Here is a 56664-nt window from a genome sequence, read left to right as displayed (position 1 = left end):
CCGAGCCCGGGTCGCTCGCCGCCTCCCGCCGCGCCGCCCAGGAGGCCGCGGCTGCTCCCGCACCCCACCCGTCCACGCCCGGGGAGGCCGGGGGTGCCGGAGACGCGTCGTTGTCGGCGGCGCCGCGCAGCGCGGGGACGCAGGCGAGGGTGTCGGCGTCCACCACCGCGGCCTCCGGCAGGTCGGGCACCTCCACCTCTCCCGCGGCGGTGCGGGCCCGCGCCCGCACCGAGGTGCGTGCGCTCAGCACGCGGCGACTCGCGGCCCAGATCGTCGTCCCCGACGCGGGATCCGTCGACGCGGGCGTCCGCGGCATCGCCGGCGGATACGGCGGCGTCGTCGTCATGCGCTCCGCCCTCACTCCCGGCCCCCGCGTGGCCACGGCCGCGAAGGCCGCCAACCGACGCTACGCCGCCGCGATGACGACGAGCCGCCGGTCGTGGCCCGCGTTCGTCGCGATCGACCAGGAGGGCGGTCCCGTCACCCGCCTGGACGCGCCGCTCACCCCGTTCCCCGCCGCGATGGCCCTCGGCGCCGCCCGCGATCACCGTCTCGCCACCGAGGTGGCACGCGCCTCCGGCCGCGAACTCGCCGGACTCGGCTTCACCGTCGTCATGGCGCCCGACGCAGACGTCACCACCCCCGCCGACCGCACCATCGGGGTGCGCTCGCCCGGCGGCGACCCCGCCGCGGTCTCCCGCGTCGCTCGCTCCGCCGTCACCGGCTACCGCCAGGCGGGCATCCTTCCCGTCGTCAAGCACTTCCCCGGCCACGGCGCCGTTGCCGCCGACACCCACCGCGGCACGGCGGTCCTCACCGCGTCACGCCCCGCGATGAACGAACGGGACCTCGTACCGTTCCGCGACCTCGTCCGCGCGGGAGCGCCCGCCGTGATGACCTCCCACGTCGTCGCCCGTGCCGTCGACCCCACCCGACCCGCCTCCCAGTCGCGGGCGGTGACGACCCACATCCTGCGCCGTGACCTGCGCTTCTCCGGCCTCGTCGTCACCGACGCCCTCAACATGGGTGCCGCGACGGCCGGCCTCGCACCGGGGGAGGAGACCGTGCGCGCCGTCGAGGCGGGCGCCGACATCGCTCTCATGCCCGCCGACCCCGCCGCCGCGGTCGGCGCCCTCGAGAAGGCCGTACGCACCGGACGCCTCGACCGCGCCCGCCTCGAGGAGTCCGCCGTCCGCATGATCGTCGCCCTCCGCAGTCGCCACGCCACCGTCGCCCCGGCCGCGCCGGGCTCGAACGGAGCCGTCGCCCGCAAGCTCGCCGCCGCGTCGATCACCCAGGTCGGCGGCCGCTGCGGACGTCGCCTCGTCGGTCGCGCCGTCATGGTGAGCGGCGGCACCGCCGAGGACCGGGCCCGGTTCGTCCGCTCCGCCCGGGCCCGCGGCCTGCGCATCGGCGGCCCCGGCGCCACCCGCGTCGTCCTCCTCGGCGGGGGCGCCTACCGGGCCGGGTCCGGTGCCGGCTCGGGCGCGTCGACCGGCTCCGGTGACGTGCTCGTCGCCCTCGACACCCCGTACGGTCTCGCCCGCGGGCGTGCCCGGGCCCGTCTCGCGACGTACGGTCGTACCCCCGCGACGTTCGACGCCCTCGTCGACGTCCTCCTCGCACGCGCCGGCGCGCCCGGCCGCCTCCCCGTGGCGGTGGGTTCCTGGCGGATCGGAACAGGCTGTGGCTGACCCTCGTGTCCTCGTCGTCGGTGCGGTCCTCCACCGACGACACCTCCTCACCTCCACCGTGCCCGGCCTGCGCCTCGCGACCGAGAGCCGCACCGACCTCGGTGGCGCCGGTGCGCTCGCCGCGCTCGCGGCCGCCGAGACCGCCGCCGAGACCGGGGTCGAGGTCGTCCTCGTCGGCGGCGTCGGCGACGACGACCCCGGGCGCCGCTGCGCGGACGCCCTCCGTGTGGACCGGTTGCGTGCCCGCCTCTCCCACGAGGGGACGACGGGGGAGCATCTCGTCCTCGACGTCGGCACCGGCGTCGACGACGAGCTCCTCGTCCTCCCCGACGGCGGCCCGGCCGACATCCCTGCCGCCGTCGAGGAACTCGCCGCCTGCCGTCCCGGGGACGCACTCCTCGTCGACGCCCCTACCGCCGCCCGCCGGCCCGACCTCCTCCGCGCGGCGTACGACGCCGACGTGCAGCTCGTCCTCGACCTCCACCCGATGCTGTCGGAGGCGTTCTCCGACGCCACCGCCCTCGCGGACGTGGCCGTCGTCGACGCCGCGGGCGCCGTGGCCGTCGCCGACGCCGCGATGCCGCCCGCATCCCTCGCCGTCCACGCCGCGTTCGGCTCCTGGTGGGACGACCTGCGCCACGAGCCCGCACGGATCCTGCCGCCCGACCCCGACGCGACGCACCGCTTCGCCGGAGCGCTCACCGCGGCCCTCGCCGCCGGTCTCGACCGCCCCGAGGCGTTCGACCTCGCCGTCCGCACCGCCACCTCCGGGACGCCCCACCTCCTCTGACGGACGGCATGACACCCGTCCCCGGGGTCTGCGGATCGGACGGCGATGGCGGGGAGGCCTCCCGCTCTTGTCAGAATCGAGGGATGAACCCCCAGCAGGCCCTCGCCGGTGTCGTCGTCGACGAGCTCGTCCGTCTCGGTGTGCGGGAGATCGTCCTCGCCCCGGGTTCGCGATCGGCGCCGTTCGCGTACGCCCTCCACGAGGCCGCGGTCGCGGGTCGCCTCCGCGTCCACGTCCGTGTCGACGAACGCTCCGCCGCGTTCCTCGCCCTCGGGCTCGCAAAGGCCACCGGTCTGCCCGCCCCCGTCGTCACGACGTCGGGCACGGCCGTCGCCAACCTCACCCCGGCGCTGCTCGAGGCCCATGAGGCGGGCGTGCCCATGCTGCTCCTCACCGCCGACCGGCCGCCGGAGCTGCGCGGCACCCGCGCCAACCAGACCACCGACCAGGTCGGGTTCTTCCGGCCGTTCACGCGGTGGTCCCACGACCTCGGGGTGCCGGAGTCACGTCCCGGAGCGCCCGCCGCATGGCGGACCGCGATCGACCGGGCGGTCGCGGCGGCGACGGGGACGGCCGGTGGGGATCCGGGCCCGGTCCACGTCAACGCGCCCCTCCGTGATCCGCTCGTACCCGATGCTCCCACGGGCGCGCCTGCGTTCGCCGGGACCGGGACGCCTGCGGCAGCCGACGATCCTCTCGCCGGCCGTCCCGACGGGGGGCCGTGGACGCAGGTCCCCGCCCGTCGGACCACGTGGGGCTCACCGGCGTTGTCCGAGGTCGCGCGCACCCTCGTCGTCCTCGGTGACGCGCCGCGCGCCGTCCTCGAGGCGGCCGTCGCCTGGGCGACGCGCCGCTGCCACCCCGTCATCGGTGAGCCCTTCGGGCCCGCCCTGAACGAGGGCGGCGTCGGCCGTCTGCCGCACGGCGTCCGCCTCGCCGCCCGCGTCGCCGACGAGGAGGCCCTCCGGCCGGAGCGGATCGTCGTCGTGGGACGACTCACCCTCTCCCGCAGCCTCGCCCGACTCCTCCGCCTCGACGGTGTGCACGTCGAGCTCGTCACCGGCGACACCCGCTGGGCCGATCCCGGCCATGTCGTCCACGCCGTCCACGACCCGGCCTGCCTCCTCCCCCCGGCCACGGGGGACCCGCGACCGGACGGCGGCGCCGTCATCGCCGGAGGAGACCTCGAAGTAGGGGCCGCGGCCGACGATGGCGCCGGAGCCGCGATCGGCCCAGCGGGTGTGCCGGCAGATGGCTCCCCGACCCCGCCCGCACGCCCCGTCGGGGCGGTGACGGAGGAGGCCCAGGAGTTCCGTGCCGCATGGACGGCGGCGTCCGCCACGGAGCGCGCCCTGCTCGCCGAGGCGCTCGACGACGCGCGCCACTCGCACGAGGCACAGGACCCGGAGGACTCGCAGGACGCGGAGAGGGGGCCCTCGTCCACAGCGGAGGACCTCGCCTGGCCCGCCGGTCCCGTCCTCGCCGACACGCTGCTCACCGCGCTGCCGCCGTCGTCGCGGCTGTTCCTCGGGTCGAGCAACGGTGTGCGTCACGTCGACCTCGTCCGGGGCCTGCGTGGACCCGACGAGGCGGAGGTCGTGGCGAGTCGTGGCCTCGCGGGCATCGACGGCTGTGTGTCGACGGCGACCGGTCTCGCCCTCGCCGACGACCGCCCCACCTACGCGCTCCTCGGCGACCTCACGTTCCTTCACGACGCGAACGGCCTGCTCATCGGCCCGGGGGAGCCCGTGCCCGACCTCACGCTCATCGTCGCCAACGACGACGGCGGGGCCATCTTCGGTGATCTCGAATACGGGGACGCGGCCCGCCGTGAGGCGCACCCGGGCGTGTTCGAGCGGATGTTCCGCACTCCGACGGGTACCGATCTCGCCGCCCTGTGCGCCGCACACGGGGTCCGTCACGTGCGGGCGGAGACGCCGGCGCCGCTCGCGGCGGAGGTCGCGCGGATCCCCGACGGCCTCACCGTCGTCGAGGTGCCCCTCGCGTCCGCACCGGCGGCGGCCCCGACGGAGTGACGCCGGGCGCGCCGTCCGACGGGCAGGCGCGTCCGAGGGGCAGGCGCGTCCGAGGGGTAGGCGCGTCCGAGGGGTAGGCGTTGCCACGGGCCCGCGCGGCGGCGAAGGTGGTGGGGTGATCACGATGCGCGCCGCCACCTCTGCCGACTCACGGGCCGTCCACGCCCTCGACACCCTCGCGTTCGCGGGCGACCCCACCCGGGTTCCGCCCGAGCACGCCCTCTCGGGTCTCGACCTCGAGCGTACGTTCCTCGCGGAGCACCCCGACCTGCCGGACGGGCCTGCGGGGCTCTACTCCTCCTACGACCTGCGGGTGCGCGTCCCCGGAACCCCGGCCGAGGGCACACGACTCGTTCCCGTGAACGGACTCACGTGGGTCGGCGTCCACCCCGACGTGCGGCGCCGTGGGGTGCTCGGCACGATGATCCGCCACCACCTGCGCGAGGCGCGGGAGCGTGGTGAGGCGATCGTCGGGCTCCACGCCTCCGAGCCGGGCATCTACGGCCGGTTCGGGTACGGCGTCGCCAGTCACAACGTCACGTACACCCTGGGCCGCGGCACGGAGATCACCGCGCCCCAGACCGTCGTCGCCCTCGCCGACCGGACGACGACCGGGCTCGTCACCGATCTCGACGACGACACCGTCGCCGCCCGCCTCCGCGACGTCCTCCTCGACTCCCCGGCGCTCGGAACCGTCGTCCTGCCGGAACGGTGTTGGCGCAGCGTCCTCCGTGACGTCCCCGAGGCGCGGCGGGGCGTCGAACCGCGGCGGGCGCTCGTCGCCACCCGTGACGGGCGCGACGTCGGCGCGGCGATCCTGACCCGCAAGGCACGCTGGGAGGACGGACGTCCCGAGGGCACGGTCGCCGTCGACCTCGTCACGGCCGTCGACGCGGGGGCGCTCCTCGCGCTCGGTCGGCGTCTCGTCGACATGGACCTCACGGCCGAGGCCCGGTTCGTCGGCCGGGGCGTCGACGACCCCCTCCTCGGGTGGGCCGGCGGGATCCGTCTCCGCCGCGTGCGGATCTCCGACGCGCTGTGGCTCCGGCCCGTCGACGTCGGTCGCATGCTCGTCGCCCGCGGTTACGGCGCGCCCCTCGACGTCCGACTCGTCGTCGCCGACCCCGTGCTCGAGGAGAACCGCGGCACGTGGCACCTCCACGTCGACGCGTCGGGGAAGGCGACGTGCGACCGCTCCCACGAGGCGCCCGACGTCTCGCTCGACGTGGCGGCGCTGGGGGAGACCTTCCTCGGTCTCGTCGGCCCCACCGCCCTCGCCGCGCAGGGGCGGATCGTCGAGCACGCCCCCGGTGCCGTCGCGACGCTCACCTCGGCGTTCGCCACCGGCGCCGCACCGCTCGGTGGTCTCTCCTTCTGAGCGCCCCCACCCGCCGGCCGCGCCTGCGCGTCCTCCGCGCGCCGCGGTCGAGGCACGGGCATGCGCGGCGGCGGGGTAGGGTGCACGGTTGTGACCTCGGACGTTCCTGCTCATCTCGTCGCGCGCACGCGCGAGGTCGGCGACGTCTCCGACCTCCTCCAGCGCCTCCCCGCCGACGCCCCCGGGCGTGAGATCTCCGCATGGGTGAGGGGCGGCGACGGACTCGTCGGCTGGGGCCGGGTCGCCGGCATCGCCACCTGCGGCGCCTCCCGTTTCTGCGACGCCGAGCTGTGGTGGCGCGACACGATCGCCGAGGCCGAGATCCACGACGAGGTAGGGGTCGTCGGCTCCGGCCCGATCGCGTTCGGCTCCTTCGCCTACTCCGTCGACTCCCACGAGGAGTCGATGCTCGTCGTGCCGCGGGTCGTCCTCGGCCGCCGCGACGGCCGCTGCTTCGTCACGACGACGACGTGGTCGACGGGCACCGCCGTCAGCAGCGCCGACACCGCGGTCGTGCCCGACCCGCAACCGGCCCCCCAGGGCCCCGGCGTCGTCACGTTCGCCGACGGCGCCCTCCCCGGACCCGCCTACGAGACCGCCGTCGCCGAGGCCGTCCGTCGCATCACCGCCGGTGACCTCGACAAGGTCGTCCTCGCCCGCGACCTGCTCGCCGAGGCCGAACGGCCCATCGACCCCCGTTTCCTCCTCCACCGCCTCGCCGAGTCCTACGCGAACACCTGGGTCTTCGCCGTCGACGGCCTCGTCGGCGCGACGCCGGAGATGCTCGTCCGCCTCGAACGCGGCCTCGTCACCTCCCGCATCCTCGCGGGCACGATCCGCCGCACCGGCGACGACGAACGCGACCTCGCACTCGCGGCGTCCCTCGCCCGGTCGAGCAAGGACCTCGAGGAGCACGAGTACGCGGTGCGTTCCGTCGCGGACGTCATCGCCCGGTTCTGCACCTCGGTGAACACGCCCGAGTCGCCGTTCGTCCTCCACCTGCCGAACGTCATGCACCTCGCGACCGACGTCGCCGGACGCCTCACGAACGGGGCCTCCGTCCTCTCCCTCGCGCAGGCGCTCCACCCCTCGGCGGCGGTCTGCGGCACGCCCAAGCCCGCGGCCGAGGCCGTCATCACCGAACTCGAACACATGGACCGCGCCCGCTACGCCGGCCCCGTCGGCTGGATCGACGCCCACGGCGACGGCGAATGGGGCATCGCCCTGCGCAGCGGCGCCGTCGACCCCGACGGGCACCACATGCGCCTCTTCGCCGGGTGCGGCATCGTCGCGGGGTCCGACCCCGCCTCCGAACTCGCCGAGTCCGACGCCAAGCTCGTCCCCATGCGCACCGCGCTCGCCGGCGAGGAGCGCACCTGACCCGGTCCCACCCGGCGCACGGACGAAGCGGGGCCGGCCCGACACCCGGCGCCGTCGGACCACGCCGACGACCGGCCCGACCATGAGCACGATGTACGAGTACGACCAACAGGAACGACCCGATCGCGACGATCGCGGCGGGCACGTGGCCCCGGCCGCGAGGAAGCACGGCGGCCTCCGCCGCGACGAGCACAGCGGCCTCCGCCGCGACGAGCACAGCGGCCCCGGCCGTGGTGAGAGGATGGGAGCATGATGCGCGCAGGCCTGGACAAGGAGCCCTCGGACGTCGCCCGGATGTTCGATGCGGTCGCCGCCCGTTACGACCTCACGAACGACGTCATGACCGCCGGCCTGGTGCGCTCCTGGCGCAAGGTCGTCACCGAGGCCGTCGACGCGGGACCGGGCGAGGTCGTCCTCGACATCGCGGCCGGCACGGGCACGAGCAGCCTCCCGTTCCGCGAGGCGGGTGCGCACGTCATCTCCGCCGACTTCTCCCTCGGCATGCTGCGTGAGGGCAAGCGTCGGTACACCGACCTCGACTTCGTCGCCGCCGACGCCACGTCGCTCCCGCTCGCCGATGCCTCCGTCGACGTCGTGACGATGTCCTACGGCCTGCGCAACGTGCGCGAGTACGCAGCGGCGCTCGCCGAGTTTCGTCGCGTCACCCGCCCCGGTGGTCGTCTCGTCATCTGCGAGTTCAGCGCGCCCGTGCAGCCGATGTTCCGCGAGGTCTACACCCGCTACATCATGGGTTCGCTGCCCACGATCGCCCGCGCGGTGAGCTCGGACCCGGAGTCCTACGTCTACCTCGCCGAGTCCATCCGCGACTGGCCCGATCAGGACCGTCTCGCCACGACGATCGGCGGCGCCGGATGGCGCGGCGTCGAGTGGCGCAACCTCCTCGGCGGCATCGTCGCGATCCACCGCGCCTACGCCTGAGGCACCGGTGCAGATCCCCACCATCGACGCGGACGTCGTTGTCGTCGGCGCCGGCCCGGCCGGTGCCACGGCGGCGGCCTACCTCGCCGGAGCCGGGCTCGACGTCGCGCTCCTCGAGAAGGCGACGTTCCCCCGCGACAAGATCTGCGGCGACGGTCTCACCCCGCGTGCGGTCAAGGAGCTCCTCGCGCTGGGCGTTCCCCACCCGGAGTCCGAGGGGTGGATCCGCAACCGGGGCCTGCGTCTCGTCGGTGGGGGACACATCGTCGAGATCGACTGGCCCGACGTCGCCACCTATCCGCCGTACGGCCTCGCGATGCCCCGGGCCGGGTTCGACCACGTCTTGGCCCGCCACGCCGAGAGCCGCGGCGCCCATCTCGTCCAAGGGGCCTCCGTCACCGGGCCCCTCCACGACGACGCCGGACGCGTCCGCGGGGTCGAGGTCAAGCACGTCGACGGTCGGGGCCGACCCACGGGGGAGCGGAGCGTCTACCGCGCGCCCGTCGTGCTCGCCGCCGACGGCAACAGCGCCCGCCTCGCCGTCGCCGAGGGGCGCCCACGCCGCGACGACCGTCCCATGGGCGTCGGCGTCCGCACCTACTACCGCACGCCCCGCAGCCACGACGACTACATGGAGTCGTGGATGGAGCTGTGGGTCGACAAGGACCCGCAGGACCCGTCCGCAGGCCGCATCCTCCTGCCCGGCTACGGCTGGATCTTCGCCCTCGGCGACGGCACGAGCAACGTCGGCCTCGGCATCCTCGACACCTCGCCCGCCTTCGGCACCGTCGACTACAAGGACGTCCTCCGCCGCTGGGTCGCCACCCTGCCGGAGGAATGGACCTTCGACGAGGAGCACCGCGACGGCGCCGTCCGTGGAGCGGCGCTGCCCATGGCGCTCGGGCGCGTCCCGCACTACGCCGACGGGCTCCTCCTCCTCGGCGACGCCGGCGGCATGATCAGCCCCTTCAACGGGGAGGGCATCGCCCACGCGATGGAGGCCGCCCGCCTCGCCTCCGAGGTCGTCGTCCAGGCGCTCGCCCATCCCGACGACGCCGCCCGCGAACGTGTCCTCGCCCGATACCCTGCCGCCGTGCAGGCGGAGATGGGCGGATACTTCCGTCTCGGCTCCGTCTTCGCCTCGCTCATCGGGCACCCCGAGATCATGCGCCTCGCCGTCCGCCACGGACTCCCACGCCGCACGCTCATGCGCTTCGTCGTCAAGATCATGGCCGGCCTCGCCGACCCCCACGGGGGCGGCGTCGACGACCACGTGATCTCGACCTTGGCGCGCCTGACCCCTTCGGCGTGAGAACCCGAGAGATTCACTAGACTGTCCGAGACGTCACCGGTCCGTGTGCCCGGGACGCGTCGGGAGACCGAGCAGGAACGCCGCACCATCTACCGAAAGGGGAGCTCGTCGACATGGCCAGCCCCTACTTGCCGATCCTCATCTTCTTCGCCTGCGGAATCGGCTTCGCCCTCCTCTCCGTGCTGGGCCTCGGGCTCTTCCTCGGCCCCAAACGCTACAACGCGGCCAAGAGCATGGCCTACGAGTGCGGCATCCAGCCCTCGCCGCGCGCCGAGCAGGGTGGGCGCTTCCCCATCAAGTACGCCAACACGGCGATGCTCTTCATCATCTTCGACATCGAGGCCCTCTTCCTGCTCCCCTTCGCGGTCATGTTCGACCAGCTGGGTCTCTACGGCCTTCTCGCGATGACGCTCTTCCTGGTCAACGCGTTCTTCATCGCCGACGCCTACGTGTGGCGTCGCGGCGGATTGGATTGGGACTGACATGACGAACTCCGAATACGCCTTCAACCCCGAGGCGCTGCCCTCGGGCGTGATGACGGCCAAGATCAACGAGCTCGCGGGATTCCTCCTCAAGACCTCGGTGTGGCCCGCCACGTTCGGTCTCGCCTGCTGCGCCATCGAGATGATGGTCACGGTCTCCCCGGACAACGACATCGCACGCTTCGGCATGGAGCGGTTCTGCGCCACGCCGCGCCAGGCCGACCTCATGATCGTCGCCGGCCGCGTGAGCCAGAAGATGGCCCCCGTCGTCCGCCAGGTCTACGACCAGATGCCCGAGCCCAAGTGGGTCGTCTCCATGGGTGTCTGCGCGAGCTCTGGTGGCATGTTCAACAACTACGCGATCGTCCAGGGCGTCGACCACATCGTCCCCGTCGACGTGTACCTGCCGGGCTGTCCACCGCGCCCGCAGATGCTCATCAACGCGTTCCTCAAGCTGCACGAGCAGATCCAGAAGTCTCCCCACATCACCGACCGCGCGGCCGTGGCCCGTGAGGTCGAGCGTGCCGCGATGTCCGAGACTCCGCTCATCGAGATGAAGGGGCTGTTGGCGTGAGCGACACGACCTCCGACCCGAGCCAGGGCAGGGGCGGCGAAGGGCTTCCCGCCGCGCCCGGCACCCACCCCGACCCCGTCGTCGTCAACGAACGGCAGGGGATGTTCGGCGCGACCCGCGGCCAGGACACCACCGGTTATGGCGGCCTCGTCACCCGCACGCTGTTCCCCGGCGCCTCCGTGCGCCCCTACGGCGGCTACTTCGACGAGATCGCCGACGAACTCGAAGCGTCCCTCGCCCGCCGCGGTGGCGTGACGATGGACCAGGCCGTCACGAGCGTCGTCATCGATCGTGGCGAGATGACTCTGCACGTCGCGCGTGAGCACATCCTGGACGTGTGCTGGGCGCTCCGTGACGAGCCCAACCTGCGGTTCGAGATGTTCTCCGGCGTCTCCGGCATCCACTACCCCCACATGGAGGGGGAGGAGCTGCACGCCGTCTACCACCTGCTCTCGATCACGCACGGCAGCCGCCGCCTCCGCCTCGAGGTGAGCTGCTCCGAGGCCGACCCGCACATCCCGTCGGTCGTCGAGTGCTACCCCGCCGCCAACTGGCACGAGCGGGAGACCTGGGACTTCTTCGGCATCATCTTCGACGGGCACCCTGCGCTCACGCGCATCCTCATGCCCGACGACTGGCCGGGACACCCCCAGCGCAAGGATTACCCCCTCGGCGGTATCCCGGTGGAGTACAAGGGCGCCACCGTGCCGCCGCCGGACCAGCGGAGGGCCTACAACTGATGACTGCTGACACCGACCACCTCTCCGGCGGCGCCGGTCGCTCCGGGGCCTCGGCCGCGGGCGCGACGTCCACCGGCACCTCGGCCACCGAGGGCTCCCTGCCGCAGGACGAGGCACTCCGCTCGTTCACGACGACCGGTGGTGATTTCGAGGCCATCGCCGCGGAGGCCATCGAGCACAGCGACGAGCGCATCGTCGTCAACATGGGCCCGCAGCACCCGTCCACGCACGGCGTTCTCCGCCTCATCCTCGAGCTCGACGGCGAGCACGTGACCGAGGGCCGCGCCGGCATCGGTTACCTGCACACCGGCATCGAGAAGAACATGGAGTACCGCACCTGGACCCAGGGCGTCACGTTCTGCACCCGCATGGACTACCTGACGCCGATGTTCCAGGAGGCCGCCTACTGCATGAGTATCGAGAAGCTCCTCGGCATCACCGACGAGATCCCCGAGCGTGCGCAGGTCATCCGGGTGCTCATGATGGAGCTCACCCGCATGAGCTCCCACCTCATCTGCCTCGGCACGGGCAACATGGAGCTCGGCGCGACGACGGTCTACACCACCGCCGCCCAGCAGCGTGAGCGTCTGTTCCGGTTCATCGAGGCCGTCACCGGTCTGCGCATGAACAACGCCTACATCCGTCCCGGCGGCGTGGCGCAGGACCTCCCCGCAGGGTGGAAGGACCTCCTCGACGAGCAGCTCCCGCTGTTCCGCAAGGGCGTCAAGCAGATGGAGGCGCTCGTCCTCGAGAACCCCATCGCCAAGGGCCGTCTCGTCGACGTGGGTCACCTCGACCTCACCGGCTGTATGTCGCTCGGCATCACCGGCCCGATGCTCCGGTCGACGGGTTTCCCGCACGACCTGCGCAAGTCCGACCCGTACTGCGGGTACGAGACGTACGAGTTCGACGTCTGCACGTGGGACACCGCCGACGCGTACGGCCGACTCCGGGTCCGCTTCAACGAGATCTGGCAGTCGCTGCGCATCGTCGAGCAGTGCATCGATCGACTCGCGAGCAGCTCCGGCCCGGTCATGCACCCCGACCCCAAGATCGGCTGGCCCGCGCAGCTCGCCATCGGCGGTGACGGGATGGGCAACAGCCTCGATCACATCCGTCACATCATGGGCACCTCGATGGAGGCGCTCATCCACCACTTCAAGCTCGTCACCGAGGGCTTCCGCGTCCCGCCGGGGCAGGCGTACCAGGCCGTCGAGTCCGCCAAGGGCGAGCTGGCCTGCCACGTCGTCTCCGACGGCGGCACCCGCCCGTACCGGGTCCACTTCAAGGACCCGTCGTTCCACAACCTGCAGTCGGTCGCGGCCGTCGTCGAGGGCGGCAACGTCGCCGACGTCGTCGTCGCCGTCGCGTCGATCGACCCCGTGATGGGCGGTGTGGACCGGTGACGGTGCCCGTCGGGCCGCGAGGCCCCGAGTCCCCCATTGGCGCAGGACACGCGGAGGAGATCCGATGAGCGGGCACGGCAATCGCCCCAACTACGGCACCGAGCCGGCACGACCCACCCAGCCGTACACCGCGGAGCAGCTCGAGCAGCTGCGCGCGGACGCGGAGCAGGTCGTCGGGCGGTACCCCGACAAGCGGTCGGCCCTCCTGCCCCTGCTCCACCTCGTGCAGAGCGTCGACGGTTACGTCTCCCCGCGCGGCATCGAGTTCTGCGCCGAGGTCATCGAGGTCCCGCCGGCCCAGGTCAGCGGTGTCGCGACGTTCTACACGCAGTACAAGCGGTTCCCCAACGGGGACTACACCGTCGGCGTCTGCACGAACACGCTGTGCGCCGTCATGGGCGGCGACGCCATCTGGCAGGCCGTGAGCGAGCACCTCGGCATCGGCCACGACGAGACGACGTCCGACGGTCGCATCACGCTCGAACGTCTCGAGTGCAACGCGGCCTGTGACTACGCGCCCGTCGTCATGACCAACTGGGAGTTCTTCGACAACCAGACGCCCGAGTCCGCGGTCGCCCTCGTCGACGCGCTGCGTGCGGGGGAGGACGTCCGCCCCACGCGTGGCCCCGACAAGGTTCACACGTTCAAGGAGGTCTCGCGCGTCCTCGCCGGGTTCCCCGACGAACACGTGGGCGAGGGACCGGGCGCGGGCCCGGCCTCGCTGCGTGGTCTCGACCTCGCGAACGAGCGTGGGTGGGCCGCGCCCATCGGCGAGCAGCAGGAACGCACCGAGTCCGACGTGCCTGCCGCCGCAGGGATGGCCCCCGGCCGACACAGCTCGGTCGACACGCCCGTCAACGCCCCGAACGAGAAGCCCGGCGACGGGAAGATCGACCGATGAGCCGCCGCCAGGCGCCGAAGGGAGTGCGCTCATGACCGAGCTGACACCGATCCTCACCAAGCCATGGGGCGAGGAGCGCTCGTGGACCCTCGAGACCTACGAACGGTTCGAGGGCTACCAGGCGCTGCGCAAGGCGCTCACGCGTTCCCCCGAGGAGCTCGTACAGACGGCCAAGGACTCCGGCCTCCGCGGTCGCGGTGGCGCCGGGTTCCCCACCGGCATGAAGTGGGGTTTCCTGCCCCCGCCGGACGGCGGCCCCCGCTACCTCGTCGTCAACGCCGACGAATCGGAGCCGGGCACGTGCAAGGACATCCCACTCCTCATGGCGAGCCCGCAGTTCCTCATCGAGGGCATGATCATCACGAGCTACGCGATCGGTTGCCACCACGCCTTCGTGTACCTCCGTGGTGAGGTCGTCCACGTCTACCGCCGCCTCTTGGAGGCCGTGCGCGAGGCGTACGAGGCCGGGTACCTCGGCAAGGACATCCTCGGCAGCGGCTTCGACCTCGACATCACGGTCCACGCCGGCGCGGGCGCCTACATCTGCGGCGAGGAGACGGCGCTGCTCGACTCCCTCGAGGGTCGTCGTGGCCAGCCGCGACTCAAACCACCGTTCCCGGCCGTCGCCGGTCTCTACGCGCGCCCGACCGTCGTCAACAATGTCGAGTCCATCTCGTCGGTGCCGCCGATCATGCTGCACGGCGCCGAGTGGTTCGGCGAGATGGGCACGGAGAAGTCCAAGGGCTTCGGCATCTTCAGCCTCTCCGGCCACGTCGAGCGTCCCGGTCAGTACGAGGCGCCCCTCGGCGTCACGCTCCGCGAGCTCCTCGACATGGCGGGCGGCATCCGCAAGGGGCACCGCCTCAAGTTCTGGACCCCGGTGGCTCCTCCACCCCGCTCTTCACCGAGGAACACCTCGACGTGCCGCTCGACTTCGAGTCGGTCGCCGCCCACGGCTCCATGCTCGGCACCCGCGCCCTGCAGATCTTCGACGAGACGGTCTCCGTCGTGCGTGCGGTCTCCCGGTGGATCGACTTCTACGCCCACGAGTCCTGCGGCAAGTGCACGCCCTGCCGCGAGGGCACGTACTGGCTGCGGGAGATCTTCACGCGTCTCGAGCGCGGCCAGGGTCGTGAGGGCGACATCGAGAAGCTCGACGACATCGCGAGCAACATCCTCGGCCGGTCCTTCTGTGCGCTGGGCGACGGTGCCACCAGCCCGGTGAGCTCGGGCATCAAGTATTTCCGTGCGGAGTTCGAGCAGGCGATGACCACCCCCGTGGACGTGTCGTTCCCGCCGGCCGACTCGACGCTGTTCGCGAAGGAGAGCGTGACCTCATGACCGTCCCGACCAGCCCCGCGTCGGGTGCCAACCCGACCTCCCAGGGTGGCAACGCGCAGGTGCCGCCGCCCGTGGAGATGGTCGAGGCCAAGATCGACGGCATCCCGGTGAGCGTGCCCAAGGGCACCCTCATCATCCGTGCCGCCGAGCAGCTCGGCATCGAGATCCCGCGCTTCTGCGACCACCCGCTCCTCGAGCCCGCCGGCGCGTGCCGTCAGTGTCTCGTCGACGTGGCGATGCCCGGACGTGACGGCAAGCTCTCGAAGATGCCCAAGCCGCAGGCCTCCTGCACGATGACCGTCACCCCGGGCATGGAGGTGGAGACCCAGCTCAGCTCGCCCGTCGCCGAGAAGGCGCAGCGCGGCGTGATGGAGTTCCTCCTCATCAACCACCCGCTCGACTGTCCCGTCTGCGACAAGGGCGGTGAGTGCCCCCTGCAGAACCAGGCGTTGAGCCACGGCCAGGGCGAGTCGCGCTTCACCGACGTCAAGCGCACCTACCCCAAGCCGGTCAACGTCTCCACGCAGGTACTCCTCGACCGTGAGCGGTGCGTGCTCTGCCAGCGGTGCACCCGGTTCTCCGACCAGATCGCCGGCGACCCGTTCATCTCGCTCACCGAGCGCGGCGCGAACAGCCAGATCGGCATCTTCCAGGACAAGCCGTTCCAGTCGTACTTCTCGGGCAACACCGTGCAGATCTGCCCGGTCGGTGCCCTCACGAGCGCGACGTACCGGTTCCGGTCCCGTCCGTTCGACCTCGTCTCGACGTCCGGCATCTGCGAGCACTGCTCCGCCGGGTGCCACCAGCGCACCGACCACCGCCGCGGCACGGTCTTGCGCCGCATGGTGACGAACACACCTGCGGTCAACGAGGAGTGGAACTGCGACAAGGGCCGCTGGGGGTTCGCCTACCAGACGCAGCCCGACCGCTACGCCTCCCCGCAGGTCCGCGGCACCGACGGTGTCCTCCGGGTCGCCTCCTGGCCCGAGGCCCTCGAGGCTGCCGCGCGCGGCCTCGCCCGTGCCCGTGAGGTCGGGGGAGTGGGTGTCCTCACCGGTGGGCGTCTCACCGCCGAGGACGCGTACGCCTACGCCAAGTTCGCCCGCCTCGCGCTCGGCACGAACGACATCGACTTCCGCGCCCGGCCCCACACCGACGAGGAGGAGGCGTTCCTCACCTCCCACGTCGTCGCCACGGCGCCCGGCAGCGGTGCGGTCACCTACACCGACCTCGAGAAGGCCTCGGCCGTCCTCCTCGTCGGCCTCGAGCCCGAGGAGGAGGTGCCGATGGTGTTCCTTCGCCTCCGCAAGGCGGCCCGCAAGAACAAGACGCGGGTCTTCTCCATCGCGCCCTTCGCGAGCTCGGGTCTCGTCAAGCTCATGGGCACGCTCGTCCAGGCGGCCCCCGGCACCGAGGCGGGTCTGCTCGCCGCCGTCGCCGAGGGACGTTCCGAGCTCGCCGCCGTCGCCGAGGCCCTCACCGACGAGGCCGTGATCCTCGTCGGCGAGCGTCTCGCCACGACGCCCGGTGCCCTCTCCGCCGCCGTGGCCCTCGCCGAGCGCACCGGTGCGCGTCTCGCGTGGATCCCGCGTCGTGCCGGTGAGCGCAGCGCGCTCGAGGCCGGTGCGCTCCCGTCGCTGCTCCCCGGTGGCCGTCCCCTCTCCGACGAGGGCGCCCGCGCCGAGGTCGCCGCCGCATGGGGCGTCCCGTCCCTCCCCGGCACGCGGGGGCGCGACGGGCGTCGCATCGTCGCCGACGCCGCGAGCGGTCGCCTTCCCGGCCTCCTCGTCGGCGGTGTCGAGCCAGGCGACCTGCCCGACCCCGACCTCGTCCACGAGGCCCTGCGTCGTGCGTTCGTCGTCTCCCTCGACCTGCGGGCCGGTGAGATGACCGAGTACGCCGACGTCGTCCTCCCCGTCTCGCCCCACGACGAGCGCTCCGGCGCCTTCGTCAACTGGGAGGGCCGTCTCGGCGAGTTCGGCCAGGCACTCAAGAGCCACGCGATGAGCGACCACCGCGTCCTCGACCTCGTCGCCGGCGAGATGGGCGTGTACCTCGGTACCGCCAACGTCGCCGCCACCCGCGCCGAGATGCACGGGATGGGCACGTGGAACGGCCCTCGGGCCACGGCCCCGTCCGTCCCCGCCGAGGGCCTGTCCACGCTGCGTGACGGCGAGGCCGTCCTCGCGACGTGGCACCACCTCCTCGACGCCGGCGTCATGCAGGACGGCGAGCCGTTCCTCGCCGGGACGGCCAAGCCGGCCGTCGCCCGCCTCTCGCCCGCCACTGCGGCCGAGATCGGCGTCACCGACGGCGACCCCCTCACCGTCTCCACGCGCCGCGGCGCCATCACCCTCCCCGTCGCCGTCACCTCGATGGTCGACCACGTGGTGTGGCTGCCCACGAACTCCCCCCGGTCACGGGTGCGCGCCGGTCTCGGTGCCGTCGCCGGTGACGTCGTCACGCTCTCCAAGGGTGGTGTCGCATGACCCCCGTCCTCGCGCTCTCCGGCATGCCCACGCTCTCGGGGCCCGTGGCCGACTTCTCCGACACCCCGCTGTGGCTGTCGGCGCTCAAGGCGCTGTTCGTGTTCGTCTACCTGCTGCTGCAGGTCGTCGTCGTCATCTGGTTCGAACGTCGCTTCGTCGGCTTCATGCAGCAGCGGCCCGGCCCCAACCGGTTCGGCCCCTGGGGCATCCTCCAGACCCTCGCCGACGGCTTCAAGCTCATGTGGAAGGAGGCCGTCCGCCCGGCGAACGCCGACAGGTTCACCTACACCCTCGCGCCGATCATCGCCGGATCCACGGCCTTCATCTCCTTCTCCGTGATCCCGCTCGGACCGTCGGTCCGCATGTTCGGGCACGTCACGCCGCTGCAGATCACCGACAGCCCCGTGGCCGTCCTCATCGTCCTCGCCGCCGCGGGTGTCGGTGCCTACGGCTTCGTCCTCGCCGGCTGGTCCTCCGGGTCCACCTACCCGCTCCTCGGTGGCCTCCGTTCCACCGCGCAGGTGATCTCCTACGAGATCGCGATGGGTCTCTCCCTCGTCTCCGTCTTCCTCTTCGCCGGGTCCATGTCCACCTCGACGATCGTCGAGGCACAGCGCGGGCTCTGGTTCGTCGTCCCGGCGTTCTTCAGCTTCCTCGTCTACCTCGTCTGCATGGTCGGCGAGACCAACCGCCTCCCGTTCGACCTCGCCGAGGGTGAGGGCGAGATCGTCGGCGGTTACCACACCGAATACTCCGGCATGTGGTTCGGCATGTTCTTCCTCGGCGAGTACGTGAACATGTTCACCGTCTCGGCTCTCGCGAGCACGCTGTTCCTGGGCGGCTGGCACTCGCCCATCCCTGGCTTCCTCGACCACGGCTGGTGGGGCGTCCTCTGGCTCACGCTCAAGATGTGGGTCTTCATGTGGGGCTTCGTCTGGCTCCGCGGCACCCTTCCCCGCACCCGGTACGACCAGTTCATGGCCTTCGGATGGAAGTTCCTCATCCCCGCCACGCTCGTCTGGACCCTCGCCGTGGCCTTCATGCACGCGGCCCGGCTCGGGTTCTTCGGCCCGCACCGTCTCCTCTCGACGATGATCGTCGTCCTCGTCGTCGCCGCGGTCGCCCTCGGCGCTGCGATGAAGTGGGACAACGCCCAGAACGCGAAGCGGCGGACGGTGGACGTGCCCGACGAGATCGACCCGTACGCCGGTGGATACCCTGTTCCGCCGATGCCCGGCCAGCGCCTGGCCGAGCCACGACGTGACCACGCCCTCACCGGCACGGTCCGCACCACCGAGGCGGCGCACACCGACGCCACCCCCGACGCCACCACCCACGAGGAGGGCCCCCGTGGCTGAGTCCACCCCCACCCCGGACGAGAACCACCGTTCCGACGTCGCCCGTCGCGAGCAGACCGACGCCCCGTCGGTCTACGGACCCGAGCAGTCGGCCGCCGAGAACAAGGGCGGATTTCTCTCCGACCTCCTCGCTCCCGTGGCCGGGTTCGGTGTCTCCTTCACCAACCAGTTCCGCAAGCGGCCCACCGAGGAGTTCCCGGAGGAGAAGCGGCCCACGCAGCCGCGGTTCCACGGTCGCCACCAGCTCAACCGCCACCCCGACGGACTCGAGAAGTGCGTCGGGTGCGAACTCTGCGCGTGGGCGTGCCCCGCGGACGCGATCCTCGTGGAGGGCGCGGACAACGACGACACCCCGGTCGAGCAGGGCGGCACCGGCCGTTTCTCCCCGGGGGAGCGGTACGGCCGCGTCTACCAGATCAACTACCTGCGCTGCATCTTCTGCGGTCTGTGCATCGAGGCCTGCCCGACGCGTGCGCTCACGATGACGAACTTCTACGAGCTCGCCGACCACCGCCGCGAGGACCTCATCTTCGAGAAGCACCAGCTCCTCGCGCCGCTGTCCGAGGGCATGGTCTCCCCGCCCCACCCGATGGTGGAGGGCATGGAGGAGCGCGACTACTACCAGGGCAAGGTGGCCAAGGCCACCCCTGAGCAGGAGGAGTTCGCGCGGAACCGCAGCGCCGCTGCGCCCACCCATGCGACCTCTGAGGCGATCGGCGGGGCCGACCCGGCCGACGTTCGCACCAAGCCCCGTGACGAGGGCGGTCTGACGGAAGGCGGTACCCGGCGATGACCGGTACGGGAGAGGCGGTCCTCTTCTGGATCGCGGCACCTCTCATGGTGCTCGGGGCCCTCGGCCTCGCGTTCAGCAGGCGGGCGGTCTACGCCGCGCTCTCGATGGTGATGACGATGATCCTCTTCGGCGTCGTCTACCTCGCTCAGGGTGCCGACTTCCTCGGCATCGTGCAGATCTTCGTCTACTCCGGCGCCGTGATGATGCTCTTCATCTTCGTCATCATGATGGTCGGCGTCGACGCCTCCGAGACCCGCCTCGAGACGATGAAGGGCCACCGCTTCGTGTCGGTGCTCGTCGGCCTCGGGCTCATACTCCTCCTCGGCAGCACGCTCGGTGGGGTCGCGTTCCGACCCGGGCGTTCGATCGCCGAGATCAACGAGGGCGGCAACGTCGTCCTCCTCGGCCACCTCATCTTCGGCCCCTACATGGCCGCCTTCCAGATGATCGGCGTCCTCCTCGTCGTCGCCGCGATCGCGGCCATGGTGCTCGCGCACCGTGAGCGGCTGCTGCCGAAGCCCGACCAGCGTGCCTGGAGCAAGCGCCGCATCGCCGAGAACAAGAACGTCGCCGGCCTCCCGGCGCCCGGTGTGTACGCCCGGCACAACGCCGTCGACACGCCCGCGCTCCTGCCCGACGGGACTCCGAGCGAACTCTCCGTCTCGCGTATCCTCGTCGCGCGCGACCAGCTCAACCGTCCCACGACGTTCAGCGAAGCCACGGTCGAGATGGAGCACGAACTCGAGGAGGGCGCGGACCGATGAACCTGTCGAACTACCTCTACCTCGGGGTCGTGCTCTTCTCCCTCGGCGCGACGATCGTCCTGCTTCGCCGCAACGCCCTCATCGTCTTCATGGGCATCGAACTGATGCTCAACGCGGTGAGTCTCATGCTCGTCACCTTCGGCCGCATGAACGGCTCGGTCGAGGGACAGACGATCGCGCTCTTCGTCCTCGCCGTCGCGGCGGCCGAGGTCGTCGTCGGTCTGGCGATCATCATGACCATCTTCCGTACCCGCCGGTCGGCCTCGGTCGACGACGCCAACCTGCTCAAGCTGTAAGGGAGCGCACAGAGTGAATCCCACCCTCCTCACCGGTGCGCTGGTCGCCGGAGAGCCCCCGCTCGTGCTTAACGCCACGGGCGCCACCGCTCTCATGTGGCTCGTCGTCGCCCTTCCGCTGTTCGGTGCCGCACTCCTGCTCATCGGCGGGCGCCGTACGAACTCTTTCGGGCCGGTGCTCGCCACCGGGCTGTCCTGGGCCGCCTTCGGCGTCGCCCTCGCGAGCCTGTTCAACCTTCTCGGCTACCACGGCGATGAGCGGATCCGCCACCTTCCGCTGTGGTCCTGGATCGCCGCCGGCTCCTTCCACCTCGATGCGGGGATGCAGATCGACCCTCTGTCGATCACGTTCGTCCTGCTCGTCACGTTCGTGGGGTCGCTCATCCACGTGTACTCGCTCGGGTACATGGCCCACGACATCGACAAGCGGCGCTTCTTCGCCTACCTCAACCTGTTCGTCGCGGCGATGCTCACGCTCGTCCTCGCGGACTCCTACCTCCTCCTCTACCTGGGCTGGGAGGGCGTCGGTCTCGCGTCCTACCTCCTCATCGGTTTCTGGAACTGGAACCCGCCGTACGCGGCCGCCGCCAACAAGGCGTTCATCATGAACCGCGTCGGTGACTTCGGTCTCGGCCTGGCGATCATGCTCATGTTCGCCACGTTCGGCACCGTGACCTTCGCGGGTGTGGCCGAGCACGCCTCGCAGGCGAGCACGTCGACGCTGACGATCCTCGGCCTCCTGCTCCTCCTCGCCGCCTGTGGTAAGTCCGCGCAGTTCCCGCTGCAGGCCTGGCTCGGTGACGCGATGGCCGGCCCGACGCCCGTCTCCGCGCTCATCCACGCCGCGACGATGGTCACCGCCGGCGTCTACCTCGTCGTCCGGTCCGCCCCGATCTACGACCTCACCCCGACCGCCCAGCTCGTCGTCGCGATCGTCGGCGCCATCACGCTGACGTTCGGAGCGATCGTCGGTTGCGCGAAGGACGACCTCAAGAAGGCGCTGGCCGCCTCGACGATGAGCCAGATCGGCTACATGATGCTCGCGGCGGGCCTCGGCCCGATCGGGTACGCCGTGGCGATCTTCCACCTCGTCACGCACGGCTTCTTCAAGGCCGGCATGTTTCTCGGCGCCGGGTCGGTCATGCACGGCATGAACAACCGCGTCGACATGCGCACCTTCGGCGCCCTCTCGAGCAAGATGAAGATCACGTGGATCACGTTCGGTCTCGGCTGGCTCGCGATCATCGGCTTCCCGTTCCTCTCCGGATTCTGGAGCAAGGACGCGATCATCGAGGCCGCGTGGGTCGGCGAGGGCTGGCGTCCGTGGGTCTTCGGCGGGCTCACGACCCTCGTCGCCGGGCTCACCGCGTTCTACATGTCGCGTCTCTTCTTCATGACGTTCCACGGCAAGGCGCGCTGGCTCGAGCAGGACCACCCCCACGAGTCCCCGGCCTCGATGACGATCCCGATGGTCGTCCTCGCCGTCGGCTCCGTCGCCCTCGGTGCCTTCCTCAAGTTCGTCGGGTTCACCGGCTGGCTCGCTCCCGTCACCGGGCACACCGAGCACCACGAGCCCGTCCTCCCGCCCCTCGTCATCACGGGTCTCGTCCTCCTCCTCATGGTGGCCGGCGTCGCGATCGCGTGGATGTGGTACGCCAAGGAGGAGGTGCCGGTCGTCGCGCCGAAGGGTTCGCTCCTCACGCGTGCCGCCCGCCGCGACCTCTTCCAGGACGACGTCAACGAGGACGTGTTCATCCACCCGACGATGGCCCTCGCCCGCGGTGCCGCCGACGACAACCTCGTCGACGACGGTGTCATGGGGATCGGCGGCGGGGTGGCCGGGCTCTCCGGTGCCCTGCGTCAGCTCCAGAACGGCCTCGTCCGGTCCTACGCCCTGACGATGCTCATGGGCATCGTCGCGATGTTCCTCTTCGTGTGGATGGTGCAGCGATGACAGTGACCTCCTCCATGCCCCTCCTCACGATCCTGGGGCTCGTTCCGCTCGTGGGTGCGCTCGTCGTGCTCCTCGCGGGGGAGCGGATGGCGCGTATCCTCGCGCTCGTCTTCTCGCTCGTGACCCTGGCGGGCTCCCTGTGGCTCTGGGCGATGTTCGACACCTCCCCGGCGCGCCAGCAGTTCCAGTTCTCCGAGGCGTACCCCTGGATCCCGCAATGGGGCGTCTCCTACGCCCTCGGCCTCGACGGCATGGCCCTCGCGATGATCGTCATGGCGGCGATCCTCGTGCCCATCTGCATCCTCGCCGCCTGGCACGACGTGCCCATGACGGGCGGCCGCCGCCACCGCGGCTACTTCGCCTGGATGCTCGTCCTCGAGACGCTGATGATCGGGGTCTTCGCCGCCACTGACGTGTTCCTCTTCTACGTGTTCTTCGAGGCCATGCTCATCCCGGTCTACTTCCTCATCAACAACTACGGTGGGGAGAACCGGGGCCCGGCGGCGCTCAAGTTCCTGCTGTTCTCGCTGGCCGGTGGCCTCATCATGCTGGTCGCCGTCATCGCCGTGTACTTCGAGGGTCCCGGCGGCGCCGACGGCTTCCTCGTGAGCCGCCTCACCGGTCTCCAGATGAATTCCGTCGTCGAGAACCTCCTCTTCGTCGGCTTCTTCATCGCCTTCGCCGTCAAGGCCCCGATGTGGCCCGTCCACACGTGGCTGCCCGACGCGGCGACCGCGGCCCGCCCGGCCACGGCGGTGCTCCTCGTCGGTGTGCTCGACAAGGTGGGCACCTACGGCATGATTCGCTTCTGCCTCCAGATGTTCCCGAACGCCAGCCAGTGGGCCACCCCGGTGATCCTCGGGCTCGCGCTCGTCTCGATCATCTACGGCGCGATCCTCGCCATCGGCGCGAACGACATGATGCGGCTCATCGCCTACACCTCCGTGAGCCACTTCGGCTTCATCGTCCTCGGCATCTTCGCGATGACCTCGGTGAGCATGTCCGGATCGGTGCTCTACATGCTCAACCACGGGTTCTCCACCGCGGCGCTCTTCCTCCTCGCGGGGATGCTCGTCGCACGTCACGAGAGCAAGGACGTCCGCGACTACGGCGGCTGGCAGCGCGTCACGCCGCTGCTCGCCGGGTCGTTCCTCATCGCCGGTCTCTCCGGCATGGCCCTCCCGGGCGTGGGCGCCTTCATCTCCGAGTTCCTCGTGATGATGGGCACGTTCCAGCGGTACCCGATCGTCGCGGCGATCTCGTCCGTCGGCATCATCCTCGCAGCGACGTACATCCTCGTGCTATACTTGCGCGTCTTCACCGGCCCCGCGCCGGGCGGCCGTCTCGTCGAACACGACGGTGTCGTGAGCTACGACGACCCGCGGATCGGCGACCACGCCGACCACGGCGTCGCCACCCAGGAGTCGGCCGGCGCCCACGCCGCCCACATGTCGACCACCGCCGAGGCCGCCTCGACCTCCGGCGCCGTCGACACGGCCGTCCGCCCCGCACCGCTCGTCGGTCGCGTCCCCGACCTCGTCGGCCGGGAGAAGCTCGTCGTCGTCCCGCTCATCGCGCTCTTCCTGGCGCTGGGGTTCTTCCCGCGCGTGGCGCTCGACGTGATCGACCCCGCCGTCACCCAGACGCTCCACCTCGTGGGTGTCACCGATCCTGCCCCCGCCGTCGGGGCCCAGAACGGGAGTGCCAAGTGATGCCCGTGTCGGAATTCGTCCCCGCCGACGTGAACGCGTTGGCGGTCGCCCCCGTCGCCATCGTCCTCGCCGCCGCGCTGCTCGGTGTGCTCGTCGAGGCGTTCGCGCCGCGGCGCATGCGTCACACGGTGCAGCTCGTCGTCGCCGTGGTCGCCCTGGCGGGCGCGTTCCTCGTCCTCGCCCTCAACGTGCCCACCGTCATGGGTCCGACGCTGGCGGGTGCGCTCGTTCTCGACGGCCCGAGCATCGTGCTGCAGCTGCTGCTGCTCCTCATGGGGCTCGTCTCGGTGATCATCCTGTCCGAGCGGTTCGACGGACGCATCGCCGACGCCTTCACCGCCTCCGGGGCCTCCGTGCCCGGGTCGCATGCCGAGGGCGTCGCCGAGCGCATGGGCTCCACGACGGAGGTCGTGCCGCTCACGCTCTTCTCCCTCGCGGGCATGATGATCTTCCCCGCGGCCGGCGACCTCCTCACGATGTTCGTCGCGCTCGAGCTCCTCTCGCTGCCGCTGTACGTCCTGTGCGCCCTCGCGCGTCGCAAGCGTCTGCTGTCGCAGGAGGCGGCGCTCAAGTACTTCCTCCTCGGGTCGTTCGCCTCGGCGTTCTTCCTCTTCGGCTCCGCACTCCTCTTCGGCTACGCCGGGTCGATGCAGTTCCGTCGCATCTCCGAGGCCATCGGGATGTACCCGGGCATGAACCCGCTGCTCGTGCTCGGCTGCGCGAGCATCCTCGTGGGCCTGTTCTTCAAGATGGGCGCCGTGCCGTTCCACAGCTGGACGCCGGACGTCTACCAGGGCGCCCCGACGCCGGTGAGCGGTTTCATGGCGGCGTGCACCAAGGCCGCGGCCTTCGGTGCGGCGCTCCGCGTCCTCTACACCGGCATCGACGCCGCTCGGTGGGACTGGATGATGATCCTCTGGGTCGTCGCCGGGCTCACGATGGTCGTCGGTTCGATCCTTTCGGTCACCCAGACCGACATCAAGCGCATGCTTGCCTACTCCTCGATCGCGCACGCGGGCTTCGTCCTCGTCGGCGTCCTCGCGTTCGACGTCACCGGTGTCGGCGCCGTGCTGTTCTACCTTGCGGCCTACGGGTTCTCCGTCATCGCGGCGTTCGGCATCGTCACCCTGGTCCGCTCCCGTGACACGGGCGCCGAGGCCACCTCGCTCGGCCAGTGGACCGGCCTCGGCAAGCGGTCGCCGCTCGTCGCCGGCACGTTCGCGTTCCTCCTCATGGCGTTCGCGGGTCTCCCGCTCACGTCCGGCTTCACGGCGAAGTTCGCGGTGTTCTCGGCCGCCATCGCCCATGCAGGTGTCCCCGGTGCGATCCTCGCCGTGCTCGGCATGATCTGCAGCGCCATCACCGCGTTCGTCTACTTCCGGGTCGTGCGGCTCATGTTCAGCCCGGTTCCCGAGGAGACCGGTGAGGGGAGTGGCGTGGGTGTGCTCACGCCGTCGCTCGGCACGACGAGCGCGATCACGCTGAGCGTCGCCCTCACGCTGCTGCTCGGTGTCTTCCCCGGTCCGCTCCTGCAGCTCATGTCGTCGTTCTCGCTGTTCATCCGATGAGCGCTGGCAGCATCCCGACTCCTCTCCCGGGTCTCGACCCGGCGACGGCCGAGTCCCTCCTCGAGGGACTCGGCCGGGTGGAGTCCTACCTCCGTGACCGTGTCCGTCACGAGGACCCGTTCATCGCCGAGGCCTCGGGGCATCTCCTCGCGGCCGGCGGCAAGCGGGTCCGCCCGATGCTCACGCTTCTCGCCTCCCAGCTGGGCTCGGGGATGAACGACGACGTCGTCGCGGCTGCGGCGGCCGTCGAGCTGACCCACCTCGCCTCCCTCTACCACGACGACGTCATGGACGAGGCGGAGCTGCGGCGCGGGGCCCCGTCGGCGAACTCGGTCTACGACAACTCGACGGCGATCCTCGTGGGCGACCTCCTCTTCGGCAACGCGTCTTCGGTCGTCGCCGACCTGGGGGCCGAGGCTGTGAAGATCCAGGCCGAGACGTTCATGCGGCTGTGCTCCGGGCAGATCCGCGACGACCGGCCCTGTCCTCCGACGGAGGACGCGGTCGAGTACTACATCGGCGTCCTGCGCGACAAGACGGGCTCACTCATCGCGACCGCAGCGCGCTTCGGTGCGATGTTCGGTGGGTGCGACGACCGCACTGTCTCGCTGCTCCGCGAGTACGGCGAGCTCCTCGGCATCGCGTTCCAGCTCGCCGACGACCTCCTCGACATCGAGTCGCGGCCGGGCGTCTCCGGGAAGACGCCGGGCACCGACCTCCGCGAGGGTGTCGACACGCTGCCCGTGCTCTTCGTCCGTCGTGCGCCGCGTGCGGAGGACGCCCGGCTCCTCGAGCTGCTCGACTCCGATCTGGCGCAGGACGACGCGGGCGTCGCCGAGGCGCTCGAGCTCCTCAAGGCCCACCCTGCGCTGGAGGAGGCGCGCGTCTACACGCGTGGCATCGCCGCGCGCGCGCAGGAGCAATTGAGCCCGCTGGGTGACGGGCCCGTCACGGCGGCGCTCTGGACGCTCGCGTCCAGCGTCGTGGATCGGGCGGTCTGAGCTCGCTGCCCGCTCCGATGTCTCGTCGGTACGGTCGGAAACACGCCAAAGCGCGTGCCGAGCTCGACTCTCCCTGTAGGGGTAACGGGACGGGGAAGACCCTGGGCGGCGCCGCCCAGGGTTCTCCTGCATTCGGATCGCCCGTCGCCTGGATGCGTTGAGTTTCATTGCCGGAGAGGCGGTTTCCATGCGTGACGGATACGTGGGCGACGTCGGTCGTCGGTCCCGAGAGGTGCCGTCTCCCGCCGAATGGCGGAATCCTGACAGTGTCGGATAAAGGTTCGATAACGCCAAGGTATGAGCACCGTAAGACGGGCGCCGGGGGGCGCAGCACGCAGCTGAATACCACCTAGAGTTCTGCCTATGCCCAGAGTTCCCGCAGACCGCCGCCGTGAACAGCTCGTCGCTGCCACGATCGATCTCGCGATCGAGGAGGGTCTTCCCGCCGCGTCCGTGCGTCGCATCGCCGAACGTGCGAACGTCTCCCTCGGTGTCGTCCACTACTGCTTCAGCAGTAAGGAGGCGCTCATCAATGCGGTCGCCGAATCGTTCCTCAACCCGATCATCGGCCCCGTCGCGGAGGCTCTTCGGGATGTCGCCGACGAGCCCATGGAGGTGAAGGCACGCGCGGCTGTCCAGACGTTCTGGGACACGACCATCGCGGACCCGGGTCGCCAGCTCCTCAGCTATGAGCTCGCGTCGTGGTCGATCCGTGGCGACGGCGAAGCGGCCCGTCTGCTCTACAAGACCTACCTCGACGTCATCGAGGACTTCCTCGGCGACGGCCTCGGGATCGAGGGAACCGAGGAGATGTCGACCCGCACGCTTGCCCGCATGGCCCTCACCCTCACCGACGGCGCCATGCTGGCGTGGCTGGTCGACCGCGACGACGCAGCCACTGCCGAGGTCGTGCAGTCCTACCTCGCAATGCTCCTGTCATTCATCGACCAGGCCGTGAAGAGCGGCAAGATGACCGTGCGGGGTGCGCCGCCGGCGCAGGAGCACGCCGCCGTCTGAGCAGGCATCCGGAGGGCGTCCTCCCCGTCTCGTACGGTGGGGGCGCCCTTGCGTACGTCCGGGGTTCTCGCGATATGCGGGCGGGACGTCCTGGGCCGGGCCGACCGAGGCCGGTCGCGACGGGCGGTCTCCGACCCGCCGAGGGCATCACCCTCCTTCGACGACCGGGGACGGAGGCTCGGCCACCCTCGCACGCCGGGCGCGGGGAACCGGCCGGAGCGGTTCGGTGCTGCGTGGGGTCAGGTGGAGAGGGGGCCGCGTCGACGGGCCTGGAGGGAATCGAGGACGAGGCACGCGAGCGCGAGCCACACGATGCCGAACCCCACCCACCGGGCCGTCGTCATGTGCTCGCCGAGGGCGCGGCCGGTGACGAACTGGAGCACCGGCGAGATGAACTGCAGCAGGCCGACGGTGACAAGGGGTACTCGTCGTGCCGCCATGGCGAAGAGGAGCAACGGGACGGCGGTGACGACCCCGGTGGAGGCGAGCAGCGCGACGTGACCGGGCCCTTCGGCGAGCGTCGACGTTCCGGTCACCTGGAGGGCGACGAGGACGACGGCGGCGGCCGGGACGAGGAACGCTGATTCGGCCGTGAGCCCGCCGAGGGCGCCCAGATCGGCGGGCATGCCCTTCTTCACGAGACCGTACGTGCCGAACGACGCGGCGAGGGCGAAGGCGATCCACGGCACGTGCCCGCCTGCGACGGCGAGGAAGAGCCCTCCGGCGGCGCCGATGCCGATGGCGATGGCCTGGAGGGGGCGGAGGTGCTCGTGGAGCACGACGAGGCCGAGCGCGATGCTGACGAGCGGGTTGAGGAAGTACCCGAGGGCCGCCTCTGTGACGTGTCCGGAGGTGACGGCGAGGACGTACGTGATCCAGTTCGCCGCGATGAGCAGCGAGGCGAGGACGATCGTGAGGAGTTCGCGGGGAGGGCGACGCAGCGTCGGGAGGCGTCGGCCGCGAACCAGGAGGAGCGCGGCGCACACGACGAACGACCACACGACGCGGTGGGCGAGGATCTCCCATGCGCCGGCGGGGGCGAGGAGGCGGAAGTAGAGGGGCATCGCGCCCCAGAGGAGGTAGGCGCCGAGTCCGTAGAGGACACCGAGCTCCGCCGGGGTGCGCCGCGACCGGTCCCCGGTCGCCGGCGACTCCGTGTCGGGGCGGCCCTCGATGGGGTCGGCGTGCACCGGGGACTGTGGCCGGGCCCCGGTGTGGCCGGGTGTCCGAGCGGACGCCGGACCGACGACGGGGCCCGGCGACGTGTACGCCGGGCTCCGCTCGTCGTCGGACGTGCCGCTCAGTCGACCGTCCACGTGTCCTTGCCCGCAAGGAGCGCGGCGAGGTCGTCGTCGCCGGCCGGGCCGTCGGCGGTCGCGGTGGCGATCTGCTCGCGCACGAGGTCGTCGTAGGTGGGGTGGTCGACGGACCGGAAGATACCGAGCGGGATGTGTTCGCCGTCGAGCTGGGCGAGGGCGAACGCCTGCGTCGGGTCCTCGCGGCCCGTGTCGTGGACGACGATGCGCGAAGGGTCGGCGGTGTCGCCGGTGACCACCTCGAGTCGGCCGTCCTCGCCGCGGGCCACGACGTGGTCTCCTCCGGCACGGACGGGCTCACCGTCGGCGAGGCGCAGGATGCGCGCCTCGGCGGACTCCTTGTCCTTGAGCATCTCGAACGCGCCGTCGTTGAAGATCGGGCAGTTCTGGTAGATCTCGACGAGGGATGCGCCGCGGTGCTCGGCCGCCGCCTTGAGGGTGGCGGTGAGGTGGGTGCGGTCGGAGTCCATCGTGCGGGCGACGAACGTCGCACCGGCGCCGAGTGCGAGTGCCACCGGGTTGAACGGCGCGTCGACGGAGCCCATCGGGCTCGACTTCGTGACGATGCCGGGCGCCGACGTCGGGGAGTACTGGCCCTTGGTGAGGCCGTAGATCCGGTTGTTGAACAGCAGGATCGTGATGTTGACGTTGCGGCGCAGCGCGTGGATGAGGTGGTTGCCGCCGATGGAGAGCGCGTCACCGTCGCCGGTGACGACCCAGACGGAAAGGTCGGGGCGGGAGACGGCGAGCCCGGTGGCGATCGACGGGGCGCGGCCGTGCACCGAGTGCATGCCGTACGTGTCGAGGTAGTAGGGGAACCGGGAGCTGCAGCCGATGCCCGAGATGAAGGCGATGTTCTCGCGCTTCAGACCGAGGGAGGGCAGGAACGACTGGACCGCCGCGAGGACGGCGTAGTCGCCGCAGCCGGGGCACCAGCGCACCTCCTGGTCGGAGGTGAAGTCCTTCTTCGTGTCGGCGGGGGCGTCCTCGGCGCGGCGGGGGACGCCGTGGAGGCCGTGCGTGGGCAGACCGAGGTCGATGGTCATGCGGAGTCTCCTCGCTGCCGGGATCCGGCGGGTTCGTCGCTCGCGTCGTGGTCGTCGGCGCCGGTGGTCTCGGCCACGGCGGCGGCGATGACGTCGACGAGTTCGGTGGAGGTGAAGGGCAGTCCGCGCACTGCGGTGTGGGAACGGACGTCGACGAGGAACCGGCCGCGGAGCAGGAACGCGAGCTGGCCGAGGTTCATCTCGGGGACGACGACGCGGGAGTAGGCGCGGAGGACGTCGCCGGTGTTCGCCGGCAGGGGGCTGAGGTGCCGCAGGTGGGCCTGCGCGACGGGGATGCCGGAGGCGCGCAGGGTGCGGACGGCGGCGCTGATGGGGCCGAACGTCGATCCCCATCCGAGGACGAGCACGTCGGCGGATTCGCTCGGGTCGTCGACCTCGAGGTCGCCGATCGTGTCGGCGATGCGCGCGATCTTCGCGGCCCGCAGGCGGGTCATGCGGTCGTGGTTCTCGGGGTCGTAGCTGATGTTGCCGGTGCCGTCGGCCTTCTCGATGCCGCCGATGCGGTGCTCGAGGCCGGCCGTGCCGGGCTTGACCCACGGGCGGGCGAGGGTCTCCTCGTCGCGGACGAACGGGTGGAATGTCGGGTTGCCCTTGGCGTCGGTGGCGTTGGGTTCGGTCGCGAACTCGACGGGCACCTCCGGCAGGTCGCCGATCTCGGGGATGCGCCACGGCTCGGAGCCGTTGGCGAGGTACCCGTCGGAGAGGAGGAGCACCGGGGTGCGGTAGGTCGTCGCGATGCGGACGGCCTCGATGGCGACGTCGAAGCAGTCGGCGGGGGAGGCCGGGGCGACGACCGCCACGGGGGCCTCACCGTTGCGGCCGAAGAGCGCCTGGAGGAGGTCGGCCTGCTCCGTCTTCGTGGGGAGGCCCGTCGAGGGGCCGCCACGCTGGACGTCGACGACGACGAGGGGCAGCTCGGTGGAGACGCCGAGGCCGATGATCTCGGACTTGAGCGCGAGGCCGGGACCCGACGTCGTCGTCACCCCGAGTGCGCCACCGAAGGAGGCGCCGAGGGCGATACCGATGCCCGCGATCTCGTCTTCCGCCTGGATCGTCGTGACGCCGTGGCGCTTGAGGCCCGAGAGCGTGTGGAGGATGTCGGAGGCCGGCGTGATGGGGTAGCTGCCGAGGACGAGGGGAAGGCCGCTGCGGTGTGCGGCGGTCGTGAGTCCGTACGCGGTGGCCGTGTTGCCCGTGATGTTGCGGTACCGCCCCGCCGGCATGGGCGCCGGGGCGATCTCGTAGCTCACGACGAAATCCTCGGTGGTCTCGCCATAGTGGTACCCGGTGTCGAGTGCGGTGAGGTTCGCCCGTAGCAGCTCCGGCTTCTTCGCGAACTTCGCCGAGAGGAACGCCCGGGTGCCCTCGAGGGGGCGGGTGTAGAGCCAGGAGAGCAGGCCGAGCGCGAACATGTTCTTCGCGCGTTCCTTCTCCTTGCGGGTGAGGTCGAAGTCGGCGAGGGCCGTGACGGTCATCGACGTGAGCGGCAGGCCGTGCACGTGCCACGACGCGAGCGTGTCGTCCTCGAGGGGGTTGCCGGCGTACCCGGCCTTGACGAGGGCGCGGCTGCCGAAGGCGTCGGAGTCGGCGATGATCGTGCCGCCGCGCGGCAGGTCGCGGAGGTTCGCGGCGAGGGCGGCGGGGTTCATCGCGACGAGCACGTCGGGGGAGTCGCCGGGCGTGAGGACGTCGTGGTCGGCGAAGTGGAGCTGGAAGCTCGAGACGCCCGGCAGGGTGCCCTGGGGGGCGCGGATCTCGGCGGGGAAGTTGGGCAGCGTCGACAGGTCGTTGCCGAGGACGGCCGTGGCGCTCGTGAAGCGGTCACCGGTGAGCTGCATGCCGTCGCCGGAGTCGCCTGCGAACCGGATGACGACGCGGTCCAGGTGCTCGACGGTCTTGGGCGTGGTCGTGGTCACGATGTGCTCTCGTTGGCTCGGGGAGCGCGGCGGTCGGGGCCACACGCGCGGGTGCCCGATCATCCTAGTCCCGGCAGGTGAGGCTCACCTGAGGGGCCCGGGGCCGGACGGGACGCGTGTCTTGGACGGCGGGTTCCCCTCCCGGCGTACGGTGTACGTCGGTCCCGGGAACGTCCTCCCCCGAGCGTGCGTTGAGGAGGGCATGCACCGGCATCACAACGGACTCAAGACCGCGCTGCTCTTCGGCGCGATCATCGGGCTGCTCCTCGCCCTGGGCTCCATGGTCGCGGGCGGGCGGTACCTGTGGGTGTTCCTCCTCCTCGGGTTGGCGACGACGGCGTACGGCTACTGGAACAGCGACACGATCGCGATCCGCGCGATGCGGGCCCGGCCCGTGAGCGAGGCGGAGGCGCCTGCGATGTACGCGATCGTCCGGGAGCTCTCGACGCGGGCCGGGCAGCCGATGCCGCGGCTCTACGTCTCGCCGACGCAGGCGCCGAACGCGTTCGCCACCGGCCGCAACCCGCGGCATGCGGCCGTGTGCTGCACCGAGGGGATCCTCGGCCTCCTCGACGAGCGGGAACTGCGGGGTGTGCTCGGGCACGAGCTCATGCACGTGTACAACCGCGACATCCTCACGAGCTCCGTCGCGGCGGCGATCGCCGGGATGATCACGAGCGCCGCGCAGATGCTCATGTTCGCGGGCATGTTCGGCGGCTCGGACGAGGATCGCCCCAACCCGATCGCGATGTTCCTCATGTCGTTGCTCGCCCCGCTCGCGGCGGGTGTCGTCCAGATGGCGATCAGCCGCACCCGCGAGTACGACGCCGACGAGGACGGCGCGCGCCTCACCGGCGATCCGCTCGCGCTCGCGTCGGCGCTCCACAAGCTCCAGTACGGGGTCGCGGCCGCGCCGCTCGCGCCCGAGCAGCAGGTCGTCAACACCTCGCACCTCATGATCGCCAACCCGTTCCGGGCGGGCGACGTGTCGTCGTTGTTCGCGACGCACCCGCCGATGGGCCAGCGCATCGCCCGCCTCGAGCGGATGGCGCTCGGTGGTCCGGGGGCGATCGACCCCCGGCGCTGACCCACGCGTCCACGTCACCTCGGTCCTGCCCCTCTCGGGGGAGGGCCGAGGTGATCTCGTGGGGGTGGCTCGGGTGGCGGGTAGGGCGGGCGGGCCGTCGGGTCAGGCGAGTTCGGCGCGCGCGACGTGGGCGGCGAGGCGTCGGAGCAGGGGGCCGGCCTCGGCCATGCAGACGGCCTCGTCGGGTTCGAGGTCGGTGAGTCGGTAGAGGCGCTCGAACCCGGCCTCGCGGGCCTCCTCCTCGGACAGGAGGGCGCGGCCGCACACGGCGACGATGGGTACACCGGCGCGGTGCGCGGCCCGGGCGACGCCGGCGGGTGCCTTGCCGAGGAGGGTCTGGAGGTCGAGGGACCCCTCTCCCGTGACGACGAGACGCGCCCCCTTCGCCATCTCGTCGAAGTCGTTGAGGGCGAGGACGATCTCGATGCCGGGGCGCATCGTCGCGCCGAGCACGGCGAGAGTGGCCCAGCCGACGCCCCCGGCGGCACCGGCGCGGGGGAGGTCGGCGGCGTGCCGCCCGGTCTGTGCCTCGACGAGCGAGGAGAGTCGGGCGAGTCCGGCGTCCAGGTGGACGACGTGCTCGGGGGAGGCGCCCTTCTGCGGGCCGAAGATCGCCGCGGCGCCGCGCTCGCCGAGGAGGGGGTTGTCGACGTCGCAGGCGACGGTGATGCGGGTGTCGGCGAGAGCGGGGTGGAGCCCGTCGAGGTCGACGGAGGACAGCCTCGTGAGCGCGCCGCCGCCCGGGGGCAGTTCGACCCCGTCGGAGTCGAGGAACCGGGCTCCGAGCGCGGTGAGCATGCCAGCGCCGCCGTCGGTGCTTGCGCTGCCACCGATGCCGATGACGAGGTTGCGGACCCCGGCGTCGAGGGCCGCGGCGACGACCTCTCCGAGACCGGCGCTCGAGGCGTCGAGGGCGCGTCGTTCCCCACCGGGGAGGCGGACGAGCCCGCACGCGTCGGCCATCTCGACGACGGCCTCGTCACCGCGGCGCGCGTAGCGGGTCTCGACGGGCTCGCCGGTCGGGCCGCTGCACTGGACGGGCACGGGCTCGAACCCGGCGACCTCGGCGGCGTCGAGGGTGCCGTCACCGCCGTCGGCGATGATGACCGACCGCACACCGACCCCCGGTGCACCGTCCCGCAGGCCCGCCTCGAGATGCTCGACGACCTCGTGGGCCGTGAGTGATCCCTTGAACTTGTCGCAGGCGACGAGGACGTGTCCGGGGTCGGTGGTCATCGGGTTCTCCTTCGTCGGGGTCGGGCCCGTCCGCTCGGTCAGTGGATGTCGAAGATTCGCTGGATCTCGGCGGTCTCGGTGGTCCGCGTGAGCGCCAGGGCGAGGAGGTCGCGGGCCTTCCCGGGCGGGAGGTCGCCGCCGGCCACCCAGTCGTGGGCGTCGTCGTCGACGGCGTCGCCGCGGCCGACGACCCCGACGCCCGTGCGGGAGGCGCGGACGACGACGGCGCCGGCCGCGCGGGCCTCGTCGAGGAGGTCGATGCCGGGTGAGCACACGTTGCCGCCGCCGGGGCCGGCGTGGACGAGGCCCGCGGGTTTCGTGGCGAGCACGGCACGGCCGATCTCGGGGGCCTGCTCGGGGTGGGTCGCGACGATCTCGACGCGGGGGAGGGTCTCGGGGAGTTCCGCGACGGGGAAGGCGCCCCGCGCGCGACGTGAGGTGACGTGGACGTGGAGGCGACCGGCGACGACCTCGCCGACGGGCCCGTGGAGCGAGGCGAACGCGTCGAGGGTGCTCGCGGCCCGCTTGACGACGTCGCGCCCACCGTGGACCTGGCCGCCGAAGACGACGAGGACGCCGAGCCCACGGGCGGCCGGATCGGCGGCGACGCGCACGGCGTCGAGGAGGTTGGCCGGGCCGTCGGCGCCGGGGTCGTCCGCGGGGCGCATCGCGCCGGTGACGACGACGGGCACGTCGGTGTCGAGGACGAGCTGGAGGAGGTGGGCCGTCTCCTCCATCGTGTCGGTGCCGTGGGTGACGACGACGCCGTCGACCTCACCGACCTCCGCGTCCCTGCCTGCGATCATCGTGGCGAGGTGGCGCGCCAGCGTCATCCGGCGTCCGAGGTCCATCTCGACCGAGTCGACGGAGAACACCGAGCTCGTGGCGATCTCGGCGACGTCGGTGAGCCCCGGCACGGCGTCGGTGAGCGCACCGACGGGCAGCACGCCCGCGTCGTAGTGACGGCCGTCGGCGGCGGCGGCGGATCCGGCGATGGTGCCACCGGTGCCGACGACGGCGATGCGGCGTCGTGGCGTCGAGGTCATGGCGTCATCCTGCCGCAGTTCGGGGTCCCCGGTCCGGTGATCCCGGCAGGTCGTCCTGTGGAGAGGCGCCGGGACGGCACGGAGAAGGCGCCCGGTGACGGCATGGGTGCCTGCGCGGCGGCGGGCCGTTCAGTTCCCGAACCGACGATTCCAGTCCTCGATCCGGGCGTGGTCCAGGCGGGCGCGGAGTGTGTGGCGCCAGCCGTCGGCGAGGGTGGGGAGCGCTGCGGCGGCGGCCCACGCCTCGGGTCCGCCGGTGCGGTCGAACATCACGTCGTGGAGGCGGGTGAGGGGCCAGTCGGGCTCGGGCCGATCGAGGAGGACGAGGTCGTCGCCCTCGGCGACGTCCCCCTGTTCGAGGACCCGGTGGTACCACCCGGTGATCCTCTCCTCCTGCATGTGGCGTGCGGTGCTGCGGCGGCCGAGGCGGACGTCGAGTTTCCAGCATGGGGAACGTCCCTGGCTCACCTGCACGACGGCCGTGCCGAGGCGGAACGTGTCCCCGAGGTGGACGTCGGCCTCGGTGAGGCCGGTCGTCGAGACGTTCTCCCCGAACGCCCCCGGTGCGGCGAGGCACGTCGCGTCCGGTGCCCACTCCCGCCAGTGCGGGTAGTGGTCGAACGCGTAATGGTGGACGGCCTTGTCCGGTCCGCCGTGGTGGCGGGGGTCGGCCTGCTCGTCACCGACGAACCCCGTCGTGACGAGTCGCCGTCGGCCGTGCACCGGCTCCTTCGCGATCGCGCTGCGCCCCCGCCCGTCGGGGAGGTCGGCGGGGCGGCCGACGAGGGGGCGCCCGACGACGGTACGCGTCTCCGTCGTCACGGCCGTCCCCCGGACTGCCGGGCCGCCCAGCGACGCCGGGCCGCGCGGTGGACGGGGTCGAGGACGATGCCGTGGTGCACGCGGGTGGCGCGCCGCGAGGCGAGCACGCCCCACACGCCGAGGAGGAAGAGCGGCACCTGGGTGGCCATCGCGAGCCGGTAGGTGAGGAGCGGCGACGTGCCCAGGCGGGTGAGGACGTCGATCGTCACCCCGACGACGAGGATCGAGACGAGTGCGCCGGTGAAACCGCCCATGATGACGATGCCGTTCGCCGTGCCGAGCCGGTGGGAGGGGTTGGAGGTGCGGGCGAAGTCGAACCCGATCGCCGAGCCCGGCCCGCCCGTCGCGAGGCCGAGGGCGAGGACGACAAGGAGCCACATCGGTGCGCGTCCGGGCCAGCAGAGGAGGGCCACCCAGGGGAGCAGGTTCGCCGCGACGACCGTGAACACGAGGTTGCTCCGTCGCAGCGGGTAGCGCCGCGTGAGGATCCCGAGCAGCGGACCGCACGGCAGCGACGCGACGACGTAGAGCGTGAAGAGGGCGCTCGCCGCGGCCGGGTCGACGTCCTCGCCGTTGACGAGGTAGGGGAAGCCCCACATCATCGCGAACACCATGGGGGAGAAGCACGTCGCGTAGTGGGTCCACAGCCCGAGACGGGTGCCGGGGGTGCGCCACGTCGCCGCGATCTCGTCACGGAGCCGGGCGGGGTCGGTGTGCTCGTCGACGGGCACGAGACCGGGCGGGGAGTTGCGGACGAACGCGAGGGCGAGCACCGCGGCGACCCCGGAGACGGCGGCGACTCCGAGGAACGCGGGCGTCCATCCGGCCGTGCGGAGCGTGTACGCGAAGCCGAGGGCGGAGGCGATCTGACCGCTCTGACCGAGGAGCCCGGTGAGCTGGGTGAGGAGCGGTACCTGCGAGGGCGGGAACCACGACGGGACGAGGCGGATGACGCTCCCGAACGTCATCGCGTCGCCGACCCCGACGAGGACCCGGGCGAGCACGCCCCCGGGCACCGACTCGGCGAGGCCCATCGTCACCTGCCCGGCCGCCATGACGAGCGCCCCGGTGACGACGAGCGCGCGGGTGCCGTACCGGTCGAGGAGCACCCCGACCGGCACCTGGAGCCCCGCGTACACGACGAGCTGCAGCACGACGAACAGGCCGACGATCCCGGCGGGCGCGTCGAACCGCCCGGCCGCCTCGACCCCCGCCACGCCGAACGTCGTGCGCTGGAGCACGGCCGAGGCGTAGGCGAGGACACCGACGGACAGGACGACCCAGGCGCGTGTTCTCCCCACCGGGCCATTGTGGGGCAGGGGCGGAGCGGCCTCGGAGTCGGTCGTCACCGAGGGGCATCCGCCGTCCGCGTTCGGTGACCGTCGCTGGGCCGGTGGCCGTCGCCCCGGCCCGTTGCCGTCGACGCAGCCGCCGCGGCCCCGGAACCGCGATCGTCGTCATGGCCGTCGCGGCGGTCGTACGTGGAACGAGGGCCCGACGGGCACGGCCGCCGCCGGTCCTGTGCAGGACGGGCGGCGGCCGCGTGTCGGGCGTCGGTGGTCGACGGGCGTCAGTTTCCCTTGAGCGAGGGGAAGTCGGTGTCGCGGAACTCGCCCTCGGGACGGCCCTCTCCGCCGGCGATCTGGCCCTCGCGCTGGCGGAGTTCGACGCGGCGGATCTTGCCGCTGATCGTCTTGGGCAGCTCACCGAACTCGAGGCGACGGATGCGCTGGAACGGGGCGAGGCCCTCGCGGCAGTGCTTGAGGATCGCGAACGCCGTGTCCTCGTTCGGCTCCCACCCGTTCGCGAGGACGACGTACGCCTTGGGCACGGCGAGACGCACGGGGTCGGGGGCGGGCACGACGGCGGCCTCGGCCACGGCGGGGTGCTCGATGAGGACGGACTCGAGCTCGAAGGGGCTCACCTTGTAGTCGCTCGCCTTGAAGACGTCGTCGGTGCGCCCGACGAACGTGATGGCGCCGCGCTCGTCCCGCATCGCGATGTCGCCCGTGTGGTAGTACCCGCCGGCCATCGACTCGGCGGCGCGCTCCGGGTCGCCCTGGTAGCCGGCCATGAGGTTGACGGGGTTCTTGGAGAGGTCGAGGCAGAGCTCGCCCTCGGTCTCGGTGGGTTCGCCGGTGACGGGGTCCACGAGGACGCTCGGCACGCCGGGGAGCGGGCGGCCCATCGAGCCGGGGATGACGGGCTGACCGGGGGTGTTGCCGATCTGCACGGTGGTCTCGGTCTGGCCGAACCCGTCGCGGATCGTGAGGCCCCAGTGCTTCTCGACCTGGTCGATGACCTCGGGGTTGAGGGGCTCGCCGGCGCCGATGACCTCGCGGAGCGACCCCTTCTTGCCCGAGAGGTCGGCCTGGATGAGCATGCGCCACACGGTGGGCGGCGCGCAGAACGTCGTCACGCCCGCGCGGTCCATCTGCGCGAGGAGGGCGGCGGCGTCGAAGCGCGTGTAGTTGTACTCGAAGATGCACGCCTCGGCGATCCACGGGGCGAAGAAGCAGCTCAACGCGTGCTTGGCCCAGCCGGGGGAGGCGATCGTGAGGTGGATGTCGCCCGGCTTCTGACCGATCCAGTACATGGTCGCGAGGTGGCCGACGGGGTAACTCACCTGCGTGTGCATGACGAGCTTGGGCTTGGAGGTCGTGCCGGAGGTGAAGTAGAGGAGGAGCGGGTCGGCCGCCTCGGTCTGCGTCTCCCACGCGGGGGCGGACCCGCGCTCCTGGGCGTCGCGGACGTTCTGCCAGCCGTCGGCCTCACCGACGGAGAACAGGTGGACCCCCGGCACCTCGGGGTTCTCGCCCTGCGCCCAGTAGAGCTTTCCGGCCTCGTCGGCGTTGCAGATGATGCCCTTGGCGCCCGCGCGCGTGATGCGCTCCTTGAGGTCGGCGGCACCGAGCGCCGTCGTCGTCGGGGCGATGACCGCGCCGATCTTCATGAGGGCGAGCATCGAGTCCCACAGTTCGACCTGGTTGTCGAGCATGACGAGGACGGGGTCGCCCTTGCCGATCCCCTGCTCGACGAACCACGCGGCGAGTTTGTCCGAGCGCGTCGCCATGTCGTCGAAGGAGTACCTGTCCTCGCGGCCGTCCTCCTCGACGATCCACAGCGCGGGCTTGTCGTTGCCGCGGGCGATGACGTCGAACCAGTCGGTGGCCCAGTTGAAGCGTCCCTGGATGCGGGGCCATTCGAACCCGGCGCAGGCCGCGTCGTAGTCCTCCCGGTGGTCGAGGAGGAAGTCGCGGGCCGCCTTGTACGTCTCGTGCGCAGTCGTCATGGACGCGTTCTAACAGTCGGAGTGTGCCCGCGGGGGTGACGTGAGCTCCCGTCCGATGACCGGTCGTTCGGCGTCGGTGAACGGACGTCGGGCGCCCCGACGTGGCTCAGGCGGTGAGGTGGGGGAGGAGGGCGACGAGGCCGGTGAGGATCGGGATGGACAGCAGCGTGGAGGCGACCACCGCGCTCGCGACGGTGTCGGTGTCGCCGCCGTACTCGCGGGCGAGCATGAGGGTGTTGACGGCGATGGGCATCGTCGCGGCGAGGACGAGGCTCGCGAGCGGCGACCCGTCGAGCCCGAGGGCGAGTCCGACGCCGACGGCGACGGCGGGCACGAGCACGGCCCGCAGGGCGACGGCGACGACGACGGGCGCGGTGGCGGCGATGCGCCCGCTGCGTCCGATCTGGACGCCGAGCTGGACGAGGACGATGGGGATCGCCGCCTGGGAGAGGAGGTGGATGCCGCTCTCCACTCCGCCCGGCAGGTGCAGGTGCACGGCACGGAGCAGCCCGGCGAGGGCGAGGGCCCACACGACGGGGAGCCGGAGGATCGTGAGCAGCCCGGCGCGAAGGCCGCCCTCCGCGCCGAAGAGGAGCGGGCCGACCGTGTACATGACGACGAGGGACGCGACGAAGATGACGACGGCCATGTCGAGGCCCGCCCGGCCGAGCGCGAGGAGGGCGATGGGGAGCCCCAAGTTGCCGTTGTTGCCGAGGACGGTGCTGGCCGCGACCGCGCGACGGGAGGCCGGGGCGAGCCTCGCCGTGAGGAGCCATGCCGCCGTCGCGGCGATCACCGTCATGACGAGGTAGGCGACGACGAGGCGGGTCCCCACCCCACCGGCGAGTTCGGTGCGCATGAGCGAGTCGAACGCGAGCGCCGGTGTGAGCCCGTAGAGCCCGACCTTGTTGAGGGTGGCGATGTCGATGGGCAGCCGGCGGCCGAGGACGACACCGACGCCCGCGACGATGATGACGGGCAGGACGACGTCGAACGCGGCGGTCGGCACCGGCACAGGCTAGACCTCGCCTCCCTGCATCTCGGCGCGGCCCTGCGTCCCTCCGGTCCCCTGGTGCACGCCCCGGACGCCCGGGGCCGGGCAGCACGTGCGGCGGGATGCACGTCGGGACGAACGGGTCCGGCACGCCACGAGCGGGCCGCGGCACGTCCCCACCGTCGCGGTGAGGCGGCCGGGCCCGCCCGTGGGGGCGGGCGTCGCCGGCGCCGCTCGGGGTCAGCGGTAGTTCGTGAACTGCACCGCGAAGTCGAGGTCGGCCTCCTTGAGCATCCGCTGGACGGCCTGGAGGTCGTCGCGGCTCTTGCTGCTCACGCGGAGTTCGTCGCCCTGGATGACGGGCTTGACGGTCTTGCCGAACTCGTCGCGGATGAGCTTGGAGACCTTCTTGGCGTTCTCCTGGCTGATGCCGTCCTTGAGGGCGGCGTCGAGCCGGTAGATCTTGCCGGAGGCCTTGGGTGTGCCGTCGCCGGTGTCGAGGGACTTGAGGGAGACGCCGCGCTTGACGAGCTTCGTCTGCAGCACGTCGAGGACGGCGAGGCACCGCTCCTCGCTGTTCGCCTTCATGACGATCGAGTCGCCGGAGAGCTCGACGGAGGCATCGACGCCCTTGAAGTCGTACCGCTGCGAGATCTCCTTCTCGGCCTGGTTGACGGCGTTGGCGACCTCCTGGTGGTCGACCTTGCTCACGATGTCGAACGAACTGTCGGCCATGCGGACCTCCTGAGGGTGGGGGCGGGTCGTGCGCCCGGGCGCGGAGGGCACCGGGCGGTCCAGCGCCATTGTGCCCGGCCGGGGCGCCGGGGAGTCCCCCGGTCGTGGAGCAGGACGCGTTCGTCACTCACGGACGGAGAAGCGATTGGACGCCACCGGGGGCGATGTTGTTATCTTGGGACACGCACCACGGCAGGTTGCCCGAGCGGCCAATGGGAGCGGACTGTAAATCCGTCGCGAAAGCTACCAAGGTTCGAATCCTTGACCTGCCACGCCGAACGAAGGCCCCGGATCCTCGATCCGGGGCCTTCGTCGTGCCCGGCGGTTTCTCGACGCCGTCTCCGTCGCCCGCGCGATCTCCCCCATCGGCCTCGTCGTCGCTCCCGGCTCCTGGGCGCCTCCGCCCTCGGTGGCCGCCGCGACCTCGAGGCCGCCCCGGCGACCGACGCCTGCGACCCGCCCCTCCGCACCCGTCGGGCGCGGGGTGCGGGGCAGGATGGAGGCGTGAGAGACGACCTGGGTCATCCGATGACGTCCTCCCACCGGCCGCGGCGGGTGGTGAGTCTCGTCCCCTCGCTCACCGAGGCGATCGCCGCGAGTGCGTCGGACGTGCTCGTCGGGGCGACGGAGTGGTGCACGCATCCGGCGGGCCTCGACGTGCCGCGGTTCGGCGGGACGAAGAATCCCGACGTCGACGGGATCCTCGCCGCGGCGCCGGATCTCGTCGTCGCGAACGAGGAGGAGAACAAGCCCGAACACGTCGCCGACCTCCGCGCCGCGGGGATGGACGTGTGGGTCACCGACATCCGCACCGTCGAACAGGCGCTCGCCTCGCTCGCGCGTCTCCTCGACGTCCTCGACGCGCCGGAGCGGGGCTGGCTCGACGACGCCGCGGCGGCCTGGTCCGCGATCCCCGAGGTGCCTCGAGCCGAGCGGCGCACCGCCCTCGTGCCGATCTGGCGTCGACCGTGGATGGCGCTGGGGCGGGACACCTATGCGGGCGACGTCCTCGCGCGCCTCGGGGTCGACAACGTCCTCGCGGACGCCGACGAGCGGTATCCCCGCGTCGACCTCACGCGCATCGTGGGCGACGTCGACCTCGTCGTCCTGCCCGACGAGCCCTACCGGTTCACCGCCGACGACGGACCGGAGGCGTTCGCGCCGCTGCCCTGCGCCCTCGTGAGCGGGCGTCACCTCACCTGGTACGGCCCGGCGATGGTCGACGCGCCGCGCCTGCTCGCGGACGCCATCAACGCCGCGGACGGTGCAGCGGACGGTGATGCGGCCGACCCGTCGTCCACAGCCCCGCCCGCAGGCTGAACCACGAGGAGGAGGGCGGCTCCTAGCGTCCGGACATGACCTCTCCCCGTGTCCTCGCGCCCACCCTTGTCGCCCTGTCGACCGTCGTCGTCGCCGTCGCGGGGGCCGTCTCCGCGCCCGCGCTCGGGACCCCGCCGCCCTCGACCGCAACGGTGGTCGCGTCCCCGGGTTCCACGGCGACCACGACTCCGCCGGTGCATCCGTTCGGCACGCGGGTCGCCTCGTCCGACGGGGTGACGGTGAGCGTCGGTCCGCCGCGCACGGTGGCGGCCCCTGCGGAAGGGGTCCTCGTCGACGTCGTCGAGATGGACGTCGCGAACACCTCGACGACCGCGTTGCCCCCGTGGTCCCTCACCCCGAGGGTCGGTTCGGGCGCGCCGGGACGCGCGCGTGGGGCGACCACCGAGACGGAGACGCTGGTGGTCGCGCCCGTGACCGCGCTCACGTGGGTGCTTCCGGGTACCGCCGTACGGTGGCGCCTCGCCTACCCTCACGTCGAGGACGCTCATGTCACCCTCGCGGGCGACGGGGCCGTCCCCGCCGCCACGTTCACCGCCGAACCCGGCGCCGAGACGCGTCCCGCCCCACGGGTGGAGGCGCGTTCCGGGGCCCCCCGCGGCTCCTGACCGGAAGGAAGCACGATGCCCACGGAGGACCTCGTCGTCGAGCGGGACGGTGCCGTCGTCACGGTCACCTTCGACCGCCCCCACCGCCGCAACGCGTTCACGACGCCGATGTACGAGGGGCTGCGGGCTCTCGCCGAGGAGATCCGGGAGGATCCCGTGGTGCGGGTCCTCGTCCTCCAGGGCGCGGGAGGTGCGTTCGCGGCGGGCAACGACATCGGGGAGTTCGCGGCGATGACGACGGGCGCGGAGGCCGTCGCGTACGAGGCGCGGGTGCAGGCCCTCCTCACGGCGCTCTCCCGGTTGCCGCAGGTGACCATCGCGAAGATCGACGGGTTGTGCGTCGGCGGCGGGCTCGCCGTGGCGACGTGCTGCGACCTGCGGGTGGCGACGGTGCACTCGCGGTTCGGGTACCCCATCGCGCGGACGCTCGGCAACGCCCTGTCGCGGCCGCTGCTCGAGCGGTGCGTCCACGTGTTCGGCGAGTCGATGGCGCGGCAGATGCTCCTCACCTCCCGCCTCGTCGACGCCGAACGCGCCTACGCGGTGGGGGCGCTCCTCGCGGTGACGCCGACGCGGGAGGGACTTGACGCCGAGGTCGGCTCGACGATCGACGGCCTCCTCCGGGCCGCGCCGCTCACGCTGCAGGCGACGAAGACGCAGCTCGGCTCCATCACCGCCTCGCCGCTGCTCACCGATCCGCAGGCGCGGGCGGCCGACGACGCCCTCCTCGAGAGCGTGTACGGCAGCCCCGGGTTCCGGGAGGGTGTGCGGGCGTTCCTCGCCAAGGAGACCCCGCAGTTCGCGCAGGTGGCGTGGGCGGCGCGGGAGGACGAGGCCTGAGTCGCGCCCTCGTCCGTTGGGGCGGGCCCGTCGGGTCGGCCCCGCAGGCGGGGGATCCGCCGGCCGACCTCGGGCCCGTCAGCGCGGCGTCGACGGGCCGGTCGGTCCTCCGGCGCGTGCGCCGGCGTAGGCGGGCAGACGCGCGGCCTCGACCCAGGGGTACTGGCGGGTGCCGCAGAGGGGATGCTCGACGCTGTCGAAGCGAAGGTCGTCGGGCCGCGGCTCGCCGAGCGTGAGGACGCCGACGCGGTGCCACTCCCCGCGGGAGCGCGCCCAGCCGAGGGCGTACCGGGCGCCGCGGGGATCGGCCTCGTCGACCGGGCCGAGCGGATGCGCGGCGATCATCGTCGGGCCGGCCGCCGTGAGACAGGGCCACAACGTCGTCACCGGCCCGTCGTCCGCGCGATGCCGGAGGGCGAGGAAGTGCCGTGACACGGGCCCGAGGCCCGTCGCGGCGAGGAGCAGGTCCGCGTCCCGGCCCTCCGGGCCCGCCCCGGGGAACCTGATCGCGAGGCCGGGGATGTCGAGGCGCCCGGTGGGTCGACCGACACCGCGGGAGACACGGACGACGCAGGGGTGCTCGCCCGGGGTGTCGAGCACGGGGACGCCGGAGGATCCGTCGTCCTCGACGTGGAGCGTCGCCTCGGAGAGGACCCCACGCGGGTGGAGGGGCCGCGCTCCACGACGTCGACCGAGCGCGGCGAAGGCGGGGAACATCGGGGCGGAGACGACGGCCGTCGCCGCGGTGGCGGCACGCGCAGCGAGTCCGGGGCGGGGCTTCAGGGGGGCGGTCATGACCCGACCGTAGGTGCTCACGGGGCGGGTCGCCTGCCGTGCGCACAGGATCCGCCGACACGGCACGGCGCACCACGAGACCGTGACCCGTGCCTGCGACGCGATGCCCGCCGTCCGGGTCCCTGTTCCGAGCTCGAGCCCGGAGCGCGAACCGGGGGGCGTGCCCGATGCCGGCGCCCGCGACGCGTGCCCGGACGCGGGCCACGCCCCGCCGTCGGGTGGGCGTCCGTAGGCTGGAGGCATGGCGAAGACGCGAGACTCCGGGGTCGACGAGGCGAAGGCCGCGCGCGAGAAGGGCTACCGCAACCCGTCGGGGCCGAGGCCCCCGCGGCAGCGGGTGTGGGCGAGGTCGGGGGACGTGCTCAAGCACGCGATCGTCAACCGCGGCACGGCGTTCACCCAGGAGGAGCGCCGCGAGCTCGGTCTCGTCGGTCTCCAGCCGAGCGGTGTCGTCGACATCGACGGGCAGATGCGGCGGGTGTATGAGCAGTTCCGCTCCCAGCCCGATCCACTCGCGAAGAACCTCTTCCTCTCCGCCCTGCGCGACCGCAACGAGACACTGTTCTACCGGCTCCTCTCGGAGAACCTCGAGGAGATGCTCCCCATCGTCTACACGCCGACGATCGGCGAGGCGATCGAACGGTTCAGCCACTGGTACATGCGCCCCTCGGGAGTGTTCCTCTCCATCGACGAGCCGGACGCGATCGAGGAGTCCTACCGCAACTACGGGCTCGGCTCCGACGACGTCGACCTCGTCGTCGTCACGGACGCCGAGGGCATCCTCGGAATCGGCGACCAGGGTGTCGGCGGCGTGATGATCGCCTCCGGCAAGCTCGCCGTCTACACGGCGGCGGCCGGCATCCACCCGCGGCGGGCGATCCCCGTCGTCCTCGACGTCGGTACCGACAACCTCGGGCTCCTCAACGACGACCTCTACATCGGCGCGCGGCACGCCCGCGTGCGAGGGGAGCGGTACGACGCGTTCGTCGAGAAGTTCGTCGAGGTGACGACGAAGCTGTACCCCCACGCGATGATCCACTGGGAGGACTTCGGCGCCGGCAACGCGCACCGCATCCTCTCGACGTACCGTGAGCGCTGCTGCACGTTCAACGACGACATACAGGGCACCGCGGCGGTCGTCCTCGCAGCGGCGCTCTCGGCGTGCCGCACGACGCACACGCCCATCGAGGAGCAGCGCGTCGTCGTCCACGGGGCGGGCACCGCGGGCATCGGCATCGTGGAACTCATGCGCGACGAGATGGTCCGCGCCGGCCTCTCCCCGGAGGAGGCGAACGCGCGGTTCTGGTGCCTCGGCAGCAGGGGCCTCATCAGCGAGCACCTCGGCGACCACGTGCGCGACTTCCAGCGGCCGTTCGCGCGGACGAAGAAGGAACTCGCGGACTGGAAGGTCCAGGATCCCGCCCACATCGGCCTCGCCGACGTCGTGCGCCACGCGCAGCCGACGGTCCTCATCGGCACGTCGGCGCAGGCTGGGGCGTTCACGAAGGACGTCGTGCAGGAGATGGCGCGGCACACCGAACGGCCGATCGTCTTCCCGCTCTCGAACCCCACGTCGAAGGCCGAGGCGCTGCCCGAGGACCTCCTCGACTGGACCGACGGCAAGGCGCTCCTCGCGACGGGCTCCCCGTTCGAACCCGTCGAGTACGGCGATGTCACGTACGAGATCGCGCAGGCGAACAACGCGCTCGTCTTCCCGGGCATCGGGCTCGCCGTCACGGTGTGTCGCCCGACGAGGGTCACCGATCACATGATCGCGGCGGCCGCCGAGGCCGTCGGTCGGATCGGCAGCGGCGGTGGACTCGGGTCGAGCCTCCTGCCGCCCGTCGACGTCCTTCGCGCCGTCTCCGGCTCGGTCGCGATGGCCGTCTGCGCCGCGGCCGAGGAGGACGGCGTGGCGCGCGTCACGGTCGAGAACCCCGTCCAGGAGGTCTTCGACCTCATGTGGCAGCCGACCTACCGCCCCATCGACGCGGTCTGAGAGCGCGCACGCCGCCGGTGTGCCATCCTCCTGCGGGCGGATGCGACCGCCCGCAGGCCAAGGGCGGCGCCTCCGCGCCCCCGGACGAGGAGGGCGTGATGACGAGCAGTGCCGAACAGGTCGGCGGGGGAGCGGTGAGCCGCACCGACCGGCTGGACGCGTTGTCGTTCAACCGGGCGCACGGGCGGCTGCTCGTCGGCGCCGGTGTCGGGTGGGCGCTCGACGCGATGGACGTCGGGCTCATCTCGTTCGTCATGGTCGCGCTCGCCACGCAGTGGCACCTCGATTCGGGGACCCTGTCGGGCATCGCCTCGATCGGGTTCGTCGGCATGGCGATCGGCGCGGGCGTGGGTGGCCTGCTCGCCGACCGCATCGGTCGCCGCCAGGTCTTCGCCCTCACGCTCCTCGTCTACGGGCTCGCCACCGGCGCCTCGGCGCTCGCGGGGTCCGTCGCCGTCCTCATGGCGCTGCGGTTCCTCGTCGGCCTCGGCCTCGGCGCCGAGCTCCCCGTCGCCTCGACGCTGGTGAGCGAGTACTCCCCGGTGGCGGTCCGCGGCCGGATGGTCGTCGCCCTCGAGTCGTTCTGGGCGGTGGGGTGGATCCTCGCGGCCCTCGTCGGGTACCTCGTCGTCCCCTCGAGCCCCGACGGATGGCGGTGGGCGCTCGCCGTCGGCGTCGTGCCCACGATCTACGCCGTCGTCGTCCGGTGGGGGCTGCCGGAGTCGGTCCGTTTCCTCGAGGGCAAGGGACGCCACGCGGAGGCCGAGCGGGCGGTGCGCACCTTCGAGGCGCCCGCGGGCATCACGCACGAGGAGCCCCTGCCGACGGACGGCCCCGCCGGCCGCACCGAGCCCGCCGCCACGCCGCGCACGAAGAGCCGCGCCGGCCTCTGGACGGCCGAGTACCGCCGCCGCACCGCCGCGCTGTGGGTCGTGTGGTTCATGGTCAACCTCTCGTACTACGGTGCGTTCATCTGGCTGCCGACGTTCATCGCAGGCCAGGGGTACGGCCTCGTCAAGTCGTTCGAGTACACCCTCGTCATCACGCTCGCGCAGATCCCCGGCTACGCCCTGTCGGCCTGGCTCATCGAGGTGTGGGGACGTCGTCCCACCCTCGCGTCCTTCCTGGTCGGCTCGGCCGGTGCGGCAGCCCTGTTCGGTGTCGTCGGCTCGGGCGCCGTCCCCGGCGTCCAGGGGGTCGGCTGGCTCATCACCGCCGGTTGCCTGCTCTCGTTCTTCAACCTCGGGGCGTGGGGCGCGCTCTATGCGGTCTCCCCGGAGATCTACCCGACCCGTATCCGGAGCACGGGGGCCGGTGCGGCCGCCGCGTTCGGGCGCATCGCCTCGATCCTCGCGCCGATCGTCGCCGACCGACTCGTCCAGGCGGGCGGTCAGGGACTCGTGTTCGCCGTGTTCGGGGTGGCCTTTGCGATCGCCGCCGTCGCCGCCGCGTTCCTCCCCGAGCTGCACCGCGTCGCGCTCGAGGAGTGACGGGGGGCTCCCTGCCACTACGACACCCCACGACCGGGCCACGTCGCCCCCGCCGCCTCGAGGAACGCGACGCCCGGTGTGCTCCCGGCCCGTCGACCCCCTCGACGTCGCCGATGCCAGACTTGACCGCATGACGACGACACGGCCGCTCGTGGGGGTCCTCAACGGCCCGAACCTCAACCTGCTCGGCACCCGGCAGCCGGAGATCTACGGCCGCACGACCCTCGCCGACATCGAGGCGCGCTGCGTGCGCGTCGGGCAGGAGCTCGGGCTCGTCGTCGAGTGCGCCCAGACCAACCACGAGGGAGCCCTCGTCGACCGGGTGCAGGAGTGGCGGGAGCGGGCGTCGGCGTTCGTCGTCAACGCGGCCGCCTACACGCACACCTCCGTCGCGATCCGCGACGCGCTCCTCGCGACGGACCTCCCCTTCGTCGAGGTCCACCTCTCCAACGTCCACGCCCGCGAGGACTTCCGGCACCGGTCCTACCTCGCCGACGTCGCCGTCGCCGTCATCGCCGGGTGCGGGGCGGACGGGTACGAATTCGCGCTGCGCCATCTCGCGGGACGCCTCGTCCCCACCGTCACCGCCTGACCGCCGCGTCACGCGAGAACGCCGGGACCCGCCTCGTGGCGGATCCCGGCGTTCTCGGGCGAGGGGGTGCGAGCCCCGCTCAGAACTCCCGGAGGATGTCGTCGACGCGATCCTTCGCGTCGCCGAACAGCATCTCGGTGTTGTCCTTGAAGAAGAGCGGGTTCTGCACACCGGCGTAGCCGGTGCTCATCGACCGCTTGAAGACGATGACGCGCTCGGCCTTCCACACCTCGAGCACGGGCATGCCCGCGATGGGGGAGCCGGGGTCGTCCTGCGCGGCGGGGTTGACCGTGTCGTTCGCGCCGATGACGAGGACGACGTCGGTGGAGGGGAAGTCGTCGTTGATCTCGTCCATCTCGAGGACGATGTCGTAGGGCACCTTGGCCTCGGCGAGGAGCACGTTCATGTGCCCGGGCAGACGACCGGCGACGGGGTGGATGCCGAACCGGACGTCGACGCCCCGCTCCCGCAGCCGCGCGGTGAGCTCGGCGACGGGGTACTGCGCCTGGGCGACGGCCATGCCGTACCCGGGCGTGATGATGACGGACTTCGACTCCTTGAGAAGCTCGGCGACCTCCGTGACGGTGGTCTCGTGGTGGTTCCCGTGTTCGGTCTCGCCGGAGGTGACGGCCCCGTCGGAGCCGAACCCGCCCGCGATGACGTTGACGAACGACCGGTTCATGCCCTTGCACATGATGTAGCTGAGGTACGCACCGGAGGAGCCGACGAGGGCGCCGGTGATGATGAGCAGATCGTTGTCGAGCAGGAAGCCCGCGGCCGCGGCCGCCCAGCCGGAGTAGCTGTTGAGCATCGAGACGACGACGGGCATGTCGCCGCCGCCGATGGCCGAGACGAGGTGGAAACCGAGGAACAACGCCGCGAGGGTGAGGAGCCCGAGGAGGAGCTGCCGGAGGAACATCTCCTCGTGTGGGACGAGCACGTAGACCACGGTCATCACGACGAACGCGAGGAGGATGGCGAGGTTGACGGCATTGTGGTGCGGCAGCATCGTCGGCGCCGACTTCATGCGGCCCGACAGCTTGAGGAACGCGACGATCGACCCGGTGAGGGTGACCGCACCGATGAAGACCCCGACGAACACCTCGACGTCGTGGACGCCTGCGTACCGGAGGGGGTGCTCGTAGGAGGAGTTCCACCCGACGAGGACGGCGGCGAGGCCGACGAAGCTGTGGAGCAGTGCGATGAGTTCCGGCATGCCGGTCATCGGGACCTTGCGGGCCCGCCAGATGCCGATGACCGCGCCGATCGCCATGGCGGCGAGGATGAGTCCGAGCCCGAGGAGGCCGGAGCCGGGGCGGTCGTCGCCGACGGTGGCGGAGCGGACGCCGAGGACGGCGGCGGCGATCGTCACGACGAGGGCGATCGTCATGCCTGCGACGCCGTAGCGGTTGCCGCGGCGGGCGGTCTCGTGGGTGGAGAGTCCGGCGAGGCTGAGGATGAAGAGCAGCCCCGCGATGATGTAGGTGCCCTGGAGGAGTGTGAGCTGGAGCATCAGGCGTCGCCCTTCTTGAACATGTCGAGCATCCGGGCCGTGAGGGTGAACCCTCCGAACACGTTGATGCTGGCGACGAGGATGCCGAGGAACGCGAGCACCGAGATGAACGGGTGCCCGACGTGTCCGATCTGGAGGAGCGCGCCGACGATGATGATGCCGCTGATCGCGTTGGTCACCGACATGAGCGGCGTGTGCAGCGCGTGGTGCACGTTGCCGATGACGTAGTAGCCGATGACGCAGCTGAGCATGAAGACCATGAAGTGGTCGAGGAACGGCTCGGGGGAGATCGCCGCGAGGCCGAGGAAGGCCAGCGCGGAGACGGCCGCGAGGGCCGCCTTGACCCCGCCCGACATCGGCCTCTCGACGGGGCGGTCCGTCGCCTCGGCCCCGGCGGCGTCGGACCCGGTCGGCGCCGCCGCGGGGCTCGTGTCGGCGGGTGCCGCCGACACCTTGACGGGGGGCGGCGGCCAGAGGATCTCGCCGTCGCGGACGACGGTCATGCCGCGCTGGACGACGTCGTCGAGGTCGAGGACGTACTGACCGTCCTTGCCCGGGGTGAGGAGCTTGAGGAGGTTGACGAGGTTGGTCCCGTAGAGCTGGCTCGCCTGGGTGGGGAGCCGACCGGCGAGGTCGGTGTACCCGAGGATGATGACGCCTTGCTCGAACACGACGCGCTCGCCGGGGCGGGAGCCCTCGACGTTGCCGCCGTTGGCGGCGGCCATGTCGACGATGACCGTGCCGGGCTTCATGAGCCGCATCATGTCGGCGGTGATGAGCCGCGGGGCGGGGCGCCCCGGGATGAGGGCGGTCGTGACGATGATGTCGACCTCGGGCGCCTGCGCGGTGTAGAGCTCGGCGGCCTTTCGGTTGTAGTCCTCGCCGGTCTCGCGGGCGTAGCCGTCGGTGGAGACGACCTTCGTGGCCTCGACATCGAGGAACTGGGCGCCCATCGAGCGCACCTGCTCGGCGACCTCCGGGCGGGGGTCGGTCGCGCGGACGATCGCGCCGAGGCTGCCGGCCGCGCCGATCGCGGCGAGGCCGGCGACGCCGGCGCCGATGACGAGGACCTTCGCGGGCGGGACCTTGCCGGCGGCGGTGACCTGGCCGGTGAAGAACCGGCCGAACTCGTTCGCCGCCTCGATGACGGCCCGATAGCCCGAGATGTTCGCCATGGAGGACAGGACGTCGAGGGCCTGCGCGCGGGAGATGCGGGGGACGGCGTCCATCGCGAGGACGGTGATGCGTCGCGTCGAGAGCTTCTCGAGGAGCTCCGGGTGGAACGCGGGGCCGATCATCGCGCAGAGCAGGGCGCCGTCGCGGAGGGCGGCGATCTCCTCGTCGGAGGGCGCGTTGACGGCGAACACGACGTCGGCGCTCCAGGCGTCGTCGGCCGCCCCGATGCGGGCACCGGCCTCGGCGAACGACTCGTCGGCGATCTTCGCGAACTCTCCTGCGCCCGTCTCCACGACGACGTCGTAGCCGAGCTTGCGCATCTTGCCGACGGTGTCGGGTGTGGCGGCGACCCGGGTCTCCCCGGGGTGTCGTTCTCTCGGAATGCCGATGATCACGGGGGCAGTGCTCCTTCGTACGGTCGGAGGCGGCCGCTCACGGCGGTGCCGGGTGGATCGGGCGGGCTCGGGTGTCCGCCTGTCGGGGGCGTCGCAGTGGGGCCGCCGTGCAGAGTGCATCATGGCGGGGACGTGGGCCACAGCCTTTCGTCCCGACAGTGGGACGGGCATCACGCCGGGACCGGGTCCGTGCGCCGCTCCGCGATGGGGCATCGGCGCTCCGCGCCGACCCGATGTCCGTGGCACCGTCGCCCGCTCCCACGCGGGCCACGCACGAGTCCTGCACGGGTCCGGGCATCCGGCCCACGTGCCGTCCGTTCTCCCCCGACCAGGAGGTCATGCATGTCGTCCGCAGCGAGTACGACACGGAAGTCCACGCGCGAGCCCGGGACGCCCCGCGTGGGGGCGCGGGATCTGGCCCTCGTCGCCGCGATGGCGGCGCTCATCGCCGTCCTCGGCGTCCCCGGCGCCCTGTACCCGTTCGGCCAGGCGGTGCCGATCACGCTGCAGTCGATGGGTGTCATGCTCGCGGGTGCGCTCCTGGGGTGGAAGCGCGGCGGTCTCGCCCTGCTCCTCTTCCTCGCGCTCGGCGCGGCGGGTCTCCCGGTGCTCGCCGGCGGGCGTCCGTTGCTCCCGGCGCTGCCCGGCCCGACGGTCGGGTTCATCGTCGGCTACCCCCTCGGAGCGATGTGCGCCGGCGCGCTCGTCGACCGCGCCGCCGGCCGTCTCACCACCGCCCGTATCGCGCTCGCCGTCCTCGTCGGCGGCATCGGCGTCGTCCACCTCTGCGGCGTCCCCGGGATGATGTGGCGCGGTGGCCTGAGCCTGCCCGCCGCGATCGCGGCCGACGTCGTGTTCCTCCCCGGTGACCTCGTCAAGGCCGTCGTCGCGACGGTCGTCGCCGCGTCCGTCCACCGCGCGCTGCCCACCCTGCTTCCGTCGACCTGGGCCGGGCGTCGCCGGTGACGTCGCGTCCGCGTCGGGGCGACGTGGCTCCCGCGGACGGAGGACGCCGCCGATGATCGAGTTCCGCGGCGTCCACCACTCCTACGGGGACCGCGAGGTGCTCCGCGGGATCGACCTCGTCCTGGACGGGCCCCGTACGGGGATCATCGGGGCGAACGGGTCGGGCAAGTCGACCCTCGCCCGCATGATCAACGGTCTCGTCGAGCCGGCGTCGGGGCAGGTCCTCGTCGACGGCCTCGACGTCTCGAGGCACGGGCGGGAGGTGCGTCGACGGGTCGCGTTCGTGTTCCCCGACCCGGAGGCGCAGATCGTCATGCCGACGGTGAGCGAGGACATCGCGTTCTCCCTGCGTCGGCGCCGGCTCACGCGGGAGGCGGTCGACGCCCGCATCGACGCGGCTCTCGCCCGGTTCGGCCTCGCCGACCACCGCGACCATCCCGCCCACCTGCTGAGCAGCGGGCAGAAGCAGCTCCTCGCGCTCGCGTCGGTGACGGCCGTCGAGCCGGCGATCCTCGTCGCCGACGAACCGACGACGATGCTCGACCGCCGGCACACGCGGACGGTGATGCGGCACCTCGAGGCCCTCGACCAGCAGCTCGTCCTCGTCTCTCACCAGCTCGAGCTCTTCGCGTCGTGGGAGCGGGTCGTCGTCGTCGACGAGGGCCGTGTCGTCGCCGACGGTCCCGGGGTCGAGTCGATCGACTTCTACCGTCGGCTCATGGACGGGGAGACCACCGAGGGTGGGGGAGGCGGGGCGTCGGCCGTTCGCCACCCCGACGGAGGCACGTCCGGGCCGGGCCGGACGGACGGAACCGGACCGCGATGCTGACCTCCTCCTACGTCGAGGGCAGCTCCTTCCTCCATCGGGCCCGGCCCGGCGTCAAGCTCTTCGGCCTTCTCGTCGTGACGACGGCGGTCGTCGTCGTGCCCTCGGCCACCGCGCTCGCCGTCGTCGCGGGGCTCCTCGTGGCGATCACCCTCGCCGCCGGGCTGGGCATGAGGACCGTCGTCGACCTCGCGAAGCCGATGCGCTGGGTGGTCCTCCTCCTCACCCCCGTCCAGGTGTGGACGAGCGGATGGGAGCAGGCGGTCGTCGTCGTGGGCGGCCTCGTCGTCGCCGTCGTCGCCGCGGGTCTCGTCACGGTGACGACCCGGGTGGCCGACATGATGGACGCGATCGTCGCGTTCCTGCGTCCGCTCGAGCGCGTCGGCGTCGACGCCGACCGTGTCGGGCTCGCGATGGCCCTGACGATCCGGTCGATCCCCGTCGTCGCGCGCACCCTCACCGAGTGCGGGGAGGCCCGGCGGGCCCGCGGGCTCGAGCGCAGTCCCCGGGCGTTGCTCGTCCCGTTCGTCGTCCGGACCGTCCGGCACGCCGAACGGATGGGCGACGCGCTCGTCGCCCGCGGCCTCGACGACGGGGGAGAGCCGCAGGTCGACGGGCCGGCAAGGGTGTCCGGCGTGACTCGCTGAGGAGGCGATTTCGTCTCGGGCGCCCCGAGCGTGTATCGTCGTTCAGGCGCCGACACGAGCAATCGTGTCGATGCCGTCGAGGATGTCATGATCTCGGTTCTTCCGATCTCATGCGCTTCGGTGCCCCGATAGCTCAGTCGGCAGAGCGTCTCCATGGTAAGGAGAAGGTCTAGGGTTCGATTCCCTATCGGGGCTCAGGTCGCGAACGACACGGCCGACCGTCCCAGGGCGGATCAGATCGGTCGTCGCACTCCTGGCGGGGTAGCTCAGGTGGTTAGAGCACACGACTCATAATCGTGGTGTCGCGGGTTCGAGTCCCGCCCTCGCTACTCGCGTGACCTCTCCCGCTCGGCGGGAACGTCATGCAGGGAATCATCCGAGATGTCTCCGTGTTGAACTCCCGCATCCTTCCCGATCGCGAAAGACAGGTAGTCACGTGGCCAGCAAGAGCACCGACGTCCGCCCCAAGATCACCCTGGCGTGCGCGGACTGCAAGGACCGCAACTACATCACCAAGAAGAACCGGCGCAACGACCCCGACCGCATCGAGCTGTCGAAGTACTGCCCGAAGTGCGGCAAGCACACGGCGCACAAGGAAACGCGCTGACTTCTCGCTGATCAGTTCGACGACGGCCGCTCCCCATCCGGGGGTGGCCGTCGTCGTGCAGGGGTTGCACCACCCGTGCCGCGGCCCGGTCCCGGGGAGACTCCTCCGCCGGTAGTGCTCCTGCCCACGGCGATCCCTCGGCCGGGCCCGTTCGTCGCCCGACGCCGTGGGCGAGGATCGCGGCCCCGGGCGCCGATCGTCGGCACCACCCGCCTGCGTCGTCATCGCGTCTCGACTCCGCGTCTCGACATCGGGAGGGCAGGGGGTGTCGCGGGGAGTGTCGTCGGCGCGCTGCATTAGGGTGCGCCCATGGCTGTCAACACCGCTTACGAGGGCCGTCGTTATCCGCCCGGCGAACCGTTCTCGGTCGGTCGCGAACACGTGCGGGCCTTCGCCGCCGCCGTGGGTGCCACCGACCCCGTCCACCACGATGTCGAGGCTGCACGCGCGGCGGGGTTCGCCGACGTCGTCGCGCCGCCGACGTTCGCCGTCGTCGTCGCGCAGCGGTGCGAGGCGGCCTACATCGCCGACCCGGAGGCCGGGGTCGACTTCGACCGTCTCGTCCACGGTGAGGAGTCGTTCGTCCACCACCGTCCGATCGTCGCGGGCACCGAACTCGTCGGCGAGCTCCACGTCGACCGCGTGCGCGAGGCGGGAGGTCACGGTCTCGCGACGACCCGCGTCGAGATCACCGACACGAAGGGCGAGGCCGTCTGCACCGTACGGTCCAGCGTCGTCGTCCGGGGGGAGGGCTCATGAACGCCGCCACGTCGCGTCGTCCCGTGCTGTCGGAGGTCGCCGCCGGCGACGTCGTCGGCCGTCGCACCGTCCATGTCGACCGGGCGCGGCTCGTCGAGTACGCCGCGGCCTCGGGTGACCGCAACCGCATCCACTGGGACGAGCGGTTCGCCCGTTCCGTCGGTCTTCCCGACGTCATCGCGCACGGCATGTTCACGATGGGCGCCGCGGGCGAGGTCGCCTCGCACTGGGCGGGCGGGCCGCAGCATGTTCGGTCCTGGTCGTGCAGGTTCACCCACCCGGTCGTCGTGTCGGACGACGGTGGCGCCGACATCGAGGTCGTCGCCACGGTGACGAGGGTCGACGCGGAGGCCGGGGAGGTCACGCTCGGCATCGAGGTCACCCACGACGACGTCAAGGTCCTCGGCAGGGCCGTCGCCGTCGTCGCGGTGGAGGGAAGCGACTCCGCGGAGGCGGGTCGATGAGCGACGGCGCCTCCGGCGAGGCGCCGTCCCCGCTGCTCTCGGCCCACACGACGATGAGGGTCGGTGGTCCCGCGTCCCGGTTCGTCGTCGCCGACACCGTCGACGAGCTCGTCGACGCGGTGCGCCTCGTCGACGACGCGGGGGAGCCCCTCGGGGTGTTCTCCGGCGGGTCCAACCTCGTCGTCGCCGACGAGGGCGTCGACGCGACCGTCG

Annotated in this window: 49 protein-coding genes, 3 tRNA genes and 2 pseudogenes (1 of these 54 only partly in view); 41 read left to right on the top strand and 13 right to left on the bottom strand. The window is 71.8% G+C overall.

Annotation, left to right across the window (positions count from 1 at the left end; genetic code table 11):
- The 24 genes and pseudogenes from MOPEL_RS05400 to MOPEL_RS05290 all read left to right on the top strand — a co-directional run.
- Positions 1–1694: the 3' portion of a glycoside hydrolase family 3 N-terminal domain-containing protein gene (locus MOPEL_RS05400; RefSeq protein ID WP_009481846.1), read on the top strand. Its footprint begins 124 nt before the window's first position; the window shows 1694 of its 1818 coding nt (coding positions 125–1818); its start codon lies off the left edge, out of view; it ends in the stop codon at positions 1692–1694.
- Entirely contained in the window at positions 1687–2484 is a 798-nt protein-coding gene (locus tag MOPEL_RS05395) for a hypothetical protein (RefSeq protein WP_009481845.1), read from the top strand. Before MOPEL_RS05400 ends, MOPEL_RS05395 begins: the two co-directional genes overlap by 8 nt.
- Positions 2485–2567: 83 nt before the next feature.
- Positions 2568–4520 carry a 2-succinyl-5-enolpyruvyl-6-hydroxy-3-cyclohexene-1-carboxylic-acid synthase gene (gene menD / locus MOPEL_RS18395; protein ID WP_009481844.1) on the top strand — a complete coding sequence of 651 codons (1953 nt, stop codon included), beginning with the start codon at positions 2568–2570 and terminating at the stop codon, positions 4518–4520.
- A gap of 124 nt (positions 4521–4644) precedes the next feature.
- Positions 4645–5898, top strand: coding sequence for a GNAT family N-acetyltransferase (locus tag MOPEL_RS05385; protein ID WP_245544722.1), 1254 nt, complete (start codon positions 4645–4647; stop codon positions 5896–5898).
- 90 nt (positions 5899–5988) lie between these two features.
- Positions 5989–7278, top strand: coding sequence for an isochorismate synthase (locus MOPEL_RS05380; protein WP_009481842.1), 1290 nt, complete (start codon positions 5989–5991; stop codon positions 7276–7278).
- A gap of 82 nt (positions 7279–7360) precedes the next feature.
- Positions 7361–7531 (top strand): hypothetical protein, encoded by a 171-nt coding sequence (locus tag MOPEL_RS17585; RefSeq protein WP_169316283.1) that lies wholly within the window; start codon positions 7361–7363, stop codon positions 7529–7531.
- On the top strand, positions 7528–8217 hold the full coding sequence (locus MOPEL_RS05375; protein ID WP_009481841.1) for a demethylmenaquinone methyltransferase: 690 nt from the start codon (positions 7528–7530) through the stop codon (positions 8215–8217). The genes MOPEL_RS17585 and MOPEL_RS05375 overlap by 4 nt, the downstream gene beginning before the upstream one ends.
- A gap of 7 nt (positions 8218–8224) precedes the next feature.
- A complete protein-coding gene (locus tag MOPEL_RS05370; RefSeq protein WP_009481840.1) occupies positions 8225–9529 on the top strand; it encodes a geranylgeranyl reductase family protein in 1305 nt (434 codons plus the stop codon).
- 113 nt (positions 9530–9642) lie between these two features.
- Positions 9643–10011 carry an NADH-quinone oxidoreductase subunit A gene (locus MOPEL_RS05365; RefSeq protein ID WP_009481839.1) on the top strand — a complete coding sequence of 123 codons (369 nt, stop codon included), beginning with the start codon at positions 9643–9645 and terminating at the stop codon, positions 10009–10011.
- A 1-nt stretch (position 10012) separates the two neighbouring features.
- Complete coding sequence (locus MOPEL_RS05360; protein WP_009481838.1) at positions 10013–10585, top strand: NADH-quinone oxidoreductase subunit B; 573 nt, start codon at positions 10013–10015, stop codon at positions 10583–10585.
- Positions 10582–11325, top strand: a complete 744-nt coding sequence (locus tag MOPEL_RS05355) for an NADH-quinone oxidoreductase subunit C (protein WP_009481837.1) — start codon at positions 10582–10584, stop codon at positions 11323–11325. Before MOPEL_RS05360 ends, MOPEL_RS05355 begins: the two co-directional genes overlap by 4 nt.
- Positions 11325–12731 carry an NADH-quinone oxidoreductase subunit D gene (locus MOPEL_RS05350; RefSeq protein WP_009481836.1) on the top strand — a complete coding sequence of 469 codons (1407 nt, stop codon included), beginning with the start codon at positions 11325–11327 and terminating at the stop codon, positions 12729–12731. The genes MOPEL_RS05355 and MOPEL_RS05350 overlap by 1 nt, the downstream gene beginning before the upstream one ends.
- A 64-nt stretch (positions 12732–12795) precedes the next feature.
- Positions 12796–13632, top strand: a complete 837-nt coding sequence (gene nuoE, locus MOPEL_RS05345) for an NADH-quinone oxidoreductase subunit NuoE (protein WP_009481835.1) — start codon at positions 12796–12798, stop codon at positions 13630–13632.
- Between the two features lie 31 nt (positions 13633–13663).
- Positions 13664–14973, top strand: a pseudogene (gene nuoF, locus MOPEL_RS05340) (NADH-quinone oxidoreductase subunit NuoF).
- Positions 14970–17462 (top strand): NADH-quinone oxidoreductase subunit G, encoded by a 2493-nt coding sequence (locus MOPEL_RS05335; protein WP_009481832.1) that lies wholly within the window; start codon positions 14970–14972, stop codon positions 17460–17462. Before nuoF ends, MOPEL_RS05335 begins: the two are co-directional and overlap by 4 nt.
- Positions 17459–18820, top strand: a complete 1362-nt coding sequence (gene nuoH / locus MOPEL_RS05330) for an NADH-quinone oxidoreductase subunit NuoH (protein ID WP_009481831.1) — start codon at positions 17459–17461, stop codon at positions 18818–18820. Before MOPEL_RS05335 ends, nuoH begins: the two co-directional genes overlap by 4 nt.
- Positions 18813–19613, top strand: a complete 801-nt coding sequence (nuoI, locus tag MOPEL_RS05325; RefSeq protein WP_009481830.1) for an NADH-quinone oxidoreductase subunit NuoI — start codon at positions 18813–18815, stop codon at positions 19611–19613. Before nuoH ends, nuoI begins: the two co-directional genes overlap by 8 nt.
- Entirely contained in the window at positions 19610–20377 is a 768-nt protein-coding gene (locus tag MOPEL_RS05320; RefSeq protein ID WP_009481829.1) for an NADH-quinone oxidoreductase subunit J, read from the top strand. Before nuoI ends, MOPEL_RS05320 begins: the two co-directional genes overlap by 4 nt.
- Positions 20374–20673: an NADH-quinone oxidoreductase subunit NuoK gene (gene nuoK / locus MOPEL_RS05315; protein WP_009481828.1), complete on the top strand. Its 300-nt coding sequence runs from the start codon at positions 20374–20376 to the stop codon at positions 20671–20673. The genes MOPEL_RS05320 and nuoK overlap by 4 nt, the downstream gene beginning before the upstream one ends.
- 94 nt (positions 20674–20767) lie before the next feature.
- Positions 20768–22627, top strand: coding sequence for an NADH-quinone oxidoreductase subunit L (gene nuoL, locus MOPEL_RS05310; RefSeq protein ID WP_083841748.1), 1860 nt, complete (start codon positions 20768–20770; stop codon positions 22625–22627).
- Positions 22624–24339 carry an NADH-quinone oxidoreductase subunit M gene (locus MOPEL_RS05305; protein ID WP_141631194.1) on the top strand — a complete coding sequence of 572 codons (1716 nt, stop codon included), beginning with the start codon at positions 22624–22626 and terminating at the stop codon, positions 24337–24339. Before nuoL ends, MOPEL_RS05305 begins: the two co-directional genes overlap by 4 nt.
- Entirely contained in the window at positions 24339–25907 is a 1569-nt protein-coding gene (nuoN, locus tag MOPEL_RS05300; protein WP_009481825.1) for an NADH-quinone oxidoreductase subunit NuoN, read from the top strand. The genes MOPEL_RS05305 and nuoN overlap by 1 nt, the downstream gene beginning before the upstream one ends.
- On the top strand, positions 25904–26908 hold the full coding sequence (locus MOPEL_RS05295; RefSeq protein WP_009481824.1) for a polyprenyl synthetase family protein: 1005 nt from the start codon (positions 25904–25906) through the stop codon (positions 26906–26908). The genes nuoN and MOPEL_RS05295 overlap by 4 nt, the downstream gene beginning before the upstream one ends.
- 363 nt (positions 26909–27271) lie before the next feature.
- On the top strand, positions 27272–27925 hold the full coding sequence (locus MOPEL_RS05290) for a TetR/AcrR family transcriptional regulator (protein ID WP_009481823.1): 654 nt from the start codon (positions 27272–27274) through the stop codon (positions 27923–27925).
- A gap of 239 nt (positions 27926–28164) precedes the next feature.
- On the opposite strand, the gene rarD is transcribed toward MOPEL_RS05290, so the two are convergent.
- The 3 genes from rarD to MOPEL_RS05275 form a co-directional block, all read right to left on the bottom strand.
- The gene (rarD, locus tag MOPEL_RS05285; protein ID WP_245544720.1) at positions 28165–29115 is read right to left on the bottom strand and encodes an EamA family transporter RarD; all 951 of its coding nucleotides are present in this window, start codon (positions 29113–29115) and stop codon (positions 28165–28167) included.
- A 110-nt stretch (positions 29116–29225) separates the two neighbouring features.
- Complete coding sequence (locus tag MOPEL_RS05280) at positions 29226–30287, bottom strand: 2-oxoacid:ferredoxin oxidoreductase subunit beta (RefSeq protein WP_009481821.1); 1062 nt, start codon at positions 30285–30287, stop codon at positions 29226–29228.
- Positions 30284–32224 (bottom strand): 2-oxoacid:acceptor oxidoreductase subunit alpha, encoded by a 1941-nt coding sequence (locus MOPEL_RS05275; RefSeq protein WP_009481820.1) that lies wholly within the window; start codon positions 32222–32224, stop codon positions 30284–30286. The genes MOPEL_RS05280 and MOPEL_RS05275 overlap by 4 nt, the downstream gene beginning before the upstream one ends.
- 202 nt (positions 32225–32426) lie before the next feature.
- Here MOPEL_RS05275 and htpX point away from each other — a divergent pair, with 202 nt between their 5' ends.
- A complete protein-coding gene (htpX, locus tag MOPEL_RS05270; RefSeq protein WP_009481819.1) occupies positions 32427–33311 on the top strand; it encodes a zinc metalloprotease HtpX in 885 nt (294 codons plus the stop codon).
- A 102-nt stretch (positions 33312–33413) separates the two neighbouring features.
- On the opposite strand, the gene MOPEL_RS05265 is transcribed toward htpX, so the two are convergent.
- From MOPEL_RS05265 to MOPEL_RS05235, 7 genes are all read right to left on the bottom strand, one after another.
- On the bottom strand, positions 33414–34547 hold the full coding sequence (locus MOPEL_RS05265) for a glycerate kinase (RefSeq protein WP_009481818.1): 1134 nt from the start codon (positions 34545–34547) through the stop codon (positions 33414–33416).
- 38 nt (positions 34548–34585) lie between these two features.
- On the bottom strand, positions 34586–35593 hold the full coding sequence (locus tag MOPEL_RS05260; protein ID WP_009481817.1) for an asparaginase: 1008 nt from the start codon (positions 35591–35593) through the stop codon (positions 34586–34588).
- Between the two features lie 129 nt (positions 35594–35722).
- Entirely contained in the window at positions 35723–36415 is a 693-nt protein-coding gene (locus MOPEL_RS05255; protein ID WP_009481816.1) for an MOSC domain-containing protein, read from the bottom strand.
- Positions 36412–37716: an MFS transporter gene (locus tag MOPEL_RS05250; protein ID WP_040633018.1), complete on the bottom strand. Its 1305-nt coding sequence runs from the start codon at positions 37714–37716 to the stop codon at positions 36412–36414. Before MOPEL_RS05250 ends, MOPEL_RS05255 begins: the two co-directional genes overlap by 4 nt.
- A 269-nt stretch (positions 37717–37985) precedes the next feature.
- Positions 37986–39707, bottom strand: a complete 1722-nt coding sequence (locus MOPEL_RS05245; RefSeq protein ID WP_009481814.1) for an AMP-binding protein — start codon at positions 39705–39707, stop codon at positions 37986–37988.
- A gap of 106 nt (positions 39708–39813) precedes the next feature.
- The gene (locus MOPEL_RS05240; RefSeq protein WP_141631193.1) at positions 39814–40716 is read right to left on the bottom strand and encodes an AEC family transporter; all 903 of its coding nucleotides are present in this window, start codon (positions 40714–40716) and stop codon (positions 39814–39816) included.
- A 225-nt stretch (positions 40717–40941) separates the two neighbouring features.
- A complete protein-coding gene (locus MOPEL_RS05235) occupies positions 40942–41436 on the bottom strand; it encodes a YajQ family cyclic di-GMP-binding protein (protein WP_009481812.1) in 495 nt (164 codons plus the stop codon).
- A 191-nt stretch (positions 41437–41627) separates the two neighbouring features.
- Here MOPEL_RS05235 and MOPEL_RS05230 point away from each other — a divergent pair.
- The 4 genes from MOPEL_RS05230 (at position 41628) to MOPEL_RS05215 (ending at position 44222) form a co-directional block, all read left to right on the top strand.
- Positions 41628–41708, top strand: a tRNA-Tyr gene (locus MOPEL_RS05230).
- 232 nt (positions 41709–41940) lie between these two features.
- Positions 41941–42756, top strand: a complete 816-nt coding sequence (locus MOPEL_RS05225; RefSeq protein WP_009481811.1) for a helical backbone metal receptor — start codon at positions 41941–41943, stop codon at positions 42754–42756.
- Between the two features lie 35 nt (positions 42757–42791).
- Positions 42792–43382, top strand: a complete 591-nt coding sequence (locus MOPEL_RS05220; RefSeq protein WP_009481810.1) for a hypothetical protein — start codon at positions 42792–42794, stop codon at positions 43380–43382.
- Positions 43383–43397: 15 nt separating this feature from the next.
- A complete protein-coding gene (locus MOPEL_RS05215) occupies positions 43398–44222 on the top strand; it encodes an enoyl-CoA hydratase (protein WP_009481809.1) in 825 nt (274 codons plus the stop codon).
- A gap of 78 nt (positions 44223–44300) precedes the next feature.
- Here the strand turns inward: MOPEL_RS05215 and MOPEL_RS05210 are convergent, their stop codons facing one another.
- Positions 44301–45017 carry a phosphodiesterase gene (locus MOPEL_RS05210; protein ID WP_141631192.1) on the bottom strand — a complete coding sequence of 239 codons (717 nt, stop codon included), beginning with the start codon at positions 45015–45017 and terminating at the stop codon, positions 44301–44303.
- Positions 45018–45258: 241 nt separating this feature from the next.
- Between MOPEL_RS05210 and MOPEL_RS05205 the strand changes: the two genes are divergently transcribed.
- From MOPEL_RS05205 to aroQ, 3 genes are all read left to right on the top strand, one after another.
- Complete coding sequence (locus MOPEL_RS05205; protein ID WP_009481807.1) at positions 45259–47016, top strand: NAD-dependent malic enzyme; 1758 nt, start codon at positions 45259–45261, stop codon at positions 47014–47016.
- Positions 47017–47114: 98 nt separating this feature from the next.
- Positions 47115–48506, top strand: coding sequence for an MFS transporter (locus MOPEL_RS05200; RefSeq protein ID WP_009481806.1), 1392 nt, complete (start codon positions 47115–47117; stop codon positions 48504–48506).
- Positions 48507–48636: 130 nt separating this feature from the next.
- A complete protein-coding gene (gene aroQ, locus MOPEL_RS05195) occupies positions 48637–49098 on the top strand; it encodes a type II 3-dehydroquinate dehydratase (protein ID WP_040633013.1) in 462 nt (153 codons plus the stop codon).
- 79 nt (positions 49099–49177) lie between these two features.
- Here aroQ and pntB read toward each other — a convergent pair whose 3' ends face one another.
- Complete coding sequence (pntB, locus tag MOPEL_RS05190) at positions 49178–50611, bottom strand: Re/Si-specific NAD(P)(+) transhydrogenase subunit beta (RefSeq protein WP_009481804.1); 1434 nt, start codon at positions 50609–50611, stop codon at positions 49178–49180.
- On the bottom strand, positions 50611–52182 hold the full coding sequence (locus MOPEL_RS05185) for a Re/Si-specific NAD(P)(+) transhydrogenase subunit alpha (protein WP_009481803.1): 1572 nt from the start codon (positions 52180–52182) through the stop codon (positions 50611–50613). The genes pntB and MOPEL_RS05185 overlap by 1 nt, the downstream gene beginning before the upstream one ends.
- A gap of 342 nt (positions 52183–52524) precedes the next feature.
- Between MOPEL_RS05185 and MOPEL_RS05180 the strand changes: the two genes are divergently transcribed.
- From MOPEL_RS05180 to MOPEL_RS05140, 9 genes and pseudogenes are all read left to right on the top strand, one after another.
- Positions 52525–53148, top strand: coding sequence for a biotin transporter BioY (locus tag MOPEL_RS05180; RefSeq protein WP_009481802.1), 624 nt, complete (start codon positions 52525–52527; stop codon positions 53146–53148).
- 52 nt (positions 53149–53200) lie between these two features.
- On the top strand, positions 53201–53977 hold the full coding sequence (locus MOPEL_RS05175) for an energy-coupling factor ABC transporter ATP-binding protein (protein ID WP_009481801.1): 777 nt from the start codon (positions 53201–53203) through the stop codon (positions 53975–53977).
- Complete coding sequence (locus MOPEL_RS05170) at positions 53971–54621, top strand: energy-coupling factor transporter transmembrane component T family protein (RefSeq protein WP_009481800.1); 651 nt, start codon at positions 53971–53973, stop codon at positions 54619–54621. Before MOPEL_RS05175 ends, MOPEL_RS05170 begins: the two co-directional genes overlap by 7 nt.
- A gap of 122 nt (positions 54622–54743) precedes the next feature.
- Positions 54744–54816 (top strand) — tRNA-Thr (locus MOPEL_RS05165).
- Between the two features lie 60 nt (positions 54817–54876).
- A tRNA-Met gene (locus MOPEL_RS05160) sits at positions 54877–54950 on the top strand.
- A 107-nt stretch (positions 54951–55057) separates the two neighbouring features.
- Complete coding sequence (rpmG, locus tag MOPEL_RS17580) at positions 55058–55228, top strand: 50S ribosomal protein L33 (protein WP_009481799.1); 171 nt, start codon at positions 55058–55060, stop codon at positions 55226–55228.
- Positions 55229–55537: 309 nt separating this feature from the next.
- On the top strand, positions 55538–55987 hold the full coding sequence (locus MOPEL_RS05150; protein ID WP_009481798.1) for an FAS1-like dehydratase domain-containing protein: 450 nt from the start codon (positions 55538–55540) through the stop codon (positions 55985–55987).
- Positions 55984–56451 (top strand): MaoC/PaaZ C-terminal domain-containing protein, encoded by a 468-nt coding sequence (locus MOPEL_RS05145; protein WP_009481797.1) that lies wholly within the window; start codon positions 55984–55986, stop codon positions 56449–56451. The genes MOPEL_RS05150 and MOPEL_RS05145 overlap by 4 nt, the downstream gene beginning before the upstream one ends.
- Positions 56448–56664: pseudogene (locus MOPEL_RS05140) on the top strand (UDP-N-acetylmuramate dehydrogenase); the annotation flags it as partial. The gene MOPEL_RS05145 and the pseudogene MOPEL_RS05140, both read left to right, overlap by 4 nt.

Origin of the sequence: Mobilicoccus pelagius NBRC 104925 (genome assembly GCF_000247995.1) — a bacterium.
GTDB classification, from domain to species: Bacteria; Actinomycetota; Actinomycetes; order Actinomycetales; family Dermatophilaceae; genus Mobilicoccus; species Mobilicoccus pelagius.
The sequence above is the reverse complement of the archived record's forward strand: the minus strand, read 5'-3'. Positions and strand labels throughout refer to the sequence as shown.

Bases quoted from the DNA above. Each gene is read 5' to 3' on its own strand.
- MOPEL_RS05180 (WP_009481802.1), top strand. From the start codon at position 52,525: ATGTCGTCCGCAGCGAGTACGACACGGAAGTCCACGCGCGAGCCCGGG.
- nuoE (WP_009481835.1), top strand. From the start codon at position 12,796: ATGAGCGGGCACGGCAATCGCCCCAACTACGGCACCGAGCCGGCACGA.
- nuoH (WP_009481831.1), top strand. From the start codon at position 17,459: ATGACCCCCGTCCTCGCGCTCTCCGGCATGCCCACGCTCTCGGGGCCC.
- MOPEL_RS05245 (WP_009481814.1), bottom strand. From the start codon at position 39,707: ATGACGACTGCGCACGAGACGTACAAGGCGGCCCGCGACTTCCTCCTC.
- MOPEL_RS05235 (WP_009481812.1), bottom strand. From the start codon at position 41,436: ATGGCCGACAGTTCGTTCGACATCGTGAGCAAGGTCGACCACCAGGAG.
- nuoN (WP_009481825.1), top strand. From the start codon at position 24,339: ATGCCCGTGTCGGAATTCGTCCCCGCCGACGTGAACGCGTTGGCGGTC.
- MOPEL_RS05385 (WP_245544722.1), top strand. From the start codon at position 4,645: ATGCGCGCCGCCACCTCTGCCGACTCACGGGCCGTCCACGCCCTCGAC.
- MOPEL_RS05295 (WP_009481824.1), top strand. From the start codon at position 25,904: ATGAGCGCTGGCAGCATCCCGACTCCTCTCCCGGGTCTCGACCCGGCG.
- MOPEL_RS05170 (WP_009481800.1), top strand. From the start codon at position 53,971: ATGCTGACCTCCTCCTACGTCGAGGGCAGCTCCTTCCTCCATCGGGCC.
- MOPEL_RS17585 (WP_169316283.1), top strand. From the start codon at position 7,361: ATGAGCACGATGTACGAGTACGACCAACAGGAACGACCCGATCGCGAC.
- MOPEL_RS05200 (WP_009481806.1), top strand. From the start codon at position 47,115: ATGACGAGCAGTGCCGAACAGGTCGGCGGGGGAGCGGTGAGCCGCACC.
- MOPEL_RS05260 (WP_009481817.1), bottom strand. From the start codon at position 35,593: ATGACCTCGACGCCACGACGCCGCATCGCCGTCGTCGGCACCGGTGGC.
- MOPEL_RS05215 (WP_009481809.1), top strand. From the start codon at position 43,398: ATGCCCACGGAGGACCTCGTCGTCGAGCGGGACGGTGCCGTCGTCACG.
- aroQ (WP_040633013.1), top strand. From the start codon at position 48,637: ATGACGACGACACGGCCGCTCGTGGGGGTCCTCAACGGCCCGAACCTC.
- MOPEL_RS05365 (WP_009481839.1), top strand. From the start codon at position 9,643: ATGGCCAGCCCCTACTTGCCGATCCTCATCTTCTTCGCCTGCGGAATC.
- MOPEL_RS05145 (WP_009481797.1), top strand. From the start codon at position 55,984: ATGAACGCCGCCACGTCGCGTCGTCCCGTGCTGTCGGAGGTCGCCGCC.
- MOPEL_RS05350 (WP_009481836.1), top strand. From the start codon at position 11,325: ATGACTGCTGACACCGACCACCTCTCCGGCGGCGCCGGTCGCTCCGGG.
- MOPEL_RS05375 (WP_009481841.1), top strand. From the start codon at position 7,528: ATGATGCGCGCAGGCCTGGACAAGGAGCCCTCGGACGTCGCCCGGATG.
- nuoL (WP_083841748.1), top strand. From the start codon at position 20,768: ATGTGGCTCGTCGTCGCCCTTCCGCTGTTCGGTGCCGCACTCCTGCTC.
- MOPEL_RS05205 (WP_009481807.1), top strand. From the start codon at position 45,259: ATGGCGAAGACGCGAGACTCCGGGGTCGACGAGGCGAAGGCCGCGCGC.
- MOPEL_RS05175 (WP_009481801.1), top strand. From the start codon at position 53,201: ATGATCGAGTTCCGCGGCGTCCACCACTCCTACGGGGACCGCGAGGTG.
- MOPEL_RS05265 (WP_009481818.1), bottom strand. From the start codon at position 34,547: ATGACCACCGACCCCGGACACGTCCTCGTCGCCTGCGACAAGTTCAAG.
- MOPEL_RS05280 (WP_009481821.1), bottom strand. From the start codon at position 30,287: ATGACCATCGACCTCGGTCTGCCCACGCACGGCCTCCACGGCGTCCCC.
- MOPEL_RS05335 (WP_009481832.1), top strand. From the start codon at position 14,970: ATGACCGTCCCGACCAGCCCCGCGTCGGGTGCCAACCCGACCTCCCAG.
- MOPEL_RS05290 (WP_009481823.1), top strand. From the start codon at position 27,272: ATGCCCAGAGTTCCCGCAGACCGCCGCCGTGAACAGCTCGTCGCTGCC.
- MOPEL_RS05210 (WP_141631192.1), bottom strand. From the start codon at position 45,017: ATGACCGCCCCCCTGAAGCCCCGCCCCGGACTCGCTGCGCGTGCCGCC.
- MOPEL_RS05220 (WP_009481810.1), top strand. From the start codon at position 42,792: ATGACCTCTCCCCGTGTCCTCGCGCCCACCCTTGTCGCCCTGTCGACC.
- MOPEL_RS05360 (WP_009481838.1), top strand. From the start codon at position 10,013: ATGACGAACTCCGAATACGCCTTCAACCCCGAGGCGCTGCCCTCGGGC.
- pntB (WP_009481804.1), bottom strand. From the start codon at position 50,611: ATGCTCCAGCTCACACTCCTCCAGGGCACCTACATCATCGCGGGGCTG.
- nuoK (WP_009481828.1), top strand. From the start codon at position 20,374: ATGAACCTGTCGAACTACCTCTACCTCGGGGTCGTGCTCTTCTCCCTC.
- htpX (WP_009481819.1), top strand. From the start codon at position 32,427: ATGCACCGGCATCACAACGGACTCAAGACCGCGCTGCTCTTCGGCGCG.
- MOPEL_RS05305 (WP_141631194.1), top strand. From the start codon at position 22,624: ATGACAGTGACCTCCTCCATGCCCCTCCTCACGATCCTGGGGCTCGTT.
- MOPEL_RS05320 (WP_009481829.1), top strand. From the start codon at position 19,610: ATGACCGGTACGGGAGAGGCGGTCCTCTTCTGGATCGCGGCACCTCTC.
- MOPEL_RS05150 (WP_009481798.1), top strand. From the start codon at position 55,538: ATGGCTGTCAACACCGCTTACGAGGGCCGTCGTTATCCGCCCGGCGAA.
- menD (WP_009481844.1), top strand. From the start codon at position 2,568: ATGAACCCCCAGCAGGCCCTCGCCGGTGTCGTCGTCGACGAGCTCGTC.